Source organism: Gemmatimonadota bacterium (assembly GCA_026705765.1).
GTDB lineage: Bacteria > Latescibacterota > UBA2968 > UBA2968 > UBA2968 > VXRD01.
The window spans coordinates 7,453-65,123 of the sequence record JAPPAB010000099.1 but is presented as its reverse complement, the minus strand read 5'-3'; the positions used below and the strand labels follow the sequence as shown (position 1 = coordinate 65,123).

The 57,671-nt window shown below is 52.8% G+C and carries 52 protein-coding genes and 1 tRNA gene (1 of these 53 running past the window's edge); 28 read left to right on the top strand and 25 right to left on the bottom strand.

Annotated features, from left to right (window positions below):
• The 6 genes from OXH16_12995 to OXH16_12970 all read left to right on the top strand — a co-directional run.
• Positions 1-1,202, top strand: the 3' portion of a protein-coding gene (locus OXH16_12995; protein ID MCY3682312.1) for a nodulation protein NfeD. Its footprint begins 133 nt before the window's first position; only the last 1,202 of its 1,335 coding nucleotides appear in the window; its start codon lies beyond the left edge, outside the window; it ends in the stop codon at positions 1,200-1,202.
• A gap of 27 nt (positions 1,203-1,229) precedes the next feature.
• Positions 1,230-2,216 (top strand): flotillin-like protein FloA, encoded by a 987-nt coding sequence (floA, locus tag OXH16_12990; protein ID MCY3682311.1) that lies wholly within the window; start codon positions 1,230-1,232, stop codon positions 2,214-2,216.
• Between the two features lie 95 nt (positions 2,217-2,311).
• Positions 2,312-2,875: a hypothetical protein gene (locus OXH16_12985; GenBank protein ID MCY3682310.1), complete on the top strand. Its 564-nt coding sequence runs from the start codon at positions 2,312-2,314 to the stop codon at positions 2,873-2,875.
• A gap of 46 nt (positions 2,876-2,921) precedes the next feature.
• A tRNA-Leu gene (locus OXH16_12980) sits at positions 2,922-3,008 on the top strand.
• A gap of 190 nt (positions 3,009-3,198) precedes the next feature.
• A complete protein-coding gene (locus tag OXH16_12975; protein ID MCY3682309.1) occupies positions 3,199-4,545 on the top strand; it encodes an FAD-binding protein in 1,347 nt (448 codons plus the stop codon).
• A 33-nt stretch (positions 4,546-4,578) separates the two neighbouring features.
• Positions 4,579-6,120 carry a sulfatase gene (locus OXH16_12970; protein ID MCY3682308.1) on the top strand — a complete coding sequence of 514 codons (1,542 nt, stop codon included), beginning with the start codon at positions 4,579-4,581 and terminating at the stop codon, positions 6,118-6,120.
• A 53-nt stretch (positions 6,121-6,173) separates the two neighbouring features.
• Here OXH16_12970 and OXH16_12965 read toward each other — a convergent pair whose 3' ends face one another.
• From OXH16_12965 to OXH16_12955, 3 genes are all read right to left on the bottom strand, one after another.
• Positions 6,174-7,577, bottom strand: a complete 1,404-nt coding sequence (locus tag OXH16_12965; GenBank protein MCY3682307.1) for an aldehyde dehydrogenase family protein — start codon at positions 7,575-7,577, stop codon at positions 6,174-6,176.
• A gap of 114 nt (positions 7,578-7,691) precedes the next feature.
• A complete protein-coding gene (locus tag OXH16_12960) occupies positions 7,692-8,741 on the bottom strand; it encodes a dihydrodipicolinate synthase family protein (protein MCY3682306.1) in 1,050 nt (349 codons plus the stop codon).
• A gap of 3 nt (positions 8,742-8,744) precedes the next feature.
• A complete protein-coding gene (locus tag OXH16_12955) occupies positions 8,745-9,356 on the bottom strand; it encodes a nucleotidyltransferase family protein (GenBank protein MCY3682305.1) in 612 nt (203 codons plus the stop codon).
• A 438-nt stretch (positions 9,357-9,794) separates the two neighbouring features.
• Between OXH16_12955 and OXH16_12950 the strand changes: the two genes are divergently transcribed.
• Entirely contained in the window at positions 9,795-12,932 is a 3,138-nt protein-coding gene (locus OXH16_12950) for a glycosyl hydrolase (GenBank protein MCY3682304.1), read from the top strand.
• A 33-nt stretch (positions 12,933-12,965) separates the two neighbouring features.
• Here OXH16_12950 and OXH16_12945 read toward each other — a convergent pair whose 3' ends face one another.
• Positions 12,966-15,035, bottom strand: a complete 2,070-nt coding sequence (locus tag OXH16_12945; protein MCY3682303.1) for an ATP-grasp domain-containing protein — start codon at positions 15,033-15,035, stop codon at positions 12,966-12,968.
• A 64-nt stretch (positions 15,036-15,099) separates the two neighbouring features.
• Here OXH16_12945 and OXH16_12940 point away from each other — a divergent pair, with 64 nt between their 5' ends.
• Complete coding sequence (locus tag OXH16_12940; protein ID MCY3682302.1) at positions 15,100-16,362, top strand: hypothetical protein; 1,263 nt, start codon at positions 15,100-15,102, stop codon at positions 16,360-16,362.
• On the opposite strand, the gene OXH16_12935 is transcribed toward OXH16_12940, so the two are convergent.
• Both OXH16_12935 and OXH16_12930 read right to left on the bottom strand, forming a co-directional pair.
• Positions 16,363-18,246 (bottom strand): thioredoxin family protein, encoded by a 1,884-nt coding sequence (locus OXH16_12935; GenBank protein ID MCY3682301.1) that lies wholly within the window; start codon positions 18,244-18,246, stop codon positions 16,363-16,365.
• Between the two features lie 24 nt (positions 18,247-18,270).
• Positions 18,271-21,555 (bottom strand): SpoIIE family protein phosphatase, encoded by a 3,285-nt coding sequence (locus OXH16_12930; protein ID MCY3682300.1) that lies wholly within the window; start codon positions 21,553-21,555, stop codon positions 18,271-18,273.
• Between the two features lie 252 nt (positions 21,556-21,807).
• Between OXH16_12930 and OXH16_12925 the strand changes: the two genes are divergently transcribed.
• Entirely contained in the window at positions 21,808-23,217 is a 1,410-nt protein-coding gene (locus tag OXH16_12925) for a sulfatase (GenBank protein ID MCY3682299.1), read from the top strand.
• Positions 23,218-23,338: 121 nt separating this feature from the next.
• Here the strand turns inward: OXH16_12925 and OXH16_12920 are convergent, their stop codons facing one another.
• Positions 23,339-24,742: a trypsin-like peptidase domain-containing protein gene (locus OXH16_12920; protein MCY3682298.1), complete on the bottom strand. Its 1,404-nt coding sequence runs from the start codon at positions 24,740-24,742 to the stop codon at positions 23,339-23,341.
• Between the two features lie 140 nt (positions 24,743-24,882).
• Positions 24,883-25,212: a hypothetical protein gene (locus OXH16_12915; protein ID MCY3682297.1), complete on the bottom strand. Its 330-nt coding sequence runs from the start codon at positions 25,210-25,212 to the stop codon at positions 24,883-24,885.
• Between the two features lie 252 nt (positions 25,213-25,464).
• Here OXH16_12915 and OXH16_12910 point away from each other — a divergent pair, with 252 nt between their 5' ends.
• Genes OXH16_12910 through OXH16_12900 form a run of 3 tightly spaced genes read left to right on the top strand, consistent with a single transcriptional unit; the run spans position 25,465 to position 28,659 of the window.
• Positions 25,465-26,532 (top strand): Gfo/Idh/MocA family oxidoreductase, encoded by a 1,068-nt coding sequence (locus OXH16_12910; GenBank protein ID MCY3682296.1) that lies wholly within the window; start codon positions 25,465-25,467, stop codon positions 26,530-26,532.
• Positions 26,529-27,149: an MBL fold metallo-hydrolase gene (locus OXH16_12905; GenBank protein MCY3682295.1), complete on the top strand. Its 621-nt coding sequence runs from the start codon at positions 26,529-26,531 to the stop codon at positions 27,147-27,149. The genes OXH16_12910 and OXH16_12905 overlap by 4 nt, the downstream gene beginning before the upstream one ends.
• A gap of 13 nt (positions 27,150-27,162) precedes the next feature.
• Entirely contained in the window at positions 27,163-28,659 is a 1,497-nt protein-coding gene (locus OXH16_12900; protein ID MCY3682294.1) for a leucyl aminopeptidase, read from the top strand.
• A 51-nt stretch (positions 28,660-28,710) separates the two neighbouring features.
• On the opposite strand, the gene OXH16_12895 is transcribed toward OXH16_12900, so the two are convergent.
• Positions 28,711-29,265 carry a hypothetical protein gene (locus OXH16_12895; GenBank protein MCY3682293.1) on the bottom strand — a complete coding sequence of 185 codons (555 nt, stop codon included), beginning with the start codon at positions 29,263-29,265 and terminating at the stop codon, positions 28,711-28,713.
• 28 nt (positions 29,266-29,293) lie between these two features.
• On the opposite strand from OXH16_12895, the gene OXH16_12890 reads away from it, so the two are divergent.
• Positions 29,294-29,923 carry a histidine phosphatase family protein gene (locus tag OXH16_12890; protein MCY3682292.1) on the top strand — a complete coding sequence of 210 codons (630 nt, stop codon included), beginning with the start codon at positions 29,294-29,296 and terminating at the stop codon, positions 29,921-29,923.
• Positions 29,924-30,034: 111 nt separating this feature from the next.
• Here the strand turns inward: OXH16_12890 and OXH16_12885 are convergent, their stop codons facing one another.
• From OXH16_12885 to OXH16_12855, 7 genes are all read right to left on the bottom strand, one after another.
• Positions 30,035-30,868 carry a 3-keto-5-aminohexanoate cleavage protein gene (locus OXH16_12885; GenBank protein MCY3682291.1) on the bottom strand — a complete coding sequence of 278 codons (834 nt, stop codon included), beginning with the start codon at positions 30,866-30,868 and terminating at the stop codon, positions 30,035-30,037.
• Between the two features lie 17 nt (positions 30,869-30,885).
• A complete protein-coding gene (locus OXH16_12880; GenBank protein ID MCY3682290.1) occupies positions 30,886-32,094 on the bottom strand; it encodes an L-rhamnonate dehydratase in 1,209 nt (402 codons plus the stop codon).
• 486 nt (positions 32,095-32,580) lie between these two features.
• Positions 32,581-33,144 carry a hypothetical protein gene (locus OXH16_12875; GenBank protein MCY3682289.1) on the bottom strand — a complete coding sequence of 188 codons (564 nt, stop codon included), beginning with the start codon at positions 33,142-33,144 and terminating at the stop codon, positions 32,581-32,583.
• 16 nt (positions 33,145-33,160) lie between these two features.
• A complete protein-coding gene (locus OXH16_12870; GenBank protein MCY3682288.1) occupies positions 33,161-33,349 on the bottom strand; it encodes a hypothetical protein in 189 nt (62 codons plus the stop codon).
• Positions 33,336-33,824 carry a type II toxin-antitoxin system VapC family toxin gene (locus OXH16_12865; GenBank protein MCY3682287.1) on the bottom strand — a complete coding sequence of 163 codons (489 nt, stop codon included), beginning with the start codon at positions 33,822-33,824 and terminating at the stop codon, positions 33,336-33,338. The genes OXH16_12870 and OXH16_12865 overlap by 14 nt, the downstream gene beginning before the upstream one ends.
• 74 nt (positions 33,825-33,898) lie before the next feature.
• Entirely contained in the window at positions 33,899-34,159 is a 261-nt protein-coding gene (locus OXH16_12860; protein MCY3682286.1) for a UPF0175 family protein, read from the bottom strand.
• Positions 34,160-34,380: 221 nt separating this feature from the next.
• A complete protein-coding gene (locus OXH16_12855) occupies positions 34,381-34,557 on the bottom strand; it encodes a hypothetical protein (GenBank protein MCY3682285.1) in 177 nt (58 codons plus the stop codon).
• 325 nt (positions 34,558-34,882) lie between these two features.
• Here OXH16_12855 and OXH16_12850 point away from each other — a divergent pair, with 325 nt between their 5' ends.
• Positions 34,883-35,185 (top strand): helix-turn-helix transcriptional regulator, encoded by a 303-nt coding sequence (locus OXH16_12850; GenBank protein ID MCY3682284.1) that lies wholly within the window; start codon positions 34,883-34,885, stop codon positions 35,183-35,185.
• Between the two features lie 2 nt (positions 35,186-35,187).
• Here OXH16_12850 and OXH16_12845 read toward each other — a convergent pair whose 3' ends face one another.
• From OXH16_12845 to OXH16_12825, 5 genes are all read right to left on the bottom strand, one after another.
• Positions 35,188-36,504 carry a polysaccharide lyase 6 family protein gene (locus OXH16_12845; GenBank protein MCY3682283.1) on the bottom strand — a complete coding sequence of 439 codons (1,317 nt, stop codon included), beginning with the start codon at positions 36,502-36,504 and terminating at the stop codon, positions 35,188-35,190.
• 1 nt (position 36,505) lies between these two features.
• Positions 36,506-37,459, bottom strand: a complete 954-nt coding sequence (locus tag OXH16_12840; protein MCY3682282.1) for an alpha/beta hydrolase — start codon at positions 37,457-37,459, stop codon at positions 36,506-36,508.
• Positions 37,460-37,481: 22 nt separating this feature from the next.
• Positions 37,482-40,373, bottom strand: coding sequence for a fused MFS/spermidine synthase (locus OXH16_12835; GenBank protein ID MCY3682281.1), 2,892 nt, complete (start codon positions 40,371-40,373; stop codon positions 37,482-37,484).
• Between the two features lie 89 nt (positions 40,374-40,462).
• Positions 40,463-41,104, bottom strand: coding sequence for a hypothetical protein (locus tag OXH16_12830; GenBank protein MCY3682280.1), 642 nt, complete (start codon positions 41,102-41,104; stop codon positions 40,463-40,465).
• A 163-nt stretch (positions 41,105-41,267) separates the two neighbouring features.
• A complete protein-coding gene (locus OXH16_12825; GenBank protein ID MCY3682279.1) occupies positions 41,268-42,899 on the bottom strand; it encodes a gamma-glutamyltransferase in 1,632 nt (543 codons plus the stop codon).
• A gap of 162 nt (positions 42,900-43,061) precedes the next feature.
• On the opposite strand from OXH16_12825, the gene OXH16_12820 reads away from it, so the two are divergent.
• From OXH16_12820 to OXH16_12790, 7 genes are all read left to right on the top strand, one after another.
• Positions 43,062-44,123: a phosphotransferase gene (locus OXH16_12820; protein MCY3682278.1), complete on the top strand. Its 1,062-nt coding sequence runs from the start codon at positions 43,062-43,064 to the stop codon at positions 44,121-44,123.
• 128 nt (positions 44,124-44,251) lie between these two features.
• Entirely contained in the window at positions 44,252-44,953 is a 702-nt protein-coding gene (locus OXH16_12815) for an SDR family NAD(P)-dependent oxidoreductase (GenBank protein MCY3682277.1), read from the top strand.
• Between the two features lie 14 nt (positions 44,954-44,967).
• Positions 44,968-46,077, top strand: a complete 1,110-nt coding sequence (locus OXH16_12810) for an S-adenosylmethionine:tRNA ribosyltransferase-isomerase (GenBank protein ID MCY3682276.1) — start codon at positions 44,968-44,970, stop codon at positions 46,075-46,077.
• 56 nt (positions 46,078-46,133) lie between these two features.
• Complete coding sequence (locus OXH16_12805; protein MCY3682275.1) at positions 46,134-47,222, top strand: VCBS repeat-containing protein; 1,089 nt, start codon at positions 46,134-46,136, stop codon at positions 47,220-47,222.
• A 23-nt stretch (positions 47,223-47,245) separates the two neighbouring features.
• Complete coding sequence (locus tag OXH16_12800) at positions 47,246-47,473, top strand: DUF433 domain-containing protein (protein ID MCY3682274.1); 228 nt, start codon at positions 47,246-47,248, stop codon at positions 47,471-47,473.
• Positions 47,470-47,802 carry a DUF5615 family PIN-like protein gene (locus OXH16_12795; GenBank protein MCY3682273.1) on the top strand — a complete coding sequence of 111 codons (333 nt, stop codon included), beginning with the start codon at positions 47,470-47,472 and terminating at the stop codon, positions 47,800-47,802. Before OXH16_12800 ends, OXH16_12795 begins: the two co-directional genes overlap by 4 nt.
• A 44-nt stretch (positions 47,803-47,846) precedes the next feature.
• Complete coding sequence (locus tag OXH16_12790) at positions 47,847-48,167, top strand: NIPSNAP family protein (protein MCY3682272.1); 321 nt, start codon at positions 47,847-47,849, stop codon at positions 48,165-48,167.
• A gap of 3 nt (positions 48,168-48,170) precedes the next feature.
• On the opposite strand, the gene OXH16_12785 is transcribed toward OXH16_12790, so the two are convergent.
• Positions 48,171-49,952, bottom strand: a complete 1,782-nt coding sequence (locus tag OXH16_12785) for an AAA family ATPase (protein MCY3682271.1) — start codon at positions 49,950-49,952, stop codon at positions 48,171-48,173.
• Positions 49,953-50,793: 841 nt separating this feature from the next.
• Here OXH16_12785 and OXH16_12780 point away from each other — a divergent pair.
• The 7 genes from OXH16_12780 (at position 50,794) to OXH16_12750 (ending at position 55,624) form a co-directional block, all read left to right on the top strand.
• The gene (locus OXH16_12780) at positions 50,794-51,120 is read left to right on the top strand and encodes a hypothetical protein (protein MCY3682270.1); all 327 of its coding nucleotides are present in this window, start codon (positions 50,794-50,796) and stop codon (positions 51,118-51,120) included.
• Positions 51,121-51,190: 70 nt separating this feature from the next.
• Positions 51,191-51,517 (top strand): hypothetical protein, encoded by a 327-nt coding sequence (locus OXH16_12775; GenBank protein ID MCY3682269.1) that lies wholly within the window; start codon positions 51,191-51,193, stop codon positions 51,515-51,517.
• A gap of 108 nt (positions 51,518-51,625) precedes the next feature.
• Positions 51,626-51,976, top strand: a complete 351-nt coding sequence (locus tag OXH16_12770) for a hypothetical protein (GenBank protein MCY3682268.1) — start codon at positions 51,626-51,628, stop codon at positions 51,974-51,976.
• A gap of 83 nt (positions 51,977-52,059) precedes the next feature.
• The gene (locus OXH16_12765) at positions 52,060-52,596 is read left to right on the top strand and encodes a carboxymuconolactone decarboxylase family protein (GenBank protein MCY3682267.1); all 537 of its coding nucleotides are present in this window, start codon (positions 52,060-52,062) and stop codon (positions 52,594-52,596) included.
• A 2-nt stretch (positions 52,597-52,598) separates the two neighbouring features.
• On the top strand, positions 52,599-53,843 hold the full coding sequence (locus OXH16_12760) for a DegT/DnrJ/EryC1/StrS family aminotransferase (GenBank protein MCY3682266.1): 1,245 nt from the start codon (positions 52,599-52,601) through the stop codon (positions 53,841-53,843).
• A gap of 6 nt (positions 53,844-53,849) precedes the next feature.
• The gene (locus tag OXH16_12755) at positions 53,850-54,608 is read left to right on the top strand and encodes a cysteine hydrolase family protein (GenBank protein ID MCY3682265.1); all 759 of its coding nucleotides are present in this window, start codon (positions 53,850-53,852) and stop codon (positions 54,606-54,608) included.
• Positions 54,609-54,622: 14 nt separating this feature from the next.
• Positions 54,623-55,624 (top strand): polysaccharide deacetylase family protein, encoded by a 1,002-nt coding sequence (locus OXH16_12750; protein MCY3682264.1) that lies wholly within the window; start codon positions 54,623-54,625, stop codon positions 55,622-55,624.
• A gap of 6 nt (positions 55,625-55,630) precedes the next feature.
• Here the strand turns inward: OXH16_12750 and OXH16_12745 are convergent, their stop codons facing one another.
• From OXH16_12745 to OXH16_12735, 3 genes are all read right to left on the bottom strand, one after another.
• The gene (locus OXH16_12745; GenBank protein MCY3682263.1) at positions 55,631-56,491 is read right to left on the bottom strand and encodes a leucine-rich repeat domain-containing protein; all 861 of its coding nucleotides are present in this window, start codon (positions 56,489-56,491) and stop codon (positions 55,631-55,633) included.
• A gap of 20 nt (positions 56,492-56,511) precedes the next feature.
• Entirely contained in the window at positions 56,512-57,372 is an 861-nt protein-coding gene (locus tag OXH16_12740; protein ID MCY3682262.1) for a leucine-rich repeat domain-containing protein, read from the bottom strand.
• Between the two features lie 19 nt (positions 57,373-57,391).
• On the bottom strand, positions 57,392-57,671 hold a 280-nt coding region (locus tag OXH16_12735; GenBank protein ID MCY3682261.1), incomplete at its 5' end, for a 3-octaprenyl-4-hydroxybenzoate carboxy-lyase.

Sequence of the window (57,671 nt, the reverse complement as noted above, 5' to 3'; positions counted from 1 at the left end):
GCGACGCAGAAGACGCGGGCGTCAAAGCCGTCATCTTTGAAATCGACACCCCTGGCGGTGCCCTCGATGCCGCGCTCACCATCCGGGACGCCATCCTCTACAGCGAAATCAAAACCATCGCCTTCATCAACCCCCGCGCCATATCTGCAGGCGCCCTCATCTCTCTGTCTGCCGACCACATCATCATGGTCGAAGGCGGCACCATTGGCGCGGCCACAGCCGTCGATATGCAGGGCAACAAAGCCAGTGAAAAAATCATCTCGTATTTCCGCAACGAAATGAAAGCCACAGCCGAAAAAACCGGGCGCTCCTCCAAACTGGCCGAAGCCATGGTCGATGAAGACGTCGATATCGAGGGCCTGGCACCCAAAGGCAAGCTACTCACCCTCACCACTAAAGAAGCTGTTGAACAGGGCATCGCCGACCACAAAATCTCCGAAAAAAACGAATCGGAAAAACTCATCGCCGTACTCAAACACTACGACCTCGTGCAAGCCAGCGTCATCCACCAATCGACCAACTGGGCCGAACAAGTCGTGCGCTATCTCACCAACCCCTACCTGGCCTCGCTGCTCATGACCCTGGGATTTCTGGGCCTGATATTCGAAATCCAAAGCCCGGGCTGGGGCATCGGCGGCACCATCGGCTTAATCTGCCTGGGCCTGTTCTTCGGCAGCCACCTCCTCGTCAACCTCGCTGGCTGGTCTGAAATACTCATCTTCTTTCTCGGCATCGCGCTCATCCTCCTCGACCTGTTCTTTGTCGTCGGCTTTGGCCTGCTCGCCATTCCCGGCGCAATCCTGGTCTTAACCAGCCTGTTCTTAAGCCTCATGGGCCGCTTTGACCTCTGGACCTGGGACGACATCAGCGCCGCACTCACCCCCTTGCTCCTCTCTGTGATCCTCACCGGTGTCCTGGCCATACTCATCCTGCGATCCCTCCCGAACTCCAGAATGTGGAACCGCCTCGTACTCGACATCGAAGAAAAATCTTCCGAAGGATATGTCGCGGCCCCCTACAGCGACCTCTTAGGCGTATCGGGCACCGCATTCACAGACCTGCGCCCCGGAGGCACTGGCGTATTTGATGGTCGTCGCATCAGCGTATCGACCGAAGGCGAATACTTAACCAAAGACACACCCGTCACAATCATCGAAGTCGAAGGCAGTCGCGTCATTGTGCGAAAAATAGAAGACACATAAGACCGACCATTTTTTAAGGAGCTTTTCATGGAAGCGATTATTCCCCTTCTTATAGTTGCTGCAGGTATTCTGGCACTCTCCCTCTTCTTATACTTCATCCCCGTGGGCCTCTGGATCTCTGCCCTGGCTGCGCGCGTGCGCATCGGCATCATCGAACTCATCGGCATGCGCTTGCGTCGCGTGCCCCCGCGCATCATCCTCGGCTCGCAAATCAACGCAACCAAAGCGGGCCTCGACATCCCCACTGCATTTCTCGAAGCCCACTACCTCGCCGGCGGACATGTCGAAAACGTCGTCAACGCACTCATCGCCGCAGACAAAGCCGGCATTGGCCTCACCGGCGAACGCGCCGCCGCCATCGACCTTGCCGGACGCGACGTACTCGAAGCCGTACAGGTCAGCGTCAACCCCAAAGTCATCTCCACCCCCATGGTCACCGCCGTAGCCAAAGACGGCATACAGGTCAAAGCCACCTCTCGCGTCACGGTTCGCGCCAACATAGAACGCCTCGTCGGCGGTGCAGGTGAAGAAACCATCATGGCCCGCGTAGGCGAAGGCATCGTCACCACCATCGGCTCTTCGGAAACCCACAAAGACGTACTCGAAAACCCCGACATGATCTCCAAAACCGTACTCGACAAGGGCCTCGACTCGGGCACCGCCTACGAAATCCTCTCCATCGACATCGCCGACGTGGATGTGGGCGACAACATCGGCGCAAAACTCCAGACAGACCAGGCCGAAGCCGACAAAAACATCGCACAGGCGCGCGCCGAAGAACGCAGAGCAATGGCCGTTGCACTCGAACAAGAAATGGCAGCCCGTGTTGAAGAAATGCGCGCCCGCGTCGTCGAAGCCGAAGCCGAAGTCCCGCTTGCAATGTCCGACGCCTTCCGCAGTGGCAACATGGGCATCATGGACTACTACCGCATGCGCAACATCGAAGCCGACACGCAAATGCGCGAAGGCATCGCCGGTGAAACCGAAGAAGAAGACGATAATGAAGGCAGGTAAGACGTAAAACGTGAGACGTGAGAGGGGCGGGCGGTCCTCTTACGTCTTACGTCTCACCTCTTACACACACCATAACCTTATAGCGGCTCGACATCATGGACCTGGAACTCCTCATACCGATAATCTTTATCGTCGTTAGCCTTTTATCCTCGCTCATAAAAAAACTGCGAGGCGCCAGAGAACCCGACGAAACCAAACTCCGGCGCAGGCAAACGTCCCGCGACGCAGGTGCCGACGACCCCTTTGAAGAGGAATTTGACCTCTCTGAATGGGAAGTACTCTTCGGATCTCCCGAACCTGAACCCGAACCCAAAACCCCTTCGGAATTCCAGGAGGTACACGGCAAACGCCCGGTCTCCGAAGCGGACACAGGACCAGAATTTCAAGAAATACACGGCAAGCGTCCCGTCTCCGAAGCGGATACCGGACCGGAATTCCAGGAAGTAGAGGGCAAACGTCCGGTCTCTGATGAATCGTCTTACATCGAAGGCAAAACCTCATTTACACGCGCATCAGAAACCCAACGACTCCTGCGTCCCAAACGCAAAAAACGACGCATAAAACTCGATTTTGAACCCAACACCATCCGCAAAGCCATCATCTACAACGAAATCATCGGACCGCCACGCGCCGAAACAGATCACTTCAAAAACCCTTGACACACAATCCCGTGTTTGGGATATTCTTGACCACAGGACTTCAGGTGCCGAAGTGGTGGAATTGGTAGACGCGCTGGACTCAAAATCCAGTGGCCGCAAGGCCGTGTGGGTTCGAGTCCCACCTTCGGCACCATAAAAACACAAGGGCTTACGTCGGGATGGCGTAAGCCCATTTTTTAAAATTGCTGTGGACATATAGGGTATTATTTCCGCTTGATTTCTGCACTCAAGGAGGTGAGATAATTTCACCTCTTTTTTCTTTGCCTTGACAGCGGGAATAAACTGTATTAGGATGGCATCCCGATATTCACAGGAGAAACAGAATGTCCAACCATTACGACGTCATAGTAGCGGGCGCGGGCATAGGCGGATTGTGTGCGGCGTTGCGTGCCCGGGAAAAAGGCGCATCCGTAGCCCTCATCGAAAAAGCCGAAACAATCGGCGGATCTGCAGCCGCATCGGGCGGCACCATCTGGTGTGCAAAAAACATCGACGAATGGCTCAAAGTGCAGCCCAACGGCGACACAGCACTTGGCTCCGCCTTGATCGACCGCTTCTACACAGGCATCGAATGGCTCCGCAAACAGGGCGTATCCCTACAAGCGCGCGAAGACAAACCGTACAAATTTCAACGCACCATCTACCAATTCACACCCGACGCCCGCACCGCAATGGAAATCCTCGGCTACCAGTTCCAACACATGGGCGGCACCATCCTCACACACACCGGCCTGACCGGCCTCGTCGGCGGCAACGGCAAACCCATCACAGGCGTCAAAACCACACATACAGAAATAACAGCCCGCTCCGTCATCCTATCAACCGGCGGATACCAGGCCAGCCCCGAATTGCGCGCGCAGTACTTCGGCACAGAATCCGATCACATGATCGTCCGAGGCGTACCCCAAAACACCGGCGGAGGATTTCAAAGCGCACTCGAAGCAGGCGCGCAACCCACAGGCCCCCTCAACCGTTTCTACGGCCATCTCCTGCCCGCACCACCCGCACGAGTCGGCCTCCACAACTTCCTCACAGTCAAACCCGACTTCAGCGAATACGCCATCTTAATCAACCTCAAAGGCGAGCGATTCGACGACGAATATCTCGGCGACGAAGTCACCTGCCACACCCTCGTCCAGCAACCCCGGGCCACTGCCATCCTCATCTTTGACCAGCACATCCGCGACAACCAGAACGCGCTCTCCCAATGGCCCACGCCAGACAACGACCGCGTTAAAAACATCCGCGAAGCAGGCGGCGAAGTCATCAAAACACCATCCCTTGAAGAACTCACCCGCGCACTGACCAACCGCTGGCACATCCCCGCTCACACCTTCAAAAAAACAATGGCCGAATACGCAACCGCCTGCGCCACCGGCAACGGCCAAACCCTCTCAATACCAAAAACCGGCGGCCTCATCCCCCTCAACACACCGCCCTATTACGCCATCCGCACACGCCCCGGCATCACCTTCACCTACGGCGGTGCCAAAGTCAATGCCCAGGCACAAGTCATAGACAAAAACGACCAGCCCATCCCGGGCCTCTACGCAGCCGGCGCCGACTGTGGCGGCATCTACACCCGCGGCTACACGGGCGGTTTGTGCATGGGCCTCGCGTATGGCCTCATCGCGGGCGAAAGCGCGGCGGAATACACCACACCGAAATAGGCTTTCAACATCCACACCAAAAATGGAGAACCCATGCAACCCAACATCCTCTTTGCTTTTGCCGACGACTGGGGGCGTTACGCCAGCGCATATCAGCGCATAGAAGGCCCCGACTCACTCAACCACCTCATCGACACCCCCAACTTTGACCGCATAGCCCGCGAAGGCGCACTATTCACCAACGCCTTTGTACCAGCACCGAGTTGCACCCCCTGCCGAAGCTCTATCCTCTCTGGACAATACTTCTGGCAAACCGGCCTCGGTGCCATCTTACAAGGCGCGATATGGGACGAAAGCATCCCCACCTACCCCCTCGAACTCGAAAAAGCCGGATACCACATCGGCTACACCTACAAAGTCTGGTCCCCCGGAAAAGCCGTCAACGCCCCTTATGGCGCAGAGCGAACATGCTATGAAACCGCCGGCAACAACTACCGCAGATTCTCCCACTGGGTAACCAAAAACGCTGACGAACTGGGCGTTGAAGGCGCCAAACAAGCCCTGCTAAACGAAACCCGCGACAACTTCAACGCATTCCTCCACGCCCGTCCCCAAAACACACCCTTCTGCTACTGGTGGGGACCCACCAACACCCACCGCTCCTGGGAACGCGGCTCCGGCAAAGCCTTATGGGATCTGGAACCCGACGACCTCAAAGGCCGCTTACCCGGCTTCCTGCCCGATGTACACGACATCCGAGAAGACGTAGCCGACTACTTGGGCGAATGTCAGGCCGTTGACGCGGGCCTCGGCGTCTTGATCCAGCGCCTCGAAGAAATCGGCGAACTCGACAACACCCTCATCGTCGTCAGCGGCGACCACGGCATACCGGGCTTTCCCCGCGGCAAATGCAACCTCTACGACATCGGCTGCGAAGTCACCCTCGCCGCGCGCTGGCCCAACAACATCCCCGCGGGACGCACCGTTGAAGACTTTGTTAATCTCATGGACCTCGCCCCCACATTCCTCGAAGCCGCGGGCGCAGACATCCCCAATACCATGACCGGCAAAAGCCTGCTCCCCGTACTCAAAAGCGACCAGAGCGGCCTCGTTGATCCCGACCGCACCTTTGTCATCACCGGCCGAGAACGGCACGTTGGCACTGCAAGAGAAGGCCAGCTACCCTACCCGCAACGCGCCATCCGCACGGCCGACTTTCTCTACATCCACAACTTTGCACCCGACCGCTGGCCCATGGGCGATCCCCAGGGACTCGATGACCTCCATGCAGAAGCCCCTTCTGCCGAAGACCTGGCAGGGAAAACCTTCATCGCCTATCCCGACATGGACGCCAGCCCCACAAAATCCTATATGATCCTCCACCGCGCAGAAGAAGACGTACAGGAACTATTCGAAATCGGCTTTGGCAAACGTCCGCGTGAAGAACTCTACGACCTGCGCGTGGACCCGCACTACATGAACAACATCGCCGACGACCCCGAATACGCCCCCACTCGCAAAGAACTCTCTACCGCACTCATGCAAACCCTGCGCGAACAAAGCGACCCGCGCCTCGTCGAATCGCCCTGTCGATTCGAACACGCGCCTTATGCTGGACCCGTCGAAAACTGGTAAAAAAAAACGGCTCCTCAATAAAGGAGCCGTTTTTTCGCATCTTACAAACAACTTTAATGAAACACCACCATCTTCGTCTCCGTCATCTCCTCCACCGCGTACTTTGGACCCTCCTTGCCCATCCCGCTATCCTTCAGCCCGCCGTAAGGCATCAAATCCGCGCGCCACTGCGTGCCCCAATTGACGTGGATATTACCCGAATGGACCTCTCGTGCAAACCGCATCGCCCAGTGGATATTCTCTGTAAATAGTGCCGCACTCAAACCGTAATTCGTATCATTGGCCATCGCAATCGCAGCGTCGATATCGTCAAACCGCGTAATACCCACCGCGGGACCAAACAACTCATCGCACGAAATTTTCATACTCGGATCCACATCGGCCAGAATCGTCGGCTGATAAATCGCACCATCGCGCTCGCCGCCCGTCACCAGACGCGCGCCAGCACCCACCGCATCCTGAATCCACGCCTGCACGCGCACGGCATCGCGTTCCCGTACCATCGGACCCATCATCACGCCATCATCAACGGGATTGCCCGTCGCCAGCGCCTCGACCTTTGGCGTCAACGCATCGATAAAATCGCCGTAAACCGCGTCATTGACAATCACCCGCTGCGCTGAAATGCACACCTGCCCGGCATTGGCAAAACCCGTCGTCGCGGTCGCAGCAGCCACCTGATCCAGATCCGCATCCGGCATCACGATCAAAGGCGCGTTGGACCCGAGTTCCATCGTCACCTTCTTCAACCCCGCCATATTGCAAATCTCCTCACCCACATCGCGGCTACCCGTAAAACTGATCTTGCGCACACGGCCATCAGAACACAGTGCCTGGCCCAATTCATTCCCCGGACCCGTAATACACTGCACTGCCTCGGCAGGCACACCGGCCTCCACCAGAATCTCCACCAGCTTCAGCGCCGAAAGCGGCGTATCTGTCGCCGGCTTCACAATCACCGCATTGCCCGCAGCGAGTGCAGGACCCACCTTGTGACACACCAGATTCAGGGGAAAATTAAACGGCGTAATCGCCAGCACCACCCCACACGGCACGCGCAGCGTAAAACCAAACTGATCGCGCACGCCCGAACCGCCATCCAGCGGAATGGTCTCGCCGTACAACCGCTTGGCTTCCTCTGCAGACAGCGTCATCGTCTCAATCGCACGCCCGGCCTCGCCGATACCCTCCGCCAGAACCTTGCCCTCTTCCAGCGTAATCGTACGCCCTAAATCCTCGACCCGTTCCCGCATCAAATTCACAGCCCGATGCAAAATCTCATACCGCTCATAAGCCGTCAAAGCCGCCATCGCTCTGGCACCGCGCACAGCCGTCGCAATCGCCACCTCCGCATCTGCTGCATCGCCTTTTGGCACCGTATCCACCACCGAATTATCAAATGGATTGATCACATCGATCTTCTCAGCCTTATCCACCCATTGACCACCAATATGCATCTTCACGACAAACCTCCTTCAATTAAAAATTGCCATTCTCGAACTTCAATTTCATCTCAGACCACTCATCATGCACAGCGACCCCCTGCAAGTCAACAAAATTCATCCCTCGCCTCACCCCAACCACGCATCCAAATGCGCCGCCACAAAATCGTCGTCATTCAAATGCGGATAAGCATCATACACGCGGTCGATCTCCTCTGCTTGTCCCGGCGACAGACCCTCCTCGGGATTCAAACACCACACACCCTCCAAAAGCCCCTGCCTTCGCAACACCTCGTGAACGCCGGCAATACACCCGTGAAAATCATGGGCCACATCAAAAAACGCCGCATTGCAATCCGTCACCTCAATCGCCCGCGTCAGCATCTCCCCTGGCACAGCATCCGATTGCGCAACTTCGCGACACGTCCTCAATATCTCCACCGCCTTCTTTGTCCACACCGCCCAATGCCCCAAAAGCCCACCTACAATACGCACATCCACACACGCATCATCGCACCAAAACCGATGCGACGTCAGCAAATCCATCACAATATTATCGTCATTACCCGTATAAAGCGCAATATCCGCCACCCGCCCCGCCGCCACAACCCCGCGAATCACATCCAGCGTCTGATACCGATTAAAAGGCGCAATCTTAATACCCACCACAGACTCAATCTCTGCAAAACGCCGCCAAAAATCAAACGGCAACACACATCCCCCCACAGCCGGCTGCAGATAAAACCCCATCACCGGAATCACATCGGCCACAGCGCGGCAATGTGCAACCATCGCATCGACATCTGCATTGGCAAAAGCACGCAAACTCACCAACCCGACCTCATAGCCGCAATCGCGCGCGACCTCTGCCTCTGCCACCGCCTGTCGCGTATTGCCCACAATGCCAGCCACGCGGATAAAATCAGCCGGTGCCTCGGCATCCATCACATCCCCAGCCAGTTCCAGAACCGGCCGATACAAATCCCATTTCGGATCGCGGATTTCAAACTGCGTCGTATGCACCCCCACGGCCAATCCCCCCGCACCAGCAGCAATATAATAGCGCGACAACGCCTGCTGACGCCGGGCATCCAGCTTCCGCGCTGCGGTCAGCGCCAGCGGATGTGCGGGAATCACCTGCCCCTTCTTCAATGCAATCTCAACATCTTTTTTCAACATCTTCTATTCTCCATTTATCCCTCGCCTCTCCATCTCCGCCCGATAATCTTCTGGCGTATCCAGATCCCGCAAAATACCCTCATCACCCACCGGCACCTCCAGCGTATCTTGCGGATGCCCGCGCATAACCGGCTTGAGACCCTCATCCCCAGAAAGCCTTAGAATCTCGCCCCGGTAACGCGACAAATTGATCAACACCGGATGCCCGCGCTTTCCACCCGAAACGGGAATCACAATACCCCTCTCCCCCTCGCGGTATGCCTGCACCACAGCCTGAACAACGCGCAACTCAATCTGAGGCTGATCCCCGAGAGCGATCAGCACCGCATCTGCATCCCCGGGCAAATGGCGAAGACCGCAAAGCACACTGGAAAACATCCCCTCGCGGTACGCATCATTCACGCAACACAGCACGGGCCGACCGCGCAAACTCTCGCGCACAGCATCTGCATCGTGCCCCAAAACCACCACAACGCCAGTCAGATCAGCACCATTTAGCGTATCGACCACCGTTTGAAGAACCGTTCGGTCACCAAAGGGCAACAACTGCTTAGTTGACCCCATGCGCCGCGCCATACCCGCGGCCAGTACAAGACCGTAAATTTGCTCGTTCATAACACCTCGGTAGTATAATGATAAGGCTTACTGTTGACAAGTGCGTATTTTAACAGCTTATATATCATTCTATAAACTTATAATAAAACAACATTTTATTAAAATAACTTGACTTTTTCTATTCAGGCATTAAATTTTTCGGGGTTATAAACAAACGGAATGCGGGCATCTCAAAACGCGAGGTCACGCCATTGATTTGCGAACAATGTGGCAAAGTTCCAGCAACAAAAGCACAAACGCATATCGAAAACGGCATCAAGCGCGTCCTTTATCGCTGTGATACCTGCGCGGGCCTAAACGCCCCCAAATTAGACCGACCCTGCGCGCAGTGCAAACAGCGGGAAGGCGAGATAAAACTCACCCGTATTCGCCCGCACGGCCGGGTAGTTACATATATATGTCAGGCCTGTGCTGACACAAGCTAAATCCCCTGAACTTATGGACCTCAAAAACTTCATCAATCCCCCTGCTGCTGATCGCCTCGTTCCATTTTGGATATGGAACGGCATCATAGAAGAAAACGAACTCGTCCGCCAAATCCGCGAAATGAGCGAAAAAGGGCTGGGTGGATTTTGCCTATCAACAGGTCCCGGGCTAAAAACGCCCTATTTGTCGCACATCTGGTTCGAGCGCGTAAAATTGGCACTCGAAACCGCAGAAGAAAATGGCCTCCATGTCTGGATCCACGACGAATACCGCTATCCAGGTGGTATTGGATCAACCCAGATCACCTTAAACCACCCCCAATTCGTCGCACAACAACTCACCTTTCGCGAAACCGTTGTACAGGGCGGCCAACAAGTTGACCTTACGCTACCCTGGGCACCCGTGTTGCAAGCATTCGCTGTTCCCTTGCGAAGAGACCGCTGTTTGTGGGAAGACAAACAAGATATCAGCGCTTATCTAGGCGTCAATCATCAACACCACGCATTGCGCAACAACAGTGCTGTGTCCGCCCACCATCCCTACAATTACGTATCTTTTAACCCCACCCGCCGCCTGTACTGGAAAGCACCTGCCGGACGCTGGCGCGTGCTCGTTTTTTTACAAGAACCCTCGGCAAATAGCGATTGTCCCGGCTCACACCTCGATCGATTCAATCCAGAGTCTGTCCGCACCCTGCATCAGACCATTCAACAGCCCTACATCGAACAATTTTCCGCTTATCAGGGCAAAACCTTAAAGGGCATTTTAACCTCGGAAACGCATTTCCCCAAAGATCGCCTGCCCTGGTCATCCGTATTGCCCGACTACTTCCAAACGCGCAACGGCTACAATCTCCTGTCCTGCTTGCCTGCCCTCATAACCTACTTTGGTCCCAACACGGGTCGCATTCGCTACGACTATTTTCAAACCCTGAGCGAACTGCAACAGCGGCACGACAGCGCGCGCAGTGCCGACTGGTGCAAAGAGCACGACCTCAATTACGCGAGCGATATAACCCCGCTTCGCAATGCTCATCGCACTTCCATACCCATACCTGGTACAGGCGGCAGTCTCGACGTTGAAAGCACCAGAGAAAACGTCATATCATATCGCCACAGCCCTGAATTTGCAACGGCACTCGCCGCCCAGACAAACACTTCGCGCATAATCAATACCTGTTTTCAAAACACGGGCTGGGCAACCACGCTGCAAGATATGAAAGCACAGCTCGATACCCTCGGCACCCACGGCACCAACTTCTTTGCGCCCCACGCCCTCTACTACACACTCGACGGATTGCGCAAACACGCCACATCTCTATTTCATCAAAATCCCTACTGGAAACACTTTCACCTGCTGTCTGACTACGCGGGGCGACTTGCCCATCTCTTGTGCCGGGGTCAGCAAGTAGCCGATATTGCACTCCTCGACCCTGTCACCAGCTTGTGGGCACACCTCGCACACCCGTTTCACAACTGGTCTTATGTCGGCTATGATCCCGATGAAGAAACACTGACCAATAACCTCGTTGCCGACTGGGCTTGTATTGCCCGCGCCCTGTATCAGATGCAACGGCCATTTCAAAGCCTTGACCCGGCCCTCCTCGCCCAGGCGGAAATCATCAACCGCCAATTGCAGATCGGCAAAACGCGCTACACGGTCCTGGTCCTTCCCCCCATCACCAATCTGGAACGCGAAGCTTTTGATAAGCTACGCGCATTTATCAATGCAGGCGGCCTCGTCATCGCCCTGGGATTATTGCCCATTGAGGATATTCAAGAAGGCGCATCAATCGTCGAGGGATTTTCGCGGTTAACCGACATGGAACCGGGGCGAATGATTCGCGATTACACCGGCCACGAATCGGGCGTCCACCTGCTGAGTCGAGACAACTTCATGTTTATCCGTACGGGGGGTACGGTAGAAAAAAATCAGGCGACATTCATGCTGGAACGCCTGCTCGACGAAATTCTGCCCCGGCGAGTACGCATCATGTCCGACGGAAAAAACGCCGACGCGATACAATATCACCACCGCACAGATGAAAAGCACCACATATTCTTTTTTGCCAATCGGGGAAATTCACCCATTACAACGCAAATTTATATACCTCCCACCAGTAGAAAAATAGAAAAATGGGATTTGGAAACGGGCAACCGCACACCCCTTGTGGTCAAATCCACCGGAGAAATGAGCCGCATCGACCTCTCCTTTGATCGGCTGCAATCACACATGATCGTAACAGGCCCTGCAAAAACAAAAAAAGAAGAGCTTCCGGTAGAAACGCTCAAACTCAATTTAACAGGCCACTGGAAAGTTGACCCAGAAGAAGATAACGCACTGCGCCTGGACAAATTCAAAACAAAAATCGACCCGTCTAACACAGGCCTGCGCCAGAACTGGCATCAACCGACTTATAGCGATAGCAGATGGTCCGAAACGCGCCCACAACCTCTTGACGATTCAGCAGAAAAAACGATTTTTTGGTACCGAACAACCTTTATCGCAGACATCGTCCCCAGCAAACTCTCCCTGGTCATGGATCGAAGTGCTATTCAGGGAGAGCATCAGATCTACATCAACGGTTCCAAATTGCCGAGCAATGCATTTCGTCCCACCTTCCGATTCGATCACGCCAACGCGACGTGTTCCGTGGGACAGCGCATAAACAAGGGCAAAAATGTGATCGCCATCCGCGTGGAAGCCAACAACCCGGGCGATGGCCTCGTCGATGCCCTGTATCTCTTTGGACGTTTTCAGGTCAAATCCTGGCGCAGCGTATATCCCAAACTAACACCCCTTCAAGATAGCGGTCCTATTTTTGACCTCAAAGCGCAGGGACTGCCCTTCTATGCTGGCACCGTGTCATATACCCGGGACATCGATTTCAAAACCCTGCCCAAAACCGCGCATTTCAAAATAGACCTCGAACGCACCGTGAAAACCCTCTCCGACATCGTCGAAATAACAATCAACGGACAGTCTCTGGGCGTACGCGCCTGGGCGCCCTATTGCTGGACTGGAAAAACAGTCCACCTCAAACAGGGCAAAAATCGCGTTGTCTTCCGCGTCACCAACACACTCGAAAAATTACTTACAGGCATGGTATATCAGCCGAAAACGCAAAAAATAGTTCCAGTAGAGATATAAAATCGCCTGTAGGGGCGGGTTTAAAACCCGCCCCTACAGCAAATATTTTCGTATCAGATACCGATAAATTTGCACAAAATCGCCGCGTCCATTATCCGCATTATAAAAGTGACATATGGGATTGGGATTCACTTCCAAAACAAAAAACCCATCGGAACTCGCGATCAAATCAATTGCGTAAAATCCCAAATTCAACACCCGATTCAACGCCCGTGTCAATACTCGAAACTCCTCCAATAACCCCTCATCCACGACCGCAACCGCCCTGCCCCCCACCCGATGCAGGGGATTGATATCCTCTCCTTCAATATCTGAGTCATTTTGTTTTTCATATGCGAGCAACAACTCATCCTCGCTGCCCACAATGCGATACTCAGGTCCCTCGACATAAGCCTGGATCAACAACACATTGTCCAATCGGCTGCTTTCCACACACAAGTCTTGCAAGCGCGAATGCAAACCCTCTGCATTCGCCTCCAGATACACGCCCTGTGCCATAGATCCGCGATTGCGTTTCACCACAACCGGAAAAGACATGTGTTGCACCACATCACTTACAATATCTGAGACAGAAGCATGCGTCTTATACCGATCAAACCGCCGATCAGATAGAGGATTGAACACCGTCATCGTTTTGGGCACTGTAATATTCGCCCGATCAAACACCTCGTATTGATACCCCTTATCCTCCGCCAATCTTCCAGAAACATAATCGTTAAACGGATGTTTATTTCGCAAAAAATACAGCGGCTTTCTCTCTCTCTCCACCCGAATCACATTGCCATCTGCCGACACCGCCTCATACCCCACGTCCAACTGCCGACACGCGATCTCAAAACACCGCAAACTCTCTAAAATCACATCCTCGCCAAAACTGTCCGCCTCCCCGGGCAAATCCAGCACCTCGCGGGCCAACGCCACCAGATACAGCGACCCCAGGACACACGTAGGCTGTTGGGAAACCTCCGTCAAAAAACTCAAACCCCCTGTCTCACACCGCACACACAGCCCCTCTGGAACCAGCGCGCTCAAACGCGCCACAGAAATGGCCTTCGGATGCGCCGACTGCGTCAAAACAACCTCGGCGGCCAGAGGCGAAAGAGCCTGCAAAATACCCCGTGCATCGTGCCCCTTATTAACACCCACCACAAATCGCCACTTATCCGATAGAACTTGCAAATCGCGGACCAATGCGCGAACCGCATCCGGATTGTGGGCCCCATCTAAAATCAACGTCTTCCGAACCACCTCAAAGCGCCCGGGCAGAGCCCGATTCAAAACCACATCCCGCACCCATTCATCTGCCAACACCATCCCGCACCCATCTACAACATGACGCGCCACACCAACCGACAGCGCGGCATTCTCCCGAAAAGTAACTGGTCGATCCGCCATATCGTCCATTTTCTCATCGACCACATGCAATGCCGCACCCCGAAGCGCGCATTCTCTTTCCAATAACTTCAAAACCTCAGGCACCTGTCCTGACCCCGTAAACAGCGGCCTTCCCGAACGCGCAATATGTACCTTATCCGCTGCAATCTCGCGCAGCGTATTGCCCAACACATCCGTGTGATCCAGATGAATCGCCGTCAACACAGCAACCTTCGAATCCCACGCATTGGTCGCGTCAAATTGCCCACCCAGCCCCACCTCAAAAACAGCCCAATCCACATTTGCCCGCGCAAAATGATGCGCCGCCAAAACCGTGAGCGCCTCAAACTTGCTAAACGCACCCCAGCCTTCGCGCTCAAAATCGCGGCTTTTCTCGTAAAAATGTGCGACGCCCTCAGCCCACACATCGCGCGCGAGCACCTCGCCATCAACGCATATCCGCTCGCGCACCGTGTGCAAATGCGGCGACGTATAAAGCCCCACGCGAAAACCCGCTGCCCGCAACAACTCAGCCAGCAAATAACTCACCGTACCCTTGCCATTTGTCCCCCCAACAATAACAGAGCTAAACCGCGCCTGGGGATTATCCATGCGATGTAACAGTGCGCGCACACGCGGTAAATAATTTTCCAGCGCACCTTCTATCGGCTCACCCGTTTCCCAATCGGGCAACGTATTGAGAAACCGATTGCTCCGAAAATAGTTCATCTTTCCCTTCCAAAATAACGTATTATTGTACCCTGAAACCATCCATTTCCAACAGGAGGAACCGATGGAACGCATTGTCGATCCAAAATACCGCTTCGCCTTCTCCTCCAAAACCGGCCGGCCATACTACCGCAAGTGCTATTGGGAAAATCTCTACGTCTTCACCTACGGCACAGATCGCGCACTCGTCGCAACGCGCGTGGTTCCCTTCACCTCACTGCACGAAGCACTCTACACCGCCTTCAAAGGACAGCGGGGCAACACCCTCACACAGCATCTGTTGCCCGAAGTCATGCAACAACCCTATCTCAACGTATTCGACAACAAATCTCAAGTTCAAATCTTTGCAGACAACATCTCTGCCCTCGTACCCGAACAGGACGCAGAACTCCCCGAAGAGCTCTTAAAAAAAACAGAAGCGGAAATAGAAGAAGCCGCTTCTCGAATCATGATCAGACAGGGTATAGAAGGCGGGCTTGGCAGCTTTGCCTCGGGCGAAACCACGCCCTTTCTCGCCCGCGACGAACCCGAAGACCCAACCCGGTCCATCGTGCGCGAAGACGACGAAGACACCGCACTGATCCAGATGAGCGTGCAAATCGACACCGCCATCAAGTCACAGATGCGCGAATCGACAGCACTCACCAGAGGTTCATTCGACATCGCTGCGCGGCTATACACAAATCCCCGTTACCTCGGCTTTGTGCGTCGTCTCATCAACGCCAAAGGCAGTTATACCTCGCCCATAGTCCGGGACTTTCTAAAATTTTATGCGCGATGCTTCAACGCCAAAATTTCCGAACATCTCCGCCAGAGCAAAGACGACCCCGACATCTTGCGCCAGCGCATTGAAAGCCTGTTGGGCCGCGAAAAAGGCGGGCGCTATCACTACCTCAACTATCACGACCTCACCATATTGGGACGCATTGTCAAAGGCGAAATCGAACCCGATCCAGACGACCCCGACAAAACCACACACTGCTTCAAACTATCCAGCACCATCGACCCACAAACCCTTCACCTGTCCGAAATTCGCGATCCGGTACAGCGCTTTGCAACTCGCAAATTCGTCGAACACACCTTCAACGCCCGTCACAACATCAAAAATATTCAATACATCGACGAACTCTCTCGGCGAAAAATACCCTTCGTCGAGCACCTCCCCGACCCCATCGAACGCGCTATGCGCTCGGGCATCGAAACACTCGAAGCCTATCTCGACCAACTTGAACCCAAAATGCTTCACATCGCCATCGGCGCCCTTCTCCTATCCCTGCTCGGCGTCGTTGCCCTCGTCCTGGGCGCATTTATCGGCCTGGCACGGTAATTACTCCACACTCGCCACTGTCGGATCAAGCCCCTGTTTCAAAAAGCGCACAAAAACATCCACATCGCGCGTCATCCCCGGAAAATGTGTAATCTCTTTTCCCCCGGGTGTCATAATCGCGTACAAAGGCAGAGCAACCGTACCAAAATTAGCCTCCTGCAAATCGCGATTGCGCTTGTATTTTTCTCCCCGCCCATCTGTGTACAACTGAACCCGTACAAACTGCTTTAACAACGCATGCACCTCCTTTTCGGGAAAAATATTCGCCTCCATCCAGCGGCAATTCGTACACGCATAGCCCGTAAAATCGATAAATACCGGTTTACCCGTCGCCTTTGCTTCTGCCAAACCCGCTTCATAATCATCGCGCCAGGTCAGTTCCGGTTCACCGCTCCTTATCTTGGCAATCTCCCCATAACTTCCATAAGGCGGGAAAAATGCGTCCCATTCGCCCAGAGGTGCGCCAAAAAGACCCGTCATCAAATACAGCCCAAAAGCCAAACATCCACTACTCGCCAGCAAACGCAGCGGACCAACTGTATCGAGCACAGAATCGTGCGGCAAGCGGATCTTGCCCAACAAATAAAAACCACACAACAAAAAGATCGCGATCCACCCCGCAATAAAGACCTCGCGCGAAATAATACCCCACTGCCACACCAGATCGACATTGCTCAAAAATTTCAACGCAGCGGCCAATTCCAAAAACCCCATCACAACCTTCACGGAATTTAACCAGCCACCGCTTTGGGGCAGAGCAGCAAGCGACTGCGGAAAAAGTGCCAAAAAGAAAAACGGAGAGGCAAAAGCAGCCGAAAATACCAGCATGCCCAAAATGGGCCACGCCCACGTTCCCTGAGCCGTCAGCACCAGCAGCGTCCCCACAAAAGGCGCAGTACACGTAAACGATGTGAGCGAAAACGTGAATCCCATAATTAGAATTGCGCCATAACTGCCCCCCTGAACCTGGTTCAACTTATTGAGCAAACCATAAGGCAATCGAATCTCAAACAGCCCAAACAACGCCAGCGCAAAAGCCACAAAAATCGCAGTAATCAACAAATTGACCCAGGGATTTGCCGCAAACAGAGCCGCACCAGAAGCGCCCAGGGTCGCCGCCAACACCATACCCAACCCGGTAAACGTAAAAATAATACCCCCGCAATAAGCCAGCGACTTGGTAACAGACTCCCTCCGGCTCTGCGTTTCCTGCTTGGTAAAAAACGACACCGTAATGGGAATCATCGGAAACACACACGGCGTGAGCAAAGCCAGAAAACCCATCCACAAAGACAGGTACAAAAACGCACTCAAACCCTCTGTAATCGCGCGCTCAACATCGGCCACGCTACCCGTACCATCCAACGACACTGGGGGTGTCGCATCAGCAGAAAACACAAACTCCGCCCGCGCAGGTCCCGCCTCCACCACCACGGGAATCTCAAATGCGTATGTATTTGGCGGCAAACACTGCGTCGCATTGCAAAGCATATAGATCACTTCACCCGACAGCACCCGCTCACCCGGCATCCCCTCACCCACCTCAGCCCGCACCCCAAACCGCACTTTGGGATGATAATATTCCACATTCATCTCAAAATTAGGATCGTACTCCACAATAGGCTCAGGCTGAACCACCGCCCCCACCTGCCGAAATCCCGCGCCCGACAGCGCAATCTCTGTGGGATAGGGACCACCCGGCGGTGTGGTCGCCGAATAAATATGCCAATCATCGGAAAGATCCACATCAATCCACACCGCAACAGCCTCTCCAACGCGCGCCGTCTTTGGCTCCACCATCACACCAAACGAAGCCTCATTCTGAGCCATTACAGCACTGCTCTGAAGCATCATCAAAACACATACCGCGACAAAAATCCGCATATCGATCTCCTTTTTCACTTCTCTCTACCGCCTCTTAATAACCAGAAGCGTCACATCATCTGTCTGTGCCGCCGACGCGCGAAACCGAACCAGATCATCAATCACCGTATCGATCAAAACATCGGCACTCGCGCCCGCGTGTTCTTTTAGCAAAGCCTCCAACCGCGCCTCCTCGTAAAACTCTCCCGCGGCATTTTGCATATCCGTCACCCCATCGCTGTAGAGCACCAGCATATCGCCAAAATCCAAAAACGCACGCGTTTCTTTAGGCTCGGTATCCACCTCGGGCGGCAACGTCATACCCAGAGGCACAGACATCAACTCTATCATCTGCAAATCACCGCCCACAGACACCCGATAGGGATAGGGATGCCCGGAATTGGCCAGAACAATCTCTCCCGTCTCTAAATCCAGCGTCCCCAAACAGCACGTCACAAAACTCGCCGCATCAAATTGCTCTTGCAAAACGAGATTCAAATTCCGCAACACATCTATCGGCGTCTGTGCCGCGCGAACCTCATAGTGCAACATCCCGCTCAATTGCATAGCCCGCACAGCACCCTGCATCGCCTTACCCGACACATCTGCGGCTCCAAACCCCAGTATTTTCCGATCGTCGTCCAACCAGAAATACGTGAAATAATCACCGCCGACATGATTGGCTGGCAAACACCTGCCCACCACCTCAAACCCTCTCTCGCGCACGGGATCTCGGGGCAACAGCCCCATCTGCATATCGTGGGCTTCCTGAAGTTCCGTCTCCAACTCATCGATCAACTGCGTCTGTGCTATGCGCCAGCGCTTGTGCTTTTGAAACGCATATCCCGTCGTAACCAGCACGATGAGCAACGAAACGCCACTCAATCCCACAAACCAGGGCCGTTGCCACACAGGCGCCAACACCTCAAACACCTGCACAGCGGGGGTCTTATCCACATTAAAAGCCAGATCCATAGCGCGCACTTCAAATTTGTGACCGCCAGCATCAATGTCCTCCAACAAAACCCGGTTATTGCGCGAAAAAGAGGACCACGCCCCCTCGTCGAGCCGCCATGAATATTGCAATGACCCATCTGGCGTCTGCTTCCACACATCCTGCCCTGCAAATTCAAACAACGCATTTTGATACGGCGCAATTTGAACTGGCGGAGCCAAAAGAAGTGTCTCGGGCGCATCGCCATCGGGATCATAACACCCCAACCCATCAGACGTCGCAAACCACAACAAACCCTCGGCATCTTGTGCCACATCCCAAACCTGTGTACTCGGCAACCCCTCTTGAACCGTATAGCGCACCCAGGCAAACCCATCGGTGTGAATCGCGCCATCAATCGGCGAAGCCAACCACACCTTGCCATCATTGGCGGGAAATATCCGATTCACCCCATTAAACTGCGCCTGATCTGCGCCCGGAACCCGTCGCCATCGCTGCCCATTAAAATGCGCTACCCCTTCAAGCAGTGAACTAATCCATATCTGTCCACCAATATCTTCGGCAACCACAGTAATCGGCCCACCTGGTATCCCATCAGCAGCAGTGTATTTCCGCTGCTCCCCATCCATCAGATGCATCACGCCATCCACCTGCCCCAGCCACAAACTGCCATCGCTCGCCTCGCAAATCGAAATGCTGGACCTTTCGGGATTGCTCTCTATCTGCGCCAGACCCTGTGAGGAAAACAGAGCCGTCCATACCTGCCCATCGAATCGCTGAACACCTGAGCGCGTAATTGCCCACACGCCGCCATCTTGTGCAGGGCACACGGCTCGAAATCCCAATCCCATTCGACGATCGGGCCTTATCACCTCCCATACCTCGCCATCATAACGCAACAATTGAAACGGCGTTACAGTCCAGAGGTGTCCTTTTCCATCGACAAACAAATCGATCAAACGCCCGCGCACATCTTCTAACCCATGTGCCACATGCCAGGAATCCCGCTCAAATTTGTAAATCGCATCATTGCCAACCCAGAGCTGACCATCTTCACCGAGAGCGAAAATCGAAGCACCGCGATCATTCATCCCTGGCCAGTTCCTGTGGTGCAACCACCCCGAAAGCCCCAAACGCGCAACCCCCCCACGCGTACCCACCCAAATTGCCCCATCCGCAGCAATACAGATATCGACCACATAGCTATTGGGCAATCCCTCGCGCTCTGTAAAAATTCGCCATTGTCCGCCCGCATCTCGAAAAGCTGCGCCAGCCGGCGTACCAATCCACACCGTTCCATCCTGTGCAAAGCGAATCACCTGCACCCGATTAGAAGGCAACCCGTCCTCAGTTGTAAATGTTTCCCATTGTCCCGAATAATACCGCTTAAGCCCGTTCTCATCGGTACCAAACCAGAGCGCGCCATCGGCACTTTGCGCCATCGCCCACACAGATACATTGCTCAAACTATCCATATCTGCTATCGTCGTCCATTCCCCCGTATCCACATCCAATAACCCCATACCCTGCTCAAACTCGTCAGGTCTTCCACCTCGCCCTCCACGACCATCAGGACCGTCCATATCCCTCAAATCACCACGCCTGCCCCGACCACCCAGTTCAACTCGCCCTCTGCCACCTTCGGGACCGTCTGCCCCTCTAAAATCACCTCGCCCTCTGCCACCTTCGGGACCGTCTGCCCCTCTAAAACCACCGCGCCTGCCTCTGCCACCCGGTTCACCGCGTCCCCCCCGTCCCATTCCCGGGCCAAACAAAACATTGCCCCCTCGCCCCCCATAAGCGACCCACACTTTCCCATTTGCATCGGCCATCAAGCTCTGAACACCTTGAAGCGGCTGACCATCTAACATCACCAAATAAAGATCTGCGCCATCAAAGCGCAACAAGTGACCTGCATCGGTCACCAGACAGGAGCGACCACCATCCAGCCCCAAAATCTGGCGCAAGCCCCCTCGCCCCCTCAATTCTTCTGGCAGATCAATCCCCCTCCATTCCTCGCCAAAAAAATAAGCCAGTCCCTGTCGTGCTTCACGACCAAAACCCCGTCCCACAGCAGCCCACAATGCCCCATCGGGTGCGGCAACCAGATCCTGAATAGCATTTCCCGGCAGCCCATCTTCAACCCCGTACTTCTTCCATAAACGCCCGTCATAGCGCGACACCCCACCCAGCGTGGCAAACCACATCGCCCCATCGGGTGTCTGCAACACAGCCGTCACCACATTGTGCGCCAGTCCATCTTCTTGCCGAAAGGACGTCCACACATGCCTGGCCTCGCCTGCAAAAACCTCGGCATTGAGGCAAAACAGCCCAACGAGTATCCATCTAAAAAACAAAAATCTTTGACCGCCCATTTACTTCACTCCTTCATAGTTCACATCGCAACATCCATATATAATACCACTCATTGCACCCCCCACAAAGAATAAACGCCTGTGCCCGCCATTCGTCCCACTTGATATCCCACATGCAATGTCATATTTTATGCGGCGGGCGACCACAGGGGGTCGCCCCTACAAATCGGATTCACAGAACTTTGACCGCTACCAGTTGCACACCGTTCCCTACTTCACACTTCTAACTTCACACTTCAAAAGGAGTCTCTCTTGCCTACAGACCGTCCCAACATCCTCTTTATCATGTCCGACGATCACGCATCGCATGCCATGAGTTGTTACAACAGCCGCATCAACCAGACCCCCAACCTCGACCGCATAGCAAATGAAGGCATGCGCTTTGACAACTGCTTTTGCACCAACTCAATCTGCGCCCCCAGCAGAGCCGTAATCCTCACCGGCACATACAACCACATCAACGGCGTAACCACCCTATCGACCCATCTCGATGGCAGGCAACTCACATTTCCCAAATTATTCCAACAGGCGGGATATCAAACCGCCATGATCGGCAAATGGCATCTTGGACACGGCGGCATCCACGACCCCACCGGCTTTGACTACTGGAATGTCCTGCCCGGGCAGGGATTATACCACAACCCCGAAATGATAGAAATGGGTGAAGAAAAAGTTTATCAAGGCTATGTCACCGACATCATCACAGACTTATGCCTCGACTGGCTCAAAGCGCGGGACACAAATCGTCCCTTCATGCTCATGTACCACCACAAAGCGCCCCACCGCGCCTGGGAACCCGACGAAAAACACGCCCACATGTATGAAAACGAAGACATACCTGAACCCGAAACCTTCTGGGACGACTACAGCAACCGCGCCAGCGCTGCCGAAGCCGCCCAAATGCGCGTTGACCGAGACATGAACAAAAATGACCTCAAGGGACTACCCCCCGAGGGTCTCTCACCAGAAGAAGATAAAAAATGGAAATACCAGCGCTACATCAAAGACTACCTGCGCTGTGTGGCCTCCATCGACGACAACGTCGGGCGCATGCTCGACTATCTCGACGCAGAAGGCCTCACCGACAACACCATCGTCATTTACACATCTGACCAGGGCTTTTTCCTGGGCGATCACGGCTGGTATGACAAGCGCTTCATGTACGAAGAATCCCTGCGCATGCCCTTCATCATTCGCTATCCCAAAGAAATCAAACCCGGCAGTATCAACACCGACATGATTCTCAACACCGACTTTGCCCCCACCTTCCTCGACTACGCGGGCATTGACATCCCCGAAACCTTCCAGGGATCGAGCATTCGCCCCTTGCTCAACGGCGAAACACCTGAAGGATGGCAAACATCGATGTATTATCGCTACTGGATGCACCTGACGCACCATCATGTTTACGCCCATTACGGCGTGCGAACCCACCAGTACAAACTCATCTATTACTACGCCGATGGCCTCAAACAAAAAGGATCAATCGAAGACACCAAAGAACCCGAATGGGAACTCTTCGACCTCGAAAAAGACCCTTATGAACTCAACAGCGTGTACGATGACCCCGAATACGCCGATATCGTGCGCGAACTCAAAGACGAACTCTACCGCCTTCAGGCAAAAGTAGAAGACGAGCGGTATGAGAAGGATGTGGATTAAATAAAACCACTGGATCGCGGCTCAACACCATGCCGCGATGACGGGTACTATCACTTCACACTTCTTGTATCTTACTGTTTATCGGTGTTTATCGGTGTTCATCTGTGGTTGCATTTCACTTCTACTTCGGCACCTTGAGCACGGCGTAAAAATTGGCATATTGCCGGCGGGTCTCTCTGCGAATGATTATGCCGACTTCGTCACCGGGTTTCAACTCCGCCAATACATCTTCATAATCTTCCATCGAACGCATGGCTTTGCGATTCATCTCGCGAATCACATCTCCCCGCTGCAAACCCGCCGCATCGGCCGCGCTTCCCCCTCTCACATCGGTAATAAGCATGCCCCATTGTGCATTATAGCCAAACTGACGGGCAATTGTGGGCGTCATCTCCTGAACATTCAGCCCCAGGACGCGTTGTCGCTCGATCTCTTTCAGACCGCGAAAAGGATCGAACGCATCCACCGTTACGCGCAACTTTTTATTTACCCCACTTCGGACCACTTCAATGATCACCTGTGCGCCCGGAGGGGTTCGCGCAATACGCGTCAAAAACTCATCTGCACTGGAAATTTCCCGGTCGTTTAACCCCACAATCACATCGCCCGGCTGCAAACCCGTCTGCTCGGCAAATTCCCCCACCTCCTGAATCAACGCACCCCGATTCACAGACAATCCCAATGGTTCGGAAAGCTCCGGCGTCAAATCTTGAACCACCACATCCAGATACCCGCGTTTTACCTCTCCATCTTCTATAATCTGCTGCATAATATTGCGCGCCATATTAATTGGCACAGCCAACCCAATGCCCTGACTGCCCCCACTGCGCGACAAAATTGCCGTATTCAGGCCCACCAGTTCCCCGCGCAAATTCACCATTGCCCCACCGCTATTACCCGGGTTAATCGCCGCATCTGTCTGAATAAAATCTTCGTAATCCACAATATCTAAATTGCCCCGTCCAATCGCGCTCACAATACCGTACGTCACCGTATGTCGCAAACCGTACGGATTGCCGATCGCCAGCACCCAGACACCGACCTTCAACTTATCCGAATCGCCCATCTTCAGCGCGGGCAAATCGCGCCCATCAATTTTCAACACCGCGACATCGCTCTGTGGATCTGTACCCACCAGCGTTGCGCCAAATGTCCTGCCATCGCCGAGTTCCACTTCAATAGCATCGGCCTCTGCAATAACGTGATTATTGGTCAAAACATAGCCATCTCGAGAAACAATAACCCCCGAACCCAAACTCTGCTGCCGCTGTTCTCTCCGATACTGCAGACCACCGCCAAAAAAACGATCGAAAAACGGATCGCCCGTTGATCTTCGCACCCCAACCAGCACATCTCTTTTCTTAATCACCGCGACCACACCTGGATTGACCTCGGAAGCCACCGCGGCAAAAGCCTCGCTGAACTTCTCCATTTGCGCGATCGTCGCCTGAGATTCGGGATCGATTTTTGCCTCAACCTGCAAAACCATAAATCCCGCAATCAGTATCCAAATCCATCTTTGCATACATCATTTCTCCGTTGTAGCAATTGATAGTTATATATCACAAGGCGCCAAAAGTTCCTGAAATTGTCCAATCCCGTCAATGACAAAAAAAAAGCCGAGATCCACAGAGAATCTCGGCCTTTTTGAGTTAAAAAATACACTTAAGCAGCTGACTTATCCGACGGACGCACCTTTTTCAGTGCAGACATCCAGGTCAACTCATAGACCACCAGCGCACCGCGCCACACTTTGACATTTTCAAGCCCGCTACACACCAATCGCGCGGCCTGTTCAATCGTCGCTTCTGCGGCCTTGACCTCGGGGTAATCGGCCACAGTCTTCATGGGAACGGGACCATAAGCGGCGCGAACGCGATTAATCACCTCGCAGACTTCCCGACGAAACTGAGGGATAAAACGGGACCGGGAAGTAGCCCGTTGTAACTTCTTTGATCCTGAATCGATACCCAACATGGGAACAATGCGTCTCATGGGAACATCTCCTATCTAAGTTAGGTGAATATACCGACATAAATCGTCGTATATAATCACAAAAACTTTCCTAAACTCAATTTTTACAGAATATTATATTCCATCTTCCACTCGCTATAAATATAGTGAACATTTGTATATGCGTCAAGGGTAAATGTCATTTTTATCCTAAAAAAAACTTTCCCTCAATGCGCTGTGATATTATCTTTTGCCCTCAATAAGAGATTCCAACTGAAACCAGAAAGGAGCATCATGGCAGACAAACTCAAAGTCGGCATCATCGGCGTTGGCGGCATCGCGCGCACCCACATGCCTGGATGGGCCGCTTCCGAACATGCCGACCTGATAGCCGGCAGCGATATCAATGCAGACGTACTGAACCATTGGGGCAAAAATAACAACATATCCATCCTATCCACAGATCCGGAAGACCTGTTCAAAAATCCCGATATCGACATCATCGACATCTGCACCCCCAACAACTATCACGCCCCACTGGCCATTGCCGCGCTTGAAGCGGGCAAACACGTCATCTGCGAAAAACCACTCGCCCCCAACCCGGCACTCATCAAAAACATGATTGCCGCACGCGACAAATCTGGCAAAACCCTGATGACAGCGCAGCATTTTCGTTTCTCGGGCAAATCAAAAGCCATGCGAGCCGAACTCGACACAGGCATACTCGGAGACATATACCACGCGCGAAGCTGGATGCTCCGCCGCTCAGGGGCACCAAACACACCCGGCTTTATACAAAAACAACACAGCGGTGGCGGCCCCTGTATCGACATCGGCGTTCACATCCTCGATCTCACACTCTGGTTCATGAACAACCCCAACCCCGTATCCGTCACCGGTGTCGCCCGTGCAGAAATCGCCCACCAGAAAGGTGCCTTCAGCAATTGGGGACTCATCCCATCGGCGCAGTTTGATGTCGAAGACTTCGCCGCGGCATTTGTGCGCTTTGAAAATGGGGCAACCCTCGTGCTCGAAGTCAGCTGGCTGCTCCACCACAAAACGCAGGGCGAAGACATGCAAATGTGGCTCTACGGCACCAGAGGAGGCAGCCACTGGCCCAGTTGTGAAATCTATCAAACCAACAACGACATACAACAACACTACAACCGCACCCTGCAAAATACCCGCGACCTGCTCGAACCCCACGCCCAGGAATGCGTCGAATTTGCCCGGGCCGTCGCCGAAGGCAAGCCATCACCCGTACCCGCCGAGCAATCGCTGCAAGTCATGGCAATCCTCGACGGCATCTATCGCAGCCAGGAAACGGGCGAAGAAGTAAAAATCGCACAGGAATCATCGTGATCTTTATATCCACCATCGTCGGTCCGCTCGAAGTCAATTGTTACATCCTCGCCTGCGAAAAAACGCGCAAAGGCATTGTCATAGATCCCGGAGACGATACCGACACCATACTTCAACTCATCGAAGATCACGACATCGAGATCGTCGAAATAATTGCCACACACGGACATTTTGACCACATAGGACGCGTCGCATCTCTAAAAGAAAAAACAGGCGCACCATTCGCCATCCACAAAGCCGATGTATTCATGGTCGAGGCACTTACAGACATTGTCGCACCCCTGGGCCTTCAAACCGATCCACCGCCCAAAATCGACCGCTTTATCGATGAAGGCGACACCATAGTCTTTGGCTGCGAAACCCTGACCATCCTCCATGTACCGGGTCACGCGCCCGGCAACATCGCCCTCACATGGCCGGGCCACGCCATTGTCGGCGACACTGTATTCGCCGGCTCTATTGGCCGAACCGACCTCGAAGGCGCAGACCTGCAAACGCTCATGGACGCCATCCACACCAAAATCCTCACCCTCCCCGACGACACAATACTCCACCCCGGACATGGGCCAGACACAACCATAGACCGCGAAAAACGCATCAACCCATTTCTCATATAGGACCAATGCTCACATGAACATCTCCACCACCATCGGCAACATCCTCGAAAGTACGACAGACGCCATCGTGCTCAACCTCTTTGAAGGCGTCACAGAGCCGGGCGGCGCAACAGGTGCCGCCAATCGCGCACTGGACGGGCTTATTTCCGACCTCATCGCAGGCGGCGACTTCAGCGGCAAACGCAACCAGACCGCCGTACTCTATCCCCGTCGAGGCATAGCGCGCCTCATTCTCGTTGGCCTGGGCAAACGAGAAGACTTCACCCCCAATCGTGTGCGCCTCGCATCTGCATCTGCGACCAGAGAAGCCATCAAACTCGGCGCAAAAACCCTCGCCTCCATCATCCACGGCGGCGGCATAGGCGGTCTCGATGTCTCAGACGCCGCACAGGCCACCGTTGAAGGCGCCATTCTCGGCAACTACAAATTCACCAATTACAAAACAAATAATGACAATCCCAAACACCTCGACACATTTACCCTCGTCGAATTTGACACAACCAAACAAACCGATGTGGAAAAAGGCGCGAATACCGGACAAATCATCGCCGAAAGCGTGTGTTTCGCCCGCGACCTGAGCAACACCCCCGGCAACGACTTGCCACCGGCGGCACTGGCCGACCAGGCTTTGGAAATGGCCCGTGAAACCGGCCTCTCCTGCGAAATATTTGACGAACAGCGCATCTCAAATGAGGGCATGGGCGCCCTCAGCGCCGTGGGACAGGGGAGTGCCCGACCGCCTCGTTTTGTCATCCTGGAACACCCGGGTGCCGATCCCAATGCCGCGCCCATCATCTTCATTGGCAAAGGCATAACCTTTGACACGGGTGGCATATCCCTCAAAGGCGGCGACGGCATGTGGAACATGAAATTTGACATGAGTGGCTCCGCAGCCGTCATCGGCGCAATGCGAGCCGTGGCAAAACTCGACCTGCCCCACCGCGTCATCGGCATGGTTGCCGCCGCAGAAAACATGCCCGATGGCCGCGCGTATCGGCCCGGCGACATCTTGCATCCCCTCGGCACCAAAACCGTTGAAATCCACAGCACAGATGCCGAAGGCCGCCTCGCCCTCATCGACGCCATCGCATACAGCGCGCGCTATGAGCCAAAAGCAGTCATCGACCTGGCCACGCTAACCGGTGCATGTGTCACCGCACTTGGCAACGAAGTTAGTGGCTTGATGGGCAACGACAACGACCTCATCGGTCAAATCCACGAAGCGGGCAATCGCACCGGTGAAATTGCCTGGCATCTTCCCATTCTGGATGACCACAGAAACAGCATCAAAAGCAATGTGGCCGACCTCAAAAACTCAGGCGGTCGGCCCGCGGGCGCACTCACCGCCGCCGCATTCCTCGAAGCCTATGTCCAGAACTTTCCCTGGGCACACCTCGACATCGCCGGCACCGCATCGACAAGTTCCGCCAAACCCGACACCCCCATCGGAGCCACGGGCGTTGGCGTGCGATTATTGATCGATTTCCTGCGCCATCAATCGGCTACATAAAAAAAGCCGGGACATAAATCCCGGCCTGAATATAAACTTTGGATTCATCTACTATCTTTCACCCAAAGAGAACATCAGCCCTGCGTGGATGCCAAAATTATTTGTTGAACCAGACGCAAAAGCGCGAAACCAGCGCCCCTGCACAAATGCACCTATGCCCTCGGAAACATCAAACCGCATGCCGCCTGCTACGGCAATCAACGCCTCGGTTGACGTTTCTCTTACAAAGTCTCCGGTCGTTGTATCTACGAGGTAAAGCACCGTTCCGTCAATCAGTACATCGACAATCACGGGAAAACCCCGAGCGTGCAACACGCCGCCGGCAACCCCAAAAAACACCGTGCCGTATTGATCGGACAAAGGAGCTTTGTAAACCAGACTAACACCCGCAGGAATTTCTGAAATACCGTCCTTCCGATAAAACTCAACAAAAGGTGCCAAATACGTCGGATACAGATCTCCAATGGGAACCTCTATGGATAGATGTCCGCCACCGCGCGTGGGATCGAGAAGCGCACCCCCGCCGATCTTGACATCCAACTGTGCATCTGCCCGACCTGAAAACGCGACCATTGTGAAAAAAAACACCGCAACCATTGACTTCATACATACCCCCAAAAAATAAGGAACACACATGCCAACCGACCTCATACTAATCTGCCCTGGACAGGCCAGAGAACGCGATGGCGAAAACCACTACGGCTGGTGGGCCGACCTGCCCCTCTCGCACCGGGGCAAACAACAAGCCCTGCTCACTGGCGAACGCCTCAGAAGGGACTTTGACATTCGCGGCCTCTACACCAGCCCCCAAAAATGCGCCCATCAAACAGCCGAATGGATAGGCGATATACTCCATATCGCGCCCAAAGTAGAAAATGACCTGCGCGAACTCGAAAGCGGCGACCTCGCCACACTCACCCGCGAAGAAGTTCGAAAATATTATCCCGGCTTTTTGGGCGGACAATCCCTCGAAGAGGCGCGCGTTCCAGGCAGCGAAACCTATGCCGACCTGCACACCCGCGTTGCCAACACCGTGAGCCAACTCGTCGACGAAGCGCCCGATCAGCAAATTGCGTGCATCACACACGTTCGCCCCATTGTCGCCTGCCTGCAAGCGATCATGGGATACACGCCCGAAGACGAACACAAACCCCAATTCGCGTGCCACACGGCCTCCATTCATCACCTTCAACTCGACCCCGGAGGCGAACCCACCTTCATGGCACTCAACGATATTGCCCATCTCGCGGACCTCCCCAAATAATTCACAGGTCATCCACCAGAGGACCGCGCGTTTCCATAGCCATAGAAATCCGCTCGCTGCGCGTGCCATCGCCATTGCAGTGATAAAAACGCAACGCACCGCGAAACCTGCTCACCCCGGATACGTAAGCCCCAGCATCTCCCGGGCATCATCTGGCGTGGCAATCTCGCCCTGAAGTTTCTCCACAAGACTCGCCGCGAGATCGACCATCTGTGCATTGCTCTTGAGCAAAACACCTCTCCGAAGATAAATATTATCTTCAAAACCCACCCGTATATGCCCCCCCATGAGAAAAGCCATAGTAATCATCGGCAACTGTGCTTTTCCCACACCCAGAGCGGACCAGATCACATCGGGCGGCAAGAGATTTTTCATAAAAACGATGTTCTCAGGCGTAGCTTCAATACCCCATCCGGGGCCCATACACAACTGGACAAACGGGGGATCTTCGAACAACCCCTCCGCAATCATATACCGCGCCTGGCGAATATGACCGGCATCGAAAACCTCAATCTCCGGCTTAACGCGATGCTCGCGCATGCGCTTTGCCGCGGCAACACCCCATTCGGGTGGATTCATAAACACCCGAGTGCCAAAATTTACCGAACCGATATCCAGAGAGCAAATCTCGGGCTTCAGCGCAACCGGCTCAAGCCGCTCCTCAATAATATTTTCCCCTTTAATATTTCCCCCACTCGTCGTCAAATTAATCGCAATATCACAAGCTTGCCGAATCCGGTCCACCACTTCTTTGAAAAGCTCAATCCGCGAACACACAATACCCGTCTCGGGATCGCGCACATGGATATGCGTAATAGCCGCACCCGCCTTATGGCACTCAATAGCTGCTTCTGCAATCTCCTTTGGCGTATAAGGCACAGCCGGATTCATATCCTTCGTAGGACCCGACCCCACAACCGCCACAGAAATAATTGTCTTATCCATTTTTTCCTCTTTTAAAATTAAAACGGCACCAACCAATCCTCTTCAATCCCCAGATCAAAACCCGGACCTGTCGGCGCAAACGCCAGATAGCTATTGTGCGGCACGCACGCGCCGGGTTGCGCCACTTCTTCAAGTGGTACCCCCGGATCAGAACCGATAAAATACTCACACCAGGGGGTATTGGGCATTGCCCAGCTCAAATGCTGACCGTACGCATCGCGTCCCCCGCCGTGCAGACAAACCTCCAGCCCCGCAGCGGCAGCCATATTACAAATTTTGACACAAGCAGTCAAACCCCCCACCCACTGAATATCGGGCTGGAGAATATCGAGACACCGATTTTCGATCATCAACTGGTAGGGATACGGCGTGTAAAAATGCTCGCCACTGGCAAGCGTCAACCACGGCAGGCGTTTCTTGAGTTCAATATGCCCCCCAACATCCTCGGGAATCAGGCACTCTTCCATCCACCGCAGATTATAAGGACGCAGGCGATTGGCCAAACGCGCGGTATATTCCACATCCAAAGCCATATAACAATCCAGCATGAGATCGCAATCATCGCCGATCAACTCGCGGACCTCGGCTATTCGCCTCTCGTTCTCTCCCAATCCCCACAACCCATCAACCGGACCGTATTGACAGGGCAACTTAAACGCCCGAAACCCCAACTCCTTGTACCAATCCACATCATCACCCGTCGCGTACACAAACAAACGATCGCGCGCCGGACCGCCCAGAAGTTCATAAACGGGCTTGCCCTGCAATTTCCCCGCCAGATCCCACAGCGCCAGATCCACAGCACTAATCGCCAACGAGGCAATCCCCACAGTCCCAAAAGATTTGGACACGCGAAACATCATATCCCACAGCTTTTCAATAGCCAGGCAACTCTCCCCTTCCAATATATGCGCGAAAGCATCTTCCACCACCATAGCAACCGGGCGTCCCGCCGACGTGCCGAGGCCCCAGGTCCCATCTTCAGCGGTCACCTTAACCGAGAACCTGGGCCACTGTCTGGCACCGTAAAGCTGCCGACGCGCCTTAAACCGCGGGAACCTGGACATCGGATTTGCCACCTCTATCTGCGTGGGCCACGCCTTTCGATACCCCTTTGTCCTCGGGGCTGCACCTGTTGAAGCAGCGAGCGTCGTACCGGACCCCGTTGAGGCCTGGCTTGTATCTGGCCGTTCAACGCGAACGACTTCGACGGATTTAATTTTCATATATTTTCCTTTTCTCGTATTGGAATACTCCTCAAAAATAAACAATGTAGCAACAACGCGAGATTGTCAACCGCAATTCGGTTTTTGAGGATACTTATTTCAGGGATATGCATAATTCATTTGTGGTGGTGTAACGACGTATAAAGCTTTTTAAATATTTTCCTTTTTATGCCTTCGGCGACCTACTTTTTTTCAACAGCAAAAAAAAGTAGGCAAAAAATGCCGCTCTCAAACGCCGAGGGGCTGGCACAGCGCAAATCGTTTCTGTGGTAATGCGCTATACAATGGCCTGCACAGTTGAAATGCCATAAAAACATCCGCTGCGAGACGGACTCACGCGCTGTGCACTGCTTCATCGGAAAACCAAGCAAATAGACCACTTCACAATAACCTTGTGAAAGTCAAAGAAAACAAAAAAGCGTACTTGTCAATGTTTAACACGTACGCTTTTGTCAACCACATCTCAAAACATATTAAGGCATGTTCCTATCTTTCAGGAAATGCGATCTCAAAATTCGAACCTTCTAAACTCGCTGGGACCAGTAGTGAGAACTCCTTTTCGAACTTTTCTATCATATCGCTGCTACATTTTTCTAAGAGTGTATCAAGATCGTTGAGTGATTTGAGCTTATAACAAGACTTATCGGGCGAAAAATAAACCAGGATATTCTTCTGTAGCTGCAATAAGTTGAGAATATTGTTCAAAGTTCCCTTACTCTTTCCATCCCAAATCATGAAGCCATAGGACGCTACTTGAGCCATCTTTGCATCCTTAGTTGTGTAGTATGCAAAGTCCCTTACCTGATTATCTGCATATATCTGTTCTACTGGCCAACTTCCCACGTTGTTCCGACAGTGATCATCCATACAATAGACGATAACATTCCGATATGCTTTTTCTGCTAAATAGCTCTGTACAGCCTTATCAGCACCATTTGCATCTCCGATAACGATATCAAAATGCTGACGCGTGATGTTATCCGCTGTGGACCTGATGGTGTCGTTCAAGCGTGTGATGCTACGAGAACCGCCAATAAAAACCGTTGTCATGATATTGCCTTTATAGCTACTGGTCTGAAGTTGTGACAGTTGTTACAACAGCCGCACGGGAAGGATACTGCACGTATTTACGACCAGATGATTTTTGTTTTTTCTTAATATCGCGGAATATCTCTTTGAGATCGTAGCCGAATTGAGCAGCGTGTTTGTCGCGTACTGCTCGGACTTCCGAAACAATGGGATCATTCGTCGTCATGATCACGCTCCATGAGTTCGTCAGGTGTGCAGATGATCGCGGGTTCAAATCCCGCATTCCGACATACAGTTTCGATTTGTGATCGGATCGTCGCATTGGCGATATGCCGATAATTCCAAGTTACCAAATATTCGATACCGTTGACAACTGCAATGGCAATATGAGCGGCGTCTTCTGCTGCCTTTGCAGGCACAACGCCAGCGTTGACCAATTGTTGTGCTAATTCAAGGGCTTCCTCTGTGGCGTCGAGAAGCGTCAGTGAGTTGAGTGCTGCGAGGCGGGCACGAGCAGCTTCCGGATCGCCAGCACTGGCTTCGGTAAGGACCAGTTGTGAAGCTACGAGTTCGAACCGATCAGCTGCGTTCTTCCACCAATCTCGAGTACTCTGTTGATGTCCCGCAATTACGACATCGCGAGAAGGTTGGGCTGTCAAGTAGCTAATAACGGTGGTTTCGATATATACCTTTGGTTTCATAATAAGAGGCGTATCCAATGTAACAAGGCCAGTTGGTCAATTCAGTAGAAATAGGGTTGTGGAACGCATCGACATTACAGATTCCTAGCATTGGAAATATCCTTTGCCAATTCTTCTGGAGTCAGATTGAGAGGAGATACCTGGTAGGATTTTAAGGCATCTAAAAATACAACGTGCTCCATGCCCGCAAACCGAGCCGCCTGACCCGATGACAAACGTCCGAGTTCAAACAGTTTGACGGCGATGAGCATGCGGCCTTGTTCGGCGAATTGTTCAGGCGTTTCACTGAGGATCTGCAGAATATCATCTGGACATTCAAATGTAATTTTTAACATGCGCGCCCCGTTTCATCCATATTTGAATTACGCTTAGAAAGAAAAAGTGTAGTAACGACACGATTTTGTCAACCGCATTTCGGTTTGACCAGCATATAACCACACCACAATATGGGTATCAAAGTAGATCGAGATTCCTCTCCTTTTCTATATTGAATTATGCCTAATCCTTTTGACCAAATTTATGCCACATCTCTTTTCGGACTTCCGAAACAATGGGATCATTCGTCGTCATAATGCTCTTGCAATTTCTTTTTTAAGTCGTTACGCAATGCCTGAGACTTGCTTTGGTAAAATGCCAATTGCTCTTTTACCGTTCTATCCTTGAGTTGCTCATAGTGCGCGTCTCGAATCCGACGCACAATCTTAACCGCATCAAACGTCTTTTTCGTCTCCATAATTAGTCACCTCACGCGGAGAGTATATCTGTAATGGTTTATAGCCAAGTTCAATGTTCACAGCGGTGAATAGACGTATTTTGTCAAAGTGTACGATGTGCTTGAAGTTCCAGCTAACCAACACATCGACTTCTGCAACCGAAGCCAAAGCGATATGCAGGGCATCATCGTATTGCGCTATCTCTCACTATATCCATACTATCCGATAAAAAATGTAGCAACAACGCGATATTGTCAATCGCATTTCAAAACATATCAAGGCAGGTTGAACTTGCTGCATACGTCATTTTGACGTATGATTTGGGAATTAAGGAGATCAATAAACATGATTACTAAAGAACAATATGGAACTTCTGAACTGGAGAGAGACTTTGGGTGTCTCACATTTGGAAATGCCTTGGCCAGCTATCGAACAGGAGAAGAAAAAAGCCAGCGAGCGTTTGCTGATTTTTTGGGAATCTCCCCTCAAAGCCTTTGTGATATAGAAAAAGAAAGAAGAATCCCAAGCCCCAGCAGGGCAGCCAAAATTGCCAGACAACTCGGCGAGCCAGAAAGCTTCTGGGTGCAGCTTGCCTTGCAGGACACGCTAAGAAAAGAAAACTTGAACCTCGTTGTTTCTATTGATTGATGCTACCACCTTGGTCCCACATCTGCCGCAGTTAAGGGACCGCCGTCCTCCGTTCCCGTCGGGAACTCAACGCAACCAATCGTCTTTTGTTCGCCCCGTGAATGCCCCAAAATATCCGTCGTTATCTCTGGATAATGCCCCTCGGCATTGCCAATCAAACCACTGGACTCTCCCGGTGCAACAACCCCATTGGGCAGATAATCCACATCGACCCGCCCAGTTTTTATCCCATCCCGATCGGGCATACCCAAATCCCCATCTGTCACATTCCCCTCCCATCGCCAATTCACTGGCTCATCGTCCTGCACCAGCCGCACAGTCCCATCGGATCTCACAAAAGCATTATTCGCAACCACACAATCTTTAGGCACTGTACCATTGGGATACCTGCTGTGATTTAGCCCCACATCCATCGCCGGACTACACCCCACAAACGTATTAAACGCAATCAGCGCGCGCTCCACCCGCACATAGAGATCATCCGATGCCCCATCCATCATCCCCACGCCAAACGCATTGAGCGAATGGAACAAATTATTCACAACAACCTGATCCGTCCCCTGCAAGCGCACACCGCCAGCCCGGCGTTCGCCCTCGCCAAAAAAGAAATTCTCAGACACCACATTGCCATCCCCATGCCGAAGCACCAGCGCGCCCCGGCAATCGCGAAACGTATTCCTGCGGAGAATATTGCCATTGGACTTCACAGAAATAATCTCCGCCTCCCCACTACAACGCACAAAAAGATTGTACTCAACAACCGTCTCACAATCACCCGGCTCTGGATCGTACGGATTCCCCTCCGTAATAAGCTGAAGCGTCTCGTACCCATTGCTCTCCTTACCATCCGGAACATCGACAAAATAATTGTGGTGAACAAGGTGCCTCTCGCCCTGATTGCGAACGTAAATCTGCATCAACTGGCAGCCGCGCGTCTCCTCGAGATTATTGGTCTTATTCTCAAACCGGCAGCGATCAATCTCAACTTCCCGACTCTCTGCCCTCACCCGTATCCACTTGCCAACCTGCACATCCGTCATCACACAGCGACTTATGCGACAACCCCGCCCCCGAATCTCCACACTCCCCTTTTCCACAAAGTGCAACCCCACAAGACTGATATAATCTCCCACCAGCAACAACGGCGCCTTTATAACCGCCTTTCCCATACCCTCCGCCCGAATAACAATCGGCTGATCTGCGGTCCCCCTTGCCGCGAGCCTGCACCTCTCACCATCATACATGCCGTCGGCCAGCCCAATCACATCACCCGGCTGCGCCTCAGCCATCCGCTCTTCAAGTTCAGACAAAGACTTCATCTCAATTTCCCGGCTTTAACACGCGATTAAAAAAAGCTTCACGGGCAGGCTCGGTAAACGCGATATTGCGCTGAAAAGCACCGTGTCCACTCTCATCGCCCAGAAGAATATAACTGACATTCTTGGCACCGGCTTCTCGCAGTGCCCTGACCAACTTGTCCGAATGATAGACGCCAACCGTGCGATCAGATATTGCGTGAACGAGCAAAATAGGCGGTGCATTGGCCGAAGCATAAGTCACAGGAGAAGTCTTAGCGCGAACCTCTTCAGACTCCAGTCTAAGCTCGTTTTTGCGAGGCGGACGTGCTCGCTGCTGATTGCGCTGGCGGTCACTCATAGCAGACAGAAAGTCGGTAGGCGTAGCACTCGCCACAACAGCCTGAACCATACTGGAATACTCCTGATAGGGACCATCCCCTTCCAGACCGGCTGAAGGCGGACAAACACCCAGCATAACAGCCAGATGCGCCCCCGCGGAATTTCCACTCGCGCCAATCCGTTCCGGATCAATATTGTACTCCTCGGCATGGGCGCGCAACCAGCGCACCGCATTCTTCACATCCTCAACACACGCCGTAATAGGTGCCTCATCGAGCATCCGATAGTTCACCGTAACACAAACATAGCCCTTTGCTGCATAGCTGATAGTAGGACGAAGAAAACCTCCCCGGCGTTTATCCCCACCTCTCCATCCCCCTCCGTGAATAAACACAAGGGCTGGACGGGACGTCTCACCGCGCTCTGTGGGCATAGCGAGATCAAGTTTCCATGCCTCGTTGCCCTCGCGGTACGCAATATCCGGAATAAAAGTCACACCTTCGGGTACCTGTTGCATAATTTGCTCCACGGTAACTGTGCGTTGCTGACGTCGATTTTGTTGTGGCTGTTGTGGTTGCTGCGCATCAACAGACTGAAACACCAAAACAACGAACAGAAAACAGATAAATTTGGACATAGAACCCTCCTTGTTTTAGCCCTCACTTCAATTCTTCGCGTATCTGCTCAAGAACCCGCTGCACCCGTGTAAAATTCGGCCGAAGAGCGAGCGCCTTCTCCAAATAGGGAACAGCCTCTCGCAACCTCCCCGCCTGTGCCAGCGCCGTACCCAGGTCGGCATGCGTATCGGGCCTATCCGGATGCAAGCGAATCGCCTCCTTGTAGTGTTGAATCGCTTCATCAAAGCGCCCCAGCCTGTGAAGCGCCATAGCAATACCATTTTGCGACAGCGCATTGTCCGGATGGTAGCGAATCGCATCCTCATAGGAACGAACCGCCTCCACAAGCCGTCCCGCGCGGTGAAACGCCACAGCGCGACCATTCAGCGCGCGTGCATCTGTCGGATCGAGTTCCAAAACCCGCGCATAGTGTCTCTCCGCATCCTGTAAACGCCCCAGTTGCATCATCGCATCCGCAAACATGCGATGCGCATCCACATACTCGGGAAGCCGGCGAATCGCCTCGGCACAAAGCGTTGCAATACGTCTGTGTTCTCGCGCGGGAATCAAATCCGACGCCTCGCGAACAAAAACGCGCGCAGCGATCTCCCTCAAATTTTTATTTTGAACCTCTGCAATACGCGCATCCACCTCACCCGGCATCAACACATCAATAGAATCCCGATATTTATACAGCAACTCCGCAAACGCAAGCTCATCGCTCTCCGCATTCTGAACCGACTCATAGTCCAGAATCGGTCGGTCATCCCAATACGTATCTGCCTCAACCGTCGCAGAAGCCAGACCCTCCGCCCCCATCAAATAACCACCCCAAAAAACGTGCGGCTGATTGAGAGAATACGCCACCCCGCCCCAGTGGCTATATTGAAGATCCGCCTGCACCGCCTCATCCACACCCAACAATTTCCCCTCAGCAATATTAAAAACATCATCCACCGCACCAATAAGCAAAAGCTCAGACGTATTATACCACAAAACACTCTGCGGAAAAACCGTCAAAAAACTGCGCACAACACCGCGGAACTGGTCCTCCGTCAGAAAGCGCAGCGGCACAAACTGCACCAAAAACCCACCTGGCCTCAGGCGCTCTCGGGCACGCGCATAGAAATCAACCGTATAAAAAAACGCCACACCCGGACGGGACACCTCGCCAAGCTCAAGCGAAATAATATCATAAGACGCCGCAGTATGACGCAGAAAATTGCGCCCATCTTCAGCGATAATCTCCACGCGCGAATCCCCCATCCAATCCGTCTCAAAATATTCCCGAATAAAAGGAAAAAGCGCAGGCTCGATATCCACACACGCCAGATAATCGATGGGATACATCAAAAAACGACTAACCGTCTGCCCCGTACCAGCACCCACAACAACGACCCGTTTCGGATCCGGATGCAAAAGCATCGGCACATGCGCCGCCATAATCTGATGATTCTTCTTACTCCCACCCTGCCACCAGCGATCGATCTCAAGCTCCAGATCATCCTCCCGCCGCACAACCGCCATATTCGCGCCATAACCCTCTCGAAACGCCACCAGATCCCGTCCCTCACCGATAAAATCCGCAGGCACCCGCGTCTGCGAAAAATACGGAATCCCCAGATAAACCAGAACAGCAACCAGCGCAGCCGCATATTTGAACACGCGATATCTTTGATCCAGCAAAAACCACGCAGAAATGCCAATGGCGAGATTCGCACCCGTAATAAAAAACAAACTCTTCTCAAGACCAAAAAAGGGAATCCCCACAAAACCAATCAAAAGAGACCCGAGAATACCCCCAAGCGTATTCACCGCAATCAGATTCCCAGCCACCCCGGACGTATATGCCGCATTGCGAATCACCAGCCGAATCGCAAGCGGAAAAGCCGCACCACTCAACACAGCAGGGGGCAAAAGCACCGCAAAGTAAATATACAAATCACTGCCCAATCCTCGCCATGCCCCGGGCGAAAGCATCAAAAGAGCCAGCACAATGAGACCCGTCGCAACCTGAAACGCGCCAAAATAATACGCCCGTCTATCCGTCCTATCCGAAAACTGAGCAGCGAGAACACTCCCCAGAACCAGCCCAACCAGCACAACGCCCAGCGTCAGCGTATAAGTATAAACCGTATTATTGATCAGAAGCCCCAGATACCGCACCCACAGCACCTCTGCGCCCAGAGCCACAAAACCAATCGCAAAAAACAGAACAAATACAACCCTGCTCCGCGGAAGTCCGCCACTCACACCACGGGACGCTCCCGAATCGGGAAACACATCCTCCCGGGCAATGGACAGCGCGCGAACAACAACACCACTCAAAATATTGCACACCACACCAATATAAATCGCACCGCGCAGACCCAGATCCGGCAAAAAAACAAAACCCGCAGCCGCACAACCCAATGCGGCCCCAAGCGTATTGACACCGTAAAGAAGACCAACAGCGCGTGCAATTCTACCGCTATCGCGCGAATACTGACGACAAAAAAGAGGAAGCGTACCGCCCATCAGAACAGTAGGCGGCAGGACGACGAGCGCAACCAGAAGAAGACGGGTAGTAAACCGCAGGAAAGGAGCATCGCTCAACAGTCTATACGCGATGCCATAGAGAAAATCTGCAAAATCAAAAACATAGGGACTGATCAGAGCCAGAACACCCAGACCAATCTCGACATATCCAAAAAGAATAAGCGGTCGGGAAGTCCGTTGACCAATGCGCCCGAAAAGATACGCACCAATGGCCAGACCCAGAAAAAAAACAGCCAAAACCGCGCTCACCGCAAACGTCGTTGACCCAAACAAAAGCGCGGCCTGCCGTATCCAGACAACTTCGTAAACCAGCCCGGCAAAACCCGACAAAAAAAAACATATCAGCGCGGTGACATGCTGCGTTATGGGGAAGGATTTTCCGGGATGTTTACTCACATGTTATTCTTTCACTATCCGCTATTCCCACAGCGGGCAAATTGCCCAATATCTATCTATTCCGTAAAGACCAGACCCTTTGCGTTCCATCAATCCACTTCCAAGTCTTCGGAATCCAGTTGATGCCAGAACACATCTCCCGCTTCAATACGGCTCTGTATCCTGTTATCCCTATCCATGCCAGCCACTGCCGCATAAGCAGGCTTGCCCGTGAACTGCGTCAAAAATTTGGCATTGCGAATCGCCCTGTGCGTGTCCCGCTCATCCACAGTGAAGGAAATTTCGACAGCGATATAACAAACTTCCTCTGACCCATTCACCACTTCCATAATCAGGTCAGCCCTGACAAAACTCTGCAATTCGTTTTTGGGAATCCCCCGGGCATTTTGCGACCGGGCCAAAGAAATGATTTCCCGTTGAGACATTGTTCGCACCAAATCGAATCCCATACTATCGGCAATCAAAGCCGTGTCTCTAAGCGCGGCACTTCTCGCATGGCCGCCTTTGAGCACGCCAAGGCTGTTGTCTATCCTTCTTAAGTGCGTATCGTGCCCATCCAGACGTTTTTCAATAGCTTCAAACCGTTTATCCGTAGTTTTGACAAACTCGGCAAACACCTGAGGCAATTCGAGGAGTTCGGACGTGAGCAAGCGAGCACGCACAGCTTCCAGTATCCTGGGATTTTCGTCCAGAGTTTGGAACAAATCATCTATGGTATTGATGGGAAACATTATAATTCTTCCCGCAATAAAAAAATAGAAAGTTGAACGCACCAAAACTACCCATTTACCACTATTTTGGCAACTCCTGAAATATAAATCATCTAATTGACGAATAAAATCGAAAAATTGATTTTTTCATCTTATCGTCGCTCTTCTGCGCCTGAAAAAACAATCACCCATCTTCCACCCCCGCGGCGTGACGCCCCGCTTTGGGATCGCCTGCCGCGTAATACCTGCCCTCTTCTCGATCCACATAAACCATAACAGGCGTCGCAATATTAGATGCTTTCGCCTCGACCTGATGTCCTCGTCTGGCGAGATCATCCTGCACATCCCGATCTATCGCATCATTCAGCGTCAGCGACCCGGCCTGTTTGAACGTCTGCTCGCGGATGGGATTGGGATCAAAAGAATCGTTGTGATGCGCCGTCGCAAAACGGGGCGCAGTAACAGCCTCCTCCGGCATAATCCCAAACTCCACAAAATCCAGCAACAAATTCAACGTCGTCTGATCCTGCAAATCGCCACCCGCAACACTAATACCCAGAATCGGTCGCCCATCTTTCAACACCAGCGTAGGCGTCAGCGTAATGCGCGGACGCTTCCCCGGCTGGATACAATTCGGATGACCCGCCGTCGTATTGAGACTCCGCAGGCGATTCCCATAAGTAACCCCCGTACTCCCCCCATCAATCGTAGGCCGGTGAACATTGGCACTCGGTGTCGCCGCGACAACATTGCCCCAGCAGTCCGCCACCACACAAGTCGTCGTCCCCCCCGTACCCGGACGGAACACACCACCATCCACAACTGGCTGCATCAGATAAGGATCCCCCGGACGCGCCTCCAGAGAAGCCGCTTGCATATCGATAAGCGGCACGCGCAAATCCGTGTAAGCATCAGAGAGCAATCCCCCCAGAGGCACACCTGAAAAATCGGGATCGGCATAATACGCATCGCGATCCGCCATCGCCAGCTTGATCGCCTCGGTAACAACGTGAACATAATCAGCCGAAAGATGGCCCATAGCCTTGACATCGAACTTCTCGAGCAAGCGCAGTGCCTGACACAAATACGGACCCTGCGTCCACGGCCCGCACTTGCAAACCGTATATCCCCGATAAGAAACCGTAACCGGATCTTCAATCGTCGTAACATGCGTCGCCAGATCTTCCCGACGCAAAAACCCCCCCTTTGCGACATAAAAAGCCTCAAGCTCCTCCGCAATATCATTGCGATACTTATTCCGCCCGTAAAAGCGATCCGCGGCAGCTTGCAACTTCTCCTCCCGACTCCCCGACGTAAGATGCTCCTCCTCAACGAGTTTTCGCAACGTCCTCGCAAGATTGGGATGCCAGTCATCCTCCCCCGCATCGAGCAAAGCGAGCACAGGAGCGATAATTTCTTCAAACGACATCGTACCGTATCGCTTAAGCGTCGTAATACACAAATCCACAACCGAAGGCACGGGTGCCATCTTCATATCGCCATCCCCCGGAATACCATGCTCCATATACCAGTCAATCGCCTCCTGAGAACGCGGTGCCCGCCCCTGTCCGCTCAAAGCCTTCACCTCCGAAGTCCCAGCATCAAAAATAAGAAGCGGAACCTCCCCGCCAATCGAACACGCACCGTGATCCGTAACATTCAGCGCAAAAATAGTCGCAGCGGCTGCATCGGCCGCATTGCCACCCCTATCCAGAATCTCAATCCCCGCAGCCACAGCACCTGCACCACCTGCAGCCACAACACCCGTCTTACTCTCAGCCTTCCATCCAATTTGACCCACATCTATACCCGACATAATTTTCTCCTTTCATCCTTGACGCCACGCAAAACTCTGGCTTTATTTTTTATAACAACGATTTTGTCCCAGCCTTCAGGAACGCATTATAGCATGATCCCTTAATGAATACAAAATAATCTCTCTTCCTTCAATACGTCCTTATTCCCAAGAAAAGAGCTAATGAAATTATCGGAACCCATCACCCATGCCGAACAACTGACGCCTGCGCTCCTAACGGATCGATTTAGTCGTAACGGATTCCTGAAATCGGGTTCGGTCACATCCGTAGAAAAAACGGACTCGTTCGGATCATCGTGCGCGGAATGGGACAGGCTCTCGCTGACATTCAGCGACGACTACGTGGGTGATATTCCAAATGCGATTGTGTTAAAGGTCTATCGAAAGGGATGGTTCGGAGGCGGAGTCGTCGAATGGACATTTTACGATGACCTCGCGCCCAAAACGCCGGACGCATCTGTCTGTCCCGTTTTCGACTGTGGATTCGATCACAATGAGAAAAACTGTCACTATCTCATGCCAGACCTGTCGGTGACACATAAAGATGGGCCAAAGGAGGCCACCGAACAACTTCACAAAGCCGTAATTGAAGAACTGCTCAAATATCACATTCAATGGTGGAATGATCCACGTCTGGACGAGTGGCCGTTCATGATGCAGGCCGGTGGTCCACTCCGCATGGCCCAGGCAATATCCGAAAAAGACATACGCGATAGCTGCGCCAGCTTTGAAGAAGCCCTGAAGCCACTGGCACGAGAACTGGGCGACGACCTCGATTCCGCTCACATCGAGATAATGGAACGCGTGATTCACGGATATCCCGATATATTCCTGGCGCGTGTCGCAAACGGGAAAAATATCACAATGCTACACGGCGACGCGCATCTGTGGAACCTGTTTTACCCGAAGGATCCATCAAAGGACCAGATCATTCTCTTCGATTGGGAAACCTACAAGCGAGGACTTGGTGCTTACGACCTCGCCTACATGCTGATCCACGGAACATCCGAACGAGAAGCACTCGAAACGCCCCTTATGAATTTCTATTATAGAAAGCTCATAGCTGGTGGCATCGAAAATTACAGCCGAGACCAATTCGAATACGATTATCGTCTATCTGTGCTATCGTGCGTCTTCTGCCCGATCTTATGGAAGCGTGCATTCTCGGTTCGGAATGCGATGAAAGCGTATAAGGATTGGGATTGTGGTGCGCTGCTCAGATAGACAGGCACTCTCCTGTCCTAAAGAACGGGTATCAAACACGCCCTCTGTGCGATGCAGAGGGCTTTTTTTTATGCTACATTTTGACCACAACAAACAGATAGTTTCTCATCCTTACAGGAGGATTCAACATGTCCACACAAACAGCTCTCATCACCGGCGCATCTCGCGGACTGGGTCTCGCTCTCGCGCGCGAACTCGCACAGCAAAACTGGCGACTGATCATCAACGCAAGAGGCGCAGACGCACTCGAACACGCGCGCAAAGAACTGGCCAAATGGACCGAAGTCACCGCCATCGCCGGAGACGTAACAGACCCCCAACACCGGAAAGCACTGGCGCACGCAGCAAAAGAAATAGGGGACCTCGACGCCGTAATCAACAACGCGGGCATATTGGGACCGAGTCCCCAGCCCGAACTGCTCGACTACCCCCTCGATATATTGGCAGACGTCTATCGCGCCAACACAATCGCGCCCCTGGGTGTGCTCCAGGCACTCCAACACACCTTAAAATCAGGCGCCCGCGTAATCAACATCACCAGCGACGCTGCTCGCGAGCCGTACCCCGGCTGGGGCGGATACGGCTCTTCGAAAGCCGCGCTTGAACAACTCTCAAACGTACTCGCAGCAGAACGCCCCGACTGGCGCATCTACTGGGTAGATCCCGGCGACATGCGAACGCAAATGCACCGAGAAGCATTCCCCTTTGAAGACATCAGTGACCGCCCCTTGCCGGAAACGAGTGTACCGGGATTCATCGAACTCCTGAACGGCAATTATCCCAGTGGACGCTATGCCGCACGCGAACTACTCACCACCCTCGCAAAATAGAAAGGAGACATCTCATGTCCATAATACCCAACACAGTACTCCCCATCACAATGATGGACTCAAAACTGGACTCTCTAATATTCGACCTGCCATCCAACCTGGAAGCGGGCGAACCGCCCGAAGCGCGCGGACTCAGCCGGGACCAGGTTCGGTTGATGGTCTCCTGGCAAAAAAATGATGCGATAGAACACATCGCATTTCGCGACCTGCCCGACGTATTACATGCGGGCGACGTCGTCGTCATCAACACCAGTGGCACGCGCAAAGCATCTCTGCCCATCATTAGGCCCGATGGAACAGAACTCAGACTGCATCTATCAACGCAACTGCCCGCCGACATGTGGGCAGTTGAAATACGTCAACCCAACGGTATCGCAACGCAACCGTTTTACCACGCACAGGCAGGCGAAATCTTCACATTACCCGGTAGTGGATCAGCACAACTACACGCCCCCTATCGCCCCGAACTGCGGCACAACCCCGACGCTTCTGTTCGCCTGTGGGTAGCAACCCTGAACCTGCCCTATGACCTGGACACCTACCTGGACATATACGGCATGCCCATCCGGTATGGCTATGTGCAAAACGACTGGCCTATCGACTATTATCAAACCGTATATGCAACAGAAGTAGGCAGCGCTGAAATGCCATCAGCAGGCAGAGCATTCACACCCAAAATCATCACAAAATTAGTCGCAAAAGGCATACAAATTGCCCCCCTGATCTTGCACACCGGCGTGGCGAGCCTGGAAGCCGATGAACCGCCTTATGAGGAATACTACCGCGTACCAGCCGAAACAGCGCGGACAATCAACAACGCGCGAAAAAACGGCGGACGAATCATCGCCGTTGGCACAACAGTCGTGCGCGCACTCGAAACCGTCGCCGACAAAACCGGACAAGTCTCTCAGGGCGAAGGATGGACATCCCTGATAATCTCACCCGGTCACACCATGCAGACCGTAGATAGCTTACTCACCGGAATGCACGAACCGAGTGCCACACATCTATCCATGCTCCAGGCATTGGCGGGATTAGATCACCTCAAACTGACCTATGAAGCCGCACTCAACAAAAATTATTTGTGGCACGAATTCGGCGATCTACATTTGATTTTACCCTGAACACGCGGTATATTGAACCACGACCGATAAGGAGAACCGTCAAAATAGGAAAACAAATGTTCATAATTCACGAAATAGACGACAACATCCGCAGCGCCTATGGCATGACAGTCGCCGATGTCACAAACAACGGATACCTGGACATCGTAGCCGGTTCTATGGGAACCTCGATGATCGCCCTGTACGAAGGACCCCATTTTGAAAAACAAATCATATCAGAAGCGCACCCCGGCACCATCTCACTATCGGTATTCGACATCACGAGCAACGGTCGCAAAGACGTCATTGCGAGCAGCGGATTTGGACGAAGACAGCGGATACCGCCGGAATATCTGCACTGGTTTCAAGCATCTGAAGAAAGCGACATCTGGACACAGCACTTCATCGACTGGGTACCCTATTCACACCGCATTGCAATGGTAGATGTCAACAATCAACCCCTGCTATTTGTCGCAACACTGCAAGGACCGGGAAGCCAGATCAACGACTTTGATGCGCCGGGGGAACTGTGGTGTTACCGCATACCACAAGACCCGGTAAATGAACCGTGGGAAAAGCGGTTAATCGACGGGCAATTGAGACTCAACCACGGCCTGAGCGTATGCGACGTAGATGGCGATGGCCGCCTGGACTTACTGCTCGGCACGCGTGACGGCCTGATCTGGTTTGAACCGCCCAAAGGGGATGGATTCGAGGAAAAATGGAACCGATGGACCATAAGCCCCCGCGAAAGCAGTGAAACCTTTGCCGTAGATATGGATGGCGATGGCATCAATGAAATACTCTCTATCGAACCCTGGCACGGCAATGAACTCGTCTGGTACAAAGCCACCGGCGACATCCGAGCAGACGCCTGGGAACGGCATCTGATCAGCGACAAACTCAACCGCGGACATTCGCTCTGGTGTGGCGACATAGACAGCGACAACGCACTGGAAGTCATCGCCGGATACAACGGACCCGGCACAGCCCTCAACATCTATCGCCCAGAAAATTTAGAAACAGACACCTGGCACATTGAACAAATTGACAACCGCATTGGCATGGGGCAAATGGCAATCGCAGATCTCAGCGGCAACGGCAAATTGGACATCGCCGCAAGCGGCATGTCAACGGGCAATGTGCGGTGGTATGAACAGATTTAAATCGTCTCAAAAAAAGGAAGACAATGGACTATCAAGACATCATCACCATTGAACCGGGCAAACGCAGTGGAAAACCGTGTATTCGCGGCATGCGGATCACCGTTTATGACGTACTTGACTATCTTGCCTCAGACATGTCTGTTGAAGAAATATTGAGCGATTTTCCCGAACTTACACGAGAAGACATCCGCGCCTGCCTGGCATTTGCTGCAGACCGAGAGCGCAGACTTATGTCTGTTTCTTCGACATGAGATTTCTCTTCGATCAAAACCTCTCTTACAGATTGGTTACAGACTTGAAGGACCTGTATCCGAATTCTTCACACATCCGAGATATAGGCATGGAAGAAGCGGATGACTCGGATATTTGGGATTATGCAGCCCAAAACGGCTATGTCATTGTTTCCAAAGACTCGGACTTTCACCAAAAAAGCTTTCTATATGGTCATCCGCCCAAAGTCATTTGGCTTCGCTTAGGCAATTGTTCAACGAACACAATTTTATCTCTTCTTCGCACACATCACGATGCAATTTTGAGATTTGAGCAAAGCGAAACCACATCTTTTTTTACTTTGGAATAAATCGTCTCATTATTCCCCTCACAACACTCACAAAGGAGAAAAACATGTTCTTTGAACTACGTCAATATCGCACCCAACCGGGAAAACGCGAAGAATGGGTTGCATTTATGGAAAGTGAAATCATCCCATTTCAAATATCAAAAGGCATGGTCGTCATAGGCAGCTTTGTCGGCGAAGAAGAAGAAGACCTCTACGTGTGGATTCGCCGATTTGAGAGCGAAGAACAAAGAGAGCAACTCTACAAAGCCGTCTATGAAGACCCGTATTGGACCGACACATTGAGCGACCAGGTAGGTACATTGATCGACCGAGAGCGCATCGTCGTAACGCGCCTCAATGCAACACCGAGGTCTGTCATACAATAGAACCTACCAAAAACTGACAAACCCCGTGAGTTCAAGACGGCGTTTCACGCGCTGGAGTTTGTGTGTTGAGCGGGGATAGGTGGCATCGCAAAAAGCGATCAGCGCGTCCAGCAGACCGGCAAGTTCATCTCCTGCGCCGGACAGGCGTGGGAGAATTTTTTGTAAAATCTGATAATCAAAAGCATCTCGGGGCGTAAACGCCGGCGCATTTGAAGGCAGCCCCTCAATCAAATCCAGCGCATACGCCATATAGATGAGAACCTCATCGCGAATGCGATAGCCAAAATGCAAATCCTCCTTCGCGAGCACCGCGTTAATCTCCTCCAACGGCTCATTCCACGCAACAACCTCATCGCGGTGGCGAACATCTTCCAACTGCCGATAGGGACGGTCAATAAGTGCTGAACCGAGGGCGCGCAGAGCCGTCGAATCAATCTGCACCTCGGGATCATAATCCGACAACCCCAGATCAACGCGATCAAAAGCAACCGTATTTGCCCTGTCCAGCACCTTGGGACTAAACGCATACGTCGTCTCATCCATATTAACCGTACCTGCAACAAACAAATTGGGCGGAATGGGCAAACGCGAAGGCACATCTCCCATCTCATCCGTTGACACCACATCCCCACCCTGCGCCAATTCAATCGGATCTGTCGTCCACGCCCCATCGGGCGAGCGCCTCGCCGTCTCCATAACACTCAAAAAATCGGCAAAATAGTGCTCCACCCGGGCGAGATTCATCTCGTCCAAACACACAAAATATGGACGATTCGGATCGTCCTGTGCCTCGCACATCGCCTGAAGCAACGCCCCTGGACGAAACACCCCCGTAAGCAAATTTTCAAACCCGAGCAAATCGCGCACATCGTTCCAATCCGGACGCACGGGAATAAGGCGATACCCTCTCGCCCGCCCCTCATCCAGACCATTGACCGCCTCGGCCAAAAGCCGAATCACAGTACTCTTCCCCGTCCCGGATATCCCCGCCAGAATGAGAAAAGGTTTGGTCTTCAAACACAAATAGAGATTGAACAACATCCCCGCCTCAACCTGGAAATTCTTCAGCACCGTAAACCGGTAAAGATCGCACAACAACTCGGCCTCCACAGGCACAAGCGCATCCCGCACAACACCGACTTCTGCGGGATCGGGCACATGATACACGACACTGCTTTTAGAAGTCTGGTATCTCACCCTTGTAAACACCGCATACAGCGCGTAGAGATCCTCCAGCACCATCTCAATATCATCGACAAGCGTCGGCACCGCAGCTTCATCCGGCGTGAGAATCGACCCGACAAACAGCGAGCGATCAACCCCGTCAAGTCTGGATGGCGACCACGGCACCGAACGACCCGGTGACGCCACAATAATATCACCTGCCAAACAGCGATACCCCTTGCGCGGCACCAGACCGCGAAACTTCTTGCGATCCGCAATCGCCTTTTGCATCGCCTCAAATGTCCACCACCCAGAGTAAAAGCCAATAGCGAGGGCATTGTGATGCAAATAAATACCCAGTTGGGGCAACCGGGGAAACGCGCTCTTCTTCAGCTTGCGATCGACAAAATAGAGACACGCGTGATCCCGCGGCCGATTGGGATTGGAGCGAAAATTCGTCGTCGCGTAAACAGGAGAAATAACAGCCGTGAGGTCTGGATGCTGTTTCGTCAGGACGGGTTCGATCTCATCGCGCAGGACTTGCATGCGCCCATGCAGATGCTCAGCACCAATGCGCGTGCCATTACAGGCGAGAAAATCGTTGGGAGAGAAAGAGAACATAAACGTTTTCAATAGCCATTAATCAAAAGTTGCGCCTGAGCACACCCAATTTATTTTGCAATAGAAAAATCGGGCCGCCTCGCTCGGCGTGTATCAATATTAATTTCATAATCCAATGTAGTTTATACTGCTTCTCGATGTTACACAAATTTTCAGCGGTATGGAAGGTATTTTTGATATTTTTACATATCAAGTCATCGTATTTCTTATCCTATTCACCGGTTCATCACGATCCCAAAGATGACTCATAGCGTAAAAAACATTCATCACCTCTATGAGTTTAACTTGATTTCAAAAAAAAATGAATTATATTGCGATGCTATCACTGTTATGTCACTGTGACGAGCGGACCGGGCTGGGCTGGCATTAGCCCAAACGTTCGCAATTATTGTGATGGTAAGGTGCAATCAGCGGTAGGCCTCTCAACCCGGTCATTACCATTGGCGCGCTTGTAGCGGAAGTACAGGCAGTGGTAATCCTATTAAATACATTGTCTTTTGTCTGTCAATGGGGATGGTGAAGAATATGTAACGCTACACAAAATCAATTCTTTACAAAGCGCAGAGAGCAATGCTGTTCTCTGCGCTTTGTATTTATACGGGAAATTTTATAGATAGATAAGCGAATTTTTTTACCGAGCGAGTGGGAATTGTCTTGACACTGCTTCTTTATTTACATTTTTTAACATAATAGCATAAGAAATTCTACATCTTCAAATAAGAAAAAAAAGGTTTTCACCTTTTTCATGACGGGGATGGTGCATTCTGTAGCATTCCGTCGGTAACCGTTGCGGCTACGCGATAGCGCAAACCGTGACACAACCACATTCTGGGAGGTAGAAATGGCAAGCAGAAATATTATTGTCCTGGTCATCATCCTCGCGATTGTGCAGGCCCTGGCGCCCGACGCAATCCCTGGGGGACTTGTGCCACTCGCACTGGTGATACTGGGACTACTCTACGCGATAGTGGCGGTCGATGCTGAGGACTCGACGGCCTACCTGGTCGTTGCGATTGCGGTCGGCGCTGCTGCAGGTGCGGATGTGTTGAGCAACATCCCAGGGGTAGGCGCTCACCTGGACGCCATTGTCGATCCGATCGCCACCGCCCTGTATGCCGGTGTCATAGCCATACTCGTGGAGAGGGGAGTAAACCGCATCAAGAGTTAAAGATGACTGGCGGATCAGCGACCTGTAGCCACAGGTCGTGACACACTAACCTATTCTGGGAGGAAGAAATATGGCAAGCAGGATTATTGTTAGCCTGATCGCCGCTCTGGCGATTATTCAGGGCCTGACGCCCGACGCGATCCCTGCGGGACTTGTGTCCCTCGCGCTGGTGATTCTGGGCCTGGCCTACGCGGTGGTAGCGGTCAGCGCTGATGACGAAACAACCTACCTGATCGTTGCGCTTGCGGTCGGCGCTGCTGCAGGTGCGGATGCGTTGAGCGGCATCCCACAGCTTGGTGCCCACCTGGATGCCATCGTCGATCCAATCAGCACCGCTTTGTATGCCGGCGTCATAACCATACTCGTGCAGAGAATAATAAATCACCTCAAGGGTTAAAGATGACTGCTGGTTCACCTGAAATTGGAAACTTCGCAATAGAGTGGTACACTTTGTAGCTCTTTACGGCTACGTCATAACACAACTAACTTATTCTGGGAGGATGAAATGGTAGTCAGAATTATTGTTGCCCTGGTCGTCATTCTGGCGATTATTCAGGGTTTGGCGGCCGGCGCAATTCCTGAAAATATTGTGTCGATCGCGCTGGTGATTCTGGGCCTGGTGTACGGGGGGATGGCGCTCGACGCTGAAGATGCGACATCCTTCCTGGTCCTTGCGCTTGCGGTCGGTGCTGCTGCAGGTGCGGATGTGTTGAGCAACATCCCAGCGGCAGGCGAGAAACTGGACGCCATCGTCGATCCGATCACTATCGCTCTGTATGCCAGCGTCATAACCGTATTCGCAAAGAGGGTATGGAATCGCGTCTCAGCGTCTGGTGATGGCGGCGGTGAAGAATAGTTAAAAGCTGCACAGAATTTTGTTATATTACAAAGCGCAGAGAGCAATACCGTTCTCTGCGCTTTCTTCATACAGGAGACTTTATGGGAATAGATAATCTGCGATCGGCAATGCCCGACTATGCGCGGGACATTCGATTGAACCTGGGATCGGTCATATCTGCGTCGCGTCTCGACCCGGCCATGGCCTGGGGCTCGGCACTCACAGCAGCACTGGTATCCAAAAATGAACAGGTGATTCAGAACATCGCCGAAGACGCACAGGCCGTCATGGACGAACAACACATAAAAGCCGTGAAATCTGCCGCTGCCATGATGAGCATGACCAATGTATGGTATAAGTTTACCGACCTCATTCGGGACAACGACGTAAAGAACCAGCCACCTAAATTGCGAATGAATGCCGTGTTGACCCACGGCGGTGTCGATCGCGCATTATTCGAAGCGTGGAGCCTCTCGGCAAGTGTGGTAAATGCATGTGGTATTTGCGTCAACGCACACGCATCGCAATTGAACAAACTGGGCATTGACGCACAACAAATCGCAGACATCGCCCGCATCGCAACCGTAATAAAATCAGTGGCCGATACGCTATCCTTTGAAGCACTTTCCAACGGTTAAACATGTCTATACAAAAACGCGCAAAATACGGTGCCGAAGCATTTGAAGGAATCACGGGCAGCCTGCCCCAACCCTTTCCACGCACCATGGGTCCAAACTGTCTGACATACCTCCAGGAAGTCATCACATCGGGCCTGCAATGCGATATGGTTCGGCGTTTTGAAACCGCTTTCGAACGAGAAATGGGCATCAAGCACTGCATCGGCACACCCGGATGCACCGCAGCCCTCAACATACTCGCAGCCGCGCTCAATCTCGAACCCGGCGATGAAATCATCGTATCGCCCATCACCGACTACGGCACAGTCATGGGCCTGCTCAAAGAAAACTACATCCCGGTCTTCCCCGACACCGAACCCGGCACACCGCTCATCAGCGCCCGCACCATAGCCCCCTGTATCACCAACCGCACGCGAGCCATCCTCGCCGTCCATATAACCGGCCTCATCTGCGACATGGACCCCATCCACGCCCTGGCAAAAAAACACGGCCTGACCGTCATTGAAGACGTATGTCAAGCCGTATTTGGCACGTACAAAGGCCGCCTTGCAGGCACCCTGGGCGACGTCGCCGCCTTCTCATTCGATTCCGAAAAAACACTCGGCTCCGACGTCGGCGGCTGTGTCATTACAGACGACGATGAACTCGCCGAACAAATTCGGTTTGTCGGTCAAAGCAGAGGCGGGCAAATGGTTGAAGGACTGGGACGCGTACACGCCGTAAACGGATACGCGCTTCGCATGACCCAATCGACCGCCGCCATCACCCTTGCACAACTCGAAATCATCCGGCCAGACGTTGCGCATATCGACCGCATGATTCGCCTCATCACCGACAAACTCGCCGAAATCCCCGGCATCATCCCACTATCCATACCGGATTACATGGAAACCTATTCCTGCTGGATGGCCGGATTCAGCATCGACCCCAATGCCTTTACATGTGACGCCGAAGCCTTTGCCCAGCAAGTCGCCGAAGCAGGACTCACCGGAGCGGGACTCGGCAAATACTATCTCATGCCCGCTGCACTGCCCTTTTTAACAGACAAAGCCGAAAAACACCGCCATCCCTTCTCCAAACCCCCGGCATCCCACACCTACACTTATGGCGCAAACACCTGTCCCAATGCCCGGGACTTTCTCGACAATTTCATCCGCTGGACCACATTCTGCGAAAAATACCAGCCCGAACACTGCGACCTCGTCGCCCAAATTGTCGCCACCATTGCCGACCAGAACCGAGTCTAACACCCCATGCCACACACATGTTCCCTGAACGCCCGGTATTATCGCGCCCTGCCCATCGACGCCCCCGGCTACGAGTCCATCAGCCTCGAATTACCCGTCAAAAACACCGCCCTCATAGGCCTGCACTGCTGGAACATCGGCTGTCCCGATGGTCCCTCAATCGACCCCAACTACTGCGTGGGCATGGGCTGGCCGCAAGCAACCGCCGAAGCCGCGCGCATCATGGCCGAAGTCATACGCCCGGCCATGGACCTCGCCCGCAAAATCGGAATGCCCGTCTGCCATGTCGAAACCGACTGGATGTCGCATCAGTATCCCCACATCCCCTCCCGACGCAAAGAAACATCACAACCAGAACCCGAAAACCGCGCACAAACCATGCGAAACCGCGCGCACGGCCCGAACTACCTCACAAAATCGCCGCTTGCAAACATGAAACGGGCCGCCATCGTCTCCCCAATACGAGACGAACCCCTCGTCTTTTACACCGACGCACTCGACACCTACCTCAAAACGCGCGGCATCACAACCCTCATCTACACGGGATTTGCAACCGACATGTGCATCCTCGGCGCAGAAGGCGGAGCCAGAGACATGCTCGCCCGAGGATATCAATGCATCCTCATACGCGACGGAACTATCGGCGTGGAAACCCCCAGCACCTATCCCGAAAAATTGGCTACCCGTTACGGCACACACATCTTCGAGTGGCAACTCGGATACAGCACCACCTTTCGAGATTTCATCCGGGCGTTTTCAGCCTGATACTGGAGAAAAACATGGCCCTCACAATATGCCCCTGGAAATACAACAAAACCTGGGTCTATTCCATCACCTATGACGAAGCCCTTGTTGACCTGCACCAATTCGCAATCCCCATCCACGAAGAATACGGCATCCCGGGACATGTAGAAGTCGTCGTCGGACAACTGGGCGAAACGCGCGACCTTGGCAACTCCAGCTACAATGGCTATCGCCACATGAACGCCGACGAACTCAAAGACCTCCTCGCCCGGGGCTGGGGAATTGGCAATCACTCCTATAGCCATGAACTCATACAGCCCGACATGGTTGACCTGGAAATTGGCCGCGCCAAAGACGTACTCGAAGTCGCCATTGACGCACCCGTCGATCTCTACTGCGCGCCCGGCAACAATTCCAACATGTCGGACCACGTCCTCAAAGCCTGTCGCAAATACGGCTACCTCGGCGCAATGAGCCTGACCGACGCCCTCAACCGTCCAAACACCCCCCTCTTCTGGATCAACCGCACGGCATTGCACGAACAGTATTACGCCCCATTCTTCAGCGAATACGACCCATTTCGCAACATCCGCCACGCACAAGCGCAAAACGGCTGGATCATCGATTACTGCCATTGCCCGTTGGAAAAACCCATCCACCCCAACAAAGACTGCTCGCATCCACAACTCAGAAAAAGATTTGAAACCATCCTCACAGAAGGCGGTGACAACGTCTGGTGCGCCGTACCCGAAGAAGCACTCTTCTACCATCAGACCAGACGCCACACACAAATCGAAACACTATCCGACACAAAAACCCAAAAGCGCTACCGCCTCCACCTCAACAACCTGAGTGACCGCGTTACCTGCCGCACGCTCACCCTCCACGCCGATGTCCCCGCCTCCTGGTGTCGCTATCCCAACGTATGGATCAACGGACACCCCCACCTCGCACACCTGATAGAACCGAGAAAATTGCAAATCACGGTCACTGTCACAAACGGCATGGAACTCGTCTTTCAAGACCCGGGCGCCTGAGCGACCTCAGTTATCCACCCTCACCCGGACCCCTCTCTCCCGAAGCACCGGAATATGCTTATTAATCGAAACATCGCTCAGGGGATTATCCCTCAAATCGATCAAACTGTTCTCGCCACGCATTCCCGCATTCTCCACCAGAGGCGATAAATCCGAAACATCGCAATCCCGACCATGCACCCTTTTCAGCCTGGGCAAACCCGACAAAGGAGAAAGATCCGAGACCGCATTGTTATTCACAGCCAATCCACCCAACTCGGTCAAACTCGCCAGCGGCGACAGATCCCAGATCAGATTACTACTCAAATCCAGCCACCTCAACTCGGTCATACCCGACAGCGGCGAGAGATCCGAAACATCATTGGTATAGAGATGCAGCGTTCTCATCCCCGTCAAACCCGACAGAGGAGAAAGATCCGAAATATAGGAATTCCCACTAATATCCAGTACTCTCAGTTCTGTCAAATTCGACAGCGGCGACAGATCAGCTATTGTATTGCGAAAAAGATTCAACTCTGTCAGCTTGACCAAACCCGACAACGGAGAGAGATCCGAAATACCATTGCTATTGACGCGACCACCATTCGTCAATACATAGCCGAGATTCAGCACCGTCAGCTCGGTCGCGTACTCAATCCCCGTCAAATCGCGAATCCTCGAATTCGGAGCTTCAAGACGCGTCAACATCGCCATCTCAGCCGCAGTAATCGCCTCACCCTTCGCCTTGTTCAAAGAATCCTCAATCACCGCACGCAGATTGACATCCGGAATCGTTATACCCTCACCCTTCTTATGAGCACCGGCATCGCACGCGCCATAAACCGCGAGACAGACTGCAAGAATGATCAAAAAATGTCGATAAATCATGGAAACCGTTCTCCAGAAGGTTAGTTATTCACCCTCACCTCGACCCCTCTTTCCCGAAGCGCCGGAATATGCGTGTTCAGTGATGTCTCGCTCAGGGGATTATCCCTCAAATCGATAAAATCCTTTTCCCCACGCAATCCCACATTCTCCACCAGAGGCGATAAATCCACAATATCGCAATCCCAAATATTCAGCCTCTCCATATGGATCATACCCGACAGATGAGAAATATCCGAGACAGCATTGATATTCAGCGCCAACCCCCTCAATTCTGTCAAACTCGCCAGCGGAGAAATATCCCAGATCAGATTATTACTCAAACTCAGCCACCTCAAATTGGTCAAACCCGACAGCGGCGAAAGATCCGAAATCTCGTTGGTATAGAGATACAGCGTCCTCATCTTGGTCATACCCGACAGCGGTGAAATATTCGAAATATGAAAATTCGCACTAACATCCAGCATTTCCAGCGCCGTTAAATTCGCCAGCGGAGAAATATCCCATATTTGATTGCGATGGATGTGCAACTCCGTCAGCTTAGTCAAACCCGCAAGCGGAGAAATATCAGAAATCTCATTGCTATTGATCCGGTTTCCATTTATAAATACATCGCCGAGATTCAGCACCGTCAGTTCGGTCGCGTACTCAATACCCGTCAAATCGCGAACCCTTGAATTCGGTGCTTCAAGACGCGTCAACGTCGCCATCTCAGCCGCAGTAATCGCCTCACCCCTCGCCTTATTCAGAGAATCCTCAATCACCGCACGCAGATTGACATCTGGAATACTTATACCTTCACCCTTCTTGTGAGCGCCTGCGTCGCACGCGCCATAAATGGAGAGACAGACCGCAAGAACGGTCGTGAAATACCGATAGATCATGAGAATTGCCCTCCATTCGCTATATAACCCCATGCAACGGCCCGCCCGATGTCCCGAGAGCCTCTACTTTTTTAGTAATATTGGGATCCTCAACAAGCGGGGGTGCGTGGTGGGGCTTGTGGCGCGCATCAATAATCAGCGACCCATTGCAGCCCCAGTGTTTGTGATCAATAAAACTATCAACACCATAAACATCATGCGAGGGATTGGAACGGGTAAACGCAACCCAGAGAAAATTGTTGAGCGTGCGCGAACAAAACGCGCTATCATCGACAATAAGGACAAGCGGCAAACCATCA

Bases quoted from the DNA above. Each gene is read 5' to 3' on its own strand.
- OXH16_12900 (MCY3682294.1), top strand. From the start codon at position 27,163: ATGAACATCTCCACCACCATCGGCAACATCCTCGAAAGTACGACAGAC.
- OXH16_12970 (MCY3682308.1), top strand. From the start codon at position 4,579: ATGCAACCCAACATCCTCTTTGCTTTTGCCGACGACTGGGGGCGTTAC.
- OXH16_12825 (MCY3682279.1), bottom strand. From the start codon at position 42,899: ATGTCGGGTATAGATGTGGGTCAAATTGGATGGAAGGCTGAGAGTAAG.
- OXH16_12830 (MCY3682280.1), bottom strand. From the start codon at position 41,104: ATGTTTCCCATCAATACCATAGATGATTTGTTCCAAACTCTGGACGAA.
- OXH16_12960 (MCY3682306.1), bottom strand. From the start codon at position 8,741: ATGTTGAAAAAAGATGTTGAGATTGCATTGAAGAAGGGGCAGGTGATT.
- OXH16_12920 (MCY3682298.1), bottom strand. From the start codon at position 24,742: ATGCAAAGATGGATTTGGATACTGATTGCGGGATTTATGGTTTTGCAG.
- OXH16_12840 (MCY3682282.1), bottom strand. From the start codon at position 37,459: ATGTCCAAATTTATCTGTTTTCTGTTCGTTGTTTTGGTGTTTCAGTCT.
- OXH16_12790 (MCY3682272.1), top strand. From the start codon at position 47,847: ATGTTCTTTGAACTACGTCAATATCGCACCCAACCGGGAAAACGCGAA.
- OXH16_12745 (MCY3682263.1), bottom strand. From the start codon at position 56,491: ATGATTTATCGACATTTTTTGATCATTCTTGCAGTCTGTCTCGCGGTT.
- OXH16_12860 (MCY3682286.1), bottom strand. From the start codon at position 34,159: ATGTTAAAAATTACATTTGAATGTCCAGATGATATTCTGCAGATCCTC.
- OXH16_12780 (MCY3682270.1), top strand. From the start codon at position 50,794: ATGGCAAGCAGAAATATTATTGTCCTGGTCATCATCCTCGCGATTGTG.
- OXH16_12760 (MCY3682266.1), top strand. From the start codon at position 52,599: ATGTCTATACAAAAACGCGCAAAATACGGTGCCGAAGCATTTGAAGGA.
- OXH16_12965 (MCY3682307.1), bottom strand. From the start codon at position 7,577: ATGCATATTGGTGGTCAATGGGTGGATAAGGCTGAGAAGATCGATGTG.
- OXH16_12985 (MCY3682310.1), top strand. From the start codon at position 2,312: ATGGACCTGGAACTCCTCATACCGATAATCTTTATCGTCGTTAGCCTT.
- OXH16_12810 (MCY3682276.1), top strand. From the start codon at position 44,968: ATGTCCATAATACCCAACACAGTACTCCCCATCACAATGATGGACTCA.
- OXH16_12815 (MCY3682277.1), top strand. From the start codon at position 44,252: ATGTCCACACAAACAGCTCTCATCACCGGCGCATCTCGCGGACTGGGT.
- floA (MCY3682311.1), top strand. From the start codon at position 1,230: ATGGAAGCGATTATTCCCCTTCTTATAGTTGCTGCAGGTATTCTGGCA.
- OXH16_12775 (MCY3682269.1), top strand. From the start codon at position 51,191: ATGGCAAGCAGGATTATTGTTAGCCTGATCGCCGCTCTGGCGATTATT.
- OXH16_12800 (MCY3682274.1), top strand. From the start codon at position 47,246: ATGGACTATCAAGACATCATCACCATTGAACCGGGCAAACGCAGTGGA.
- OXH16_12880 (MCY3682290.1), bottom strand. From the start codon at position 32,094: ATGAAAATTAAATCCGTCGAAGTCGTTCGCGTTGAACGGCCAGATACA.
- OXH16_12915 (MCY3682297.1), bottom strand. From the start codon at position 25,212: ATGAGACGCATTGTTCCCATGTTGGGTATCGATTCAGGATCAAAGAAG.
- OXH16_12805 (MCY3682275.1), top strand. From the start codon at position 46,134: ATGTTCATAATTCACGAAATAGACGACAACATCCGCAGCGCCTATGGC.
- OXH16_12785 (MCY3682271.1), bottom strand. From the start codon at position 49,952: ATGTTCTCTTTCTCTCCCAACGATTTTCTCGCCTGTAATGGCACGCGC.
- OXH16_12740 (MCY3682262.1), bottom strand. From the start codon at position 57,372: ATGATCTATCGGTATTTCACGACCGTTCTTGCGGTCTGTCTCTCCATT.
- OXH16_12955 (MCY3682305.1), bottom strand. From the start codon at position 9,356: ATGAACGAGCAAATTTACGGTCTTGTACTGGCCGCGGGTATGGCGCGG.
- OXH16_12755 (MCY3682265.1), top strand. From the start codon at position 53,850: ATGCCACACACATGTTCCCTGAACGCCCGGTATTATCGCGCCCTGCCC.
- OXH16_12850 (MCY3682284.1), top strand. From the start codon at position 34,883: ATGATTACTAAAGAACAATATGGAACTTCTGAACTGGAGAGAGACTTT.
- OXH16_12795 (MCY3682273.1), top strand. From the start codon at position 47,470: ATGAGATTTCTCTTCGATCAAAACCTCTCTTACAGATTGGTTACAGAC.
- OXH16_12930 (MCY3682300.1), bottom strand. From the start codon at position 21,555: ATGGGCGGTCAAAGATTTTTGTTTTTTAGATGGATACTCGTTGGGCTG.
- OXH16_12750 (MCY3682264.1), top strand. From the start codon at position 54,623: ATGGCCCTCACAATATGCCCCTGGAAATACAACAAAACCTGGGTCTAT.
- OXH16_12950 (MCY3682304.1), top strand. From the start codon at position 9,795: ATGGACCTCAAAAACTTCATCAATCCCCCTGCTGCTGATCGCCTCGTT.
- OXH16_12845 (MCY3682283.1), bottom strand. From the start codon at position 36,504: ATGAAGTCTTTGTCTGAACTTGAAGAGCGGATGGCTGAGGCGCAGCCG.
- OXH16_12945 (MCY3682303.1), bottom strand. From the start codon at position 15,035: ATGAACTATTTTCGGAGCAATCGGTTTCTCAATACGTTGCCCGATTGG.
- OXH16_12875 (MCY3682289.1), bottom strand. From the start codon at position 33,144: ATGACAACGGTTTTTATTGGCGGTTCTCGTAGCATCACACGCTTGAAC.
- OXH16_12890 (MCY3682292.1), top strand. From the start codon at position 29,294: ATGCCAACCGACCTCATACTAATCTGCCCTGGACAGGCCAGAGAACGC.
- OXH16_12855 (MCY3682285.1), bottom strand. From the start codon at position 34,557: ATGGAGACGAAAAAGACGTTTGATGCGGTTAAGATTGTGCGTCGGATT.
- OXH16_12940 (MCY3682302.1), top strand. From the start codon at position 15,100: ATGGAACGCATTGTCGATCCAAAATACCGCTTCGCCTTCTCCTCCAAA.
- OXH16_12975 (MCY3682309.1), top strand. From the start codon at position 3,199: ATGTCCAACCATTACGACGTCATAGTAGCGGGCGCGGGCATAGGCGGA.
- OXH16_12870 (MCY3682288.1), bottom strand. From the start codon at position 33,349: ATGACGACGAATGATCCCATTGTTTCGGAAGTCCGAGCAGTACGCGAC.
- OXH16_12770 (MCY3682268.1), top strand. From the start codon at position 51,626: ATGGTAGTCAGAATTATTGTTGCCCTGGTCGTCATTCTGGCGATTATT.
- OXH16_12765 (MCY3682267.1), top strand. From the start codon at position 52,060: ATGGGAATAGATAATCTGCGATCGGCAATGCCCGACTATGCGCGGGAC.
- OXH16_12935 (MCY3682301.1), bottom strand. From the start codon at position 18,246: ATGCGGATTTTTGTCGCGGTATGTGTTTTGATGATGCTTCAGAGCAGT.
- OXH16_12885 (MCY3682291.1), bottom strand. From the start codon at position 30,868: ATGGATAAGACAATTATTTCTGTGGCGGTTGTGGGGTCGGGTCCTACG.
- OXH16_12820 (MCY3682278.1), top strand. From the start codon at position 43,062: ATGAAATTATCGGAACCCATCACCCATGCCGAACAACTGACGCCTGCG.
- OXH16_12865 (MCY3682287.1), bottom strand. From the start codon at position 33,824: ATGAAACCAAAGGTATATATCGAAACCACCGTTATTAGCTACTTGACA.
- OXH16_12910 (MCY3682296.1), top strand. From the start codon at position 25,465: ATGGCAGACAAACTCAAAGTCGGCATCATCGGCGTTGGCGGCATCGCG.
- OXH16_12895 (MCY3682293.1), bottom strand. From the start codon at position 29,265: ATGAAGTCAATGGTTGCGGTGTTTTTTTTCACAATGGTCGCGTTTTCA.